At 42.0% G+C, this 57,671-nt stretch carries 50 protein-coding genes, 1 tRNA gene and 1 pseudogene (2 of these 52 cut by a window edge); 20 read left to right on the top strand and 32 right to left on the bottom strand.

Features of this window, described 5'->3' with window-relative positions:
* The 5 genes from coaBC to GL182_RS18820 form a co-directional block, all read right to left on the bottom strand.
* Positions 1-693 carry the 5' portion of a bifunctional phosphopantothenoylcysteine decarboxylase/phosphopantothenate--cysteine ligase CoaBC gene (gene coaBC, locus GL182_RS18840; protein ID WP_163381339.1) on the bottom strand. 525 nt of this gene lie to the left of the window's left edge, so only the first 693 of its 1,218 coding nucleotides appear in the window; it begins with the start codon at positions 691-693; its stop codon lies beyond the left edge, outside the window.
* Position 694: 1 nt separating this feature from the next.
* Positions 695-1,009: a DNA-directed RNA polymerase subunit omega gene (locus tag GL182_RS18835; RefSeq protein WP_163381338.1), complete on the bottom strand. Its 315-nt coding sequence runs from the start codon at positions 1,007-1,009 to the stop codon at positions 695-697.
* Positions 1,010-1,024: 15 nt separating this feature from the next.
* Positions 1,025-1,951 (bottom strand): outer membrane protein assembly factor BamD, encoded by a 927-nt coding sequence (locus GL182_RS18830; RefSeq protein ID WP_163381337.1) that lies wholly within the window; start codon positions 1,949-1,951, stop codon positions 1,025-1,027.
* Positions 1,952-2,016: 65 nt separating this feature from the next.
* Positions 2,017-2,691, bottom strand: a complete 675-nt coding sequence (locus GL182_RS18825) for a T9SS type A sorting domain-containing protein (protein WP_240469892.1) — start codon at positions 2,689-2,691, stop codon at positions 2,017-2,019.
* Positions 2,692-2,932: 241 nt separating this feature from the next.
* Positions 2,933-4,540 (bottom strand): OstA-like protein, encoded by a 1,608-nt coding sequence (locus tag GL182_RS18820; protein ID WP_163381335.1) that lies wholly within the window; start codon positions 4,538-4,540, stop codon positions 2,933-2,935.
* Positions 4,541-4,589: 49 nt separating this feature from the next.
* Between GL182_RS18820 and tilS the strand changes: the two genes are divergently transcribed.
* The 5 genes from tilS (at position 4,590) to GL182_RS18795 (ending at position 11,972) form a co-directional block, all read left to right on the top strand.
* A complete protein-coding gene (tilS, locus tag GL182_RS18815; protein WP_163381334.1) occupies positions 4,590-5,915 on the top strand; it encodes a tRNA lysidine(34) synthetase TilS in 1,326 nt (441 codons plus the stop codon).
* The gene (locus GL182_RS18810; protein WP_163381333.1) at positions 5,912-6,433 is read left to right on the top strand and encodes a Crp/Fnr family transcriptional regulator; all 522 of its coding nucleotides are present in this window, start codon (positions 5,912-5,914) and stop codon (positions 6,431-6,433) included. The genes tilS and GL182_RS18810 overlap by 4 nt, the downstream gene beginning before the upstream one ends.
* 86 nt (positions 6,434-6,519) lie before the next feature.
* Positions 6,520-7,458 (top strand): malate dehydrogenase, encoded by a 939-nt coding sequence (gene mdh / locus GL182_RS18805; protein WP_163381332.1) that lies wholly within the window; start codon positions 6,520-6,522, stop codon positions 7,456-7,458.
* A gap of 87 nt (positions 7,459-7,545) precedes the next feature.
* Positions 7,546-10,266: a hypothetical protein gene (locus GL182_RS18800; RefSeq protein ID WP_163381331.1), complete on the top strand. Its 2,721-nt coding sequence runs from the start codon at positions 7,546-7,548 to the stop codon at positions 10,264-10,266.
* Positions 10,267-10,301: 35 nt separating this feature from the next.
* On the top strand, positions 10,302-11,972 hold the full coding sequence (locus GL182_RS18795; RefSeq protein WP_163381330.1) for a mechanosensitive ion channel family protein: 1,671 nt from the start codon (positions 10,302-10,304) through the stop codon (positions 11,970-11,972).
* Between the two features lie 30 nt (positions 11,973-12,002).
* Here the strand turns inward: GL182_RS18795 and GL182_RS18790 are convergent, their stop codons facing one another.
* Entirely contained in the window at positions 12,003-12,764 is a 762-nt protein-coding gene (locus GL182_RS18790) for a DeoR/GlpR family DNA-binding transcription regulator (protein ID WP_163381329.1), read from the bottom strand.
* A 95-nt stretch (positions 12,765-12,859) separates the two neighbouring features.
* On the opposite strand from GL182_RS18790, the gene GL182_RS18785 reads away from it, so the two are divergent.
* Genes GL182_RS18785 through GL182_RS18775 form a run of 3 tightly spaced genes read left to right on the top strand, consistent with a single transcriptional unit; the run spans position 12,860 to position 16,682 of the window.
* Entirely contained in the window at positions 12,860-14,425 is a 1,566-nt protein-coding gene (locus tag GL182_RS18785) for a glycerol-3-phosphate dehydrogenase/oxidase (RefSeq protein ID WP_163381328.1), read from the top strand.
* A gap of 4 nt (positions 14,426-14,429) precedes the next feature.
* The gene (gene glpK, locus GL182_RS18780) at positions 14,430-15,932 is read left to right on the top strand and encodes a glycerol kinase GlpK (RefSeq protein WP_163381327.1); all 1,503 of its coding nucleotides are present in this window, start codon (positions 14,430-14,432) and stop codon (positions 15,930-15,932) included.
* Positions 15,933-15,935: 3 nt separating this feature from the next.
* Complete coding sequence (locus tag GL182_RS18775) at positions 15,936-16,682, top strand: MIP/aquaporin family protein (RefSeq protein ID WP_163381326.1); 747 nt, start codon at positions 15,936-15,938, stop codon at positions 16,680-16,682.
* Between the two features lie 17 nt (positions 16,683-16,699).
* Here GL182_RS18775 and rodA read toward each other — a convergent pair whose 3' ends face one another.
* The 15 genes and pseudogenes from rodA to GL182_RS18700 all read right to left on the bottom strand — a co-directional run bounded on the left by rodA (position 16,700) and on the right by GL182_RS18700 (position 32,392).
* Positions 16,700-17,974, bottom strand: coding sequence for a rod shape-determining protein RodA (gene rodA, locus GL182_RS18770; protein WP_163381325.1), 1,275 nt, complete (start codon positions 17,972-17,974; stop codon positions 16,700-16,702).
* The gene (gene mrdA, locus GL182_RS18765; protein WP_163381324.1) at positions 17,975-19,777 is read right to left on the bottom strand and encodes a penicillin-binding protein 2; all 1,803 of its coding nucleotides are present in this window, start codon (positions 19,775-19,777) and stop codon (positions 17,975-17,977) included. It lies immediately after the preceding gene.
* On the bottom strand, positions 19,778-20,299 hold the full coding sequence (locus GL182_RS18760) for a rod shape-determining protein MreD (protein WP_163381323.1): 522 nt from the start codon (positions 20,297-20,299) through the stop codon (positions 19,778-19,780). It lies immediately after the preceding gene.
* Positions 20,296-21,129: a rod shape-determining protein MreC gene (gene mreC / locus GL182_RS18755; protein ID WP_163381322.1), complete on the bottom strand. Its 834-nt coding sequence runs from the start codon at positions 21,127-21,129 to the stop codon at positions 20,296-20,298. The genes GL182_RS18760 and mreC overlap by 4 nt, the downstream gene beginning before the upstream one ends.
* A 7-nt stretch (positions 21,130-21,136) precedes the next feature.
* Complete coding sequence (locus tag GL182_RS18750; RefSeq protein ID WP_073091793.1) at positions 21,137-22,165, bottom strand: rod shape-determining protein; 1,029 nt, start codon at positions 22,163-22,165, stop codon at positions 21,137-21,139.
* A 221-nt stretch (positions 22,166-22,386) separates the two neighbouring features.
* Complete coding sequence (purH, locus tag GL182_RS18745) at positions 22,387-23,913, bottom strand: bifunctional phosphoribosylaminoimidazolecarboxamide formyltransferase/IMP cyclohydrolase (protein ID WP_163381321.1); 1,527 nt, start codon at positions 23,911-23,913, stop codon at positions 22,387-22,389.
* Positions 23,914-24,045: 132 nt separating this feature from the next.
* Complete coding sequence (gene purN, locus GL182_RS18740; protein ID WP_163381320.1) at positions 24,046-24,603, bottom strand: phosphoribosylglycinamide formyltransferase; 558 nt, start codon at positions 24,601-24,603, stop codon at positions 24,046-24,048.
* 46 nt (positions 24,604-24,649) lie between these two features.
* Complete coding sequence (locus GL182_RS18735; protein WP_205603689.1) at positions 24,650-25,591, bottom strand: glycosylase; 942 nt, start codon at positions 25,589-25,591, stop codon at positions 24,650-24,652.
* A gap of 31 nt (positions 25,592-25,622) precedes the next feature.
* Positions 25,623-26,495, bottom strand: coding sequence for a geranylgeranylglycerol-phosphate geranylgeranyltransferase (locus GL182_RS18730; protein ID WP_163381319.1), 873 nt, complete (start codon positions 26,493-26,495; stop codon positions 25,623-25,625).
* Between the two features lie 93 nt (positions 26,496-26,588).
* Positions 26,589-27,371 carry a Rossmann-like and DUF2520 domain-containing protein gene (locus tag GL182_RS18725; RefSeq protein WP_163381318.1) on the bottom strand — a complete coding sequence of 261 codons (783 nt, stop codon included), beginning with the start codon at positions 27,369-27,371 and terminating at the stop codon, positions 26,589-26,591.
* A gap of 78 nt (positions 27,372-27,449) precedes the next feature.
* Positions 27,450-29,978 carry a cytochrome c biogenesis protein CcsA gene (gene ccsA, locus GL182_RS18720; protein ID WP_163381317.1) on the bottom strand — a complete coding sequence of 843 codons (2,529 nt, stop codon included), beginning with the start codon at positions 29,976-29,978 and terminating at the stop codon, positions 27,450-27,452.
* Between the two features lie 38 nt (positions 29,979-30,016).
* Positions 30,017-30,433, bottom strand: a complete 417-nt coding sequence (locus GL182_RS18715) for a cytochrome c maturation protein CcmE (protein WP_163381316.1) — start codon at positions 30,431-30,433, stop codon at positions 30,017-30,019.
* A gap of 3 nt (positions 30,434-30,436) precedes the next feature.
* The gene (locus GL182_RS18710; RefSeq protein ID WP_163381315.1) at positions 30,437-30,679 is read right to left on the bottom strand and encodes a CcmD family protein; all 243 of its coding nucleotides are present in this window, start codon (positions 30,677-30,679) and stop codon (positions 30,437-30,439) included.
* 1 nt (position 30,680) lies between these two features.
* A pseudogene (gene ccsA / locus GL182_RS18705) lies at positions 30,681-31,373 on the bottom strand (cytochrome c biogenesis protein CcsA); the annotation flags it as partial.
* Positions 31,374-31,726: 353 nt separating this feature from the next.
* Positions 31,727-32,392, bottom strand: coding sequence for a heme exporter protein CcmB (locus GL182_RS18700; protein WP_163381313.1), 666 nt, complete (start codon positions 32,390-32,392; stop codon positions 31,727-31,729).
* 171 nt (positions 32,393-32,563) lie between these two features.
* On the opposite strand from GL182_RS18700, the gene GL182_RS18695 reads away from it, so the two are divergent.
* Positions 32,564-33,604, top strand: a complete 1,041-nt coding sequence (locus GL182_RS18695; protein ID WP_240469891.1) for a dihydrodipicolinate synthase family protein — start codon at positions 32,564-32,566, stop codon at positions 33,602-33,604.
* Positions 33,605-33,638: 34 nt separating this feature from the next.
* Here GL182_RS18695 and serS read toward each other — a convergent pair whose 3' ends face one another.
* Positions 33,639-34,916, bottom strand: coding sequence for a serine--tRNA ligase (gene serS / locus GL182_RS18690; protein WP_163381312.1), 1,278 nt, complete (start codon positions 34,914-34,916; stop codon positions 33,639-33,641).
* A 217-nt stretch (positions 34,917-35,133) separates the two neighbouring features.
* Between serS and GL182_RS18685 the strand changes: the two genes are divergently transcribed.
* The 3 genes from GL182_RS18685 to GL182_RS18675 are packed head-to-tail and all read left to right on the top strand — an operon-like array spanning position 35,134 to position 37,650.
* A complete protein-coding gene (locus GL182_RS18685; protein WP_240469890.1) occupies positions 35,134-35,955 on the top strand; it encodes a PIG-L deacetylase family protein in 822 nt (273 codons plus the stop codon).
* Positions 35,956-36,009: 54 nt separating this feature from the next.
* Positions 36,010-36,768: an SDR family NAD(P)-dependent oxidoreductase gene (locus GL182_RS18680; RefSeq protein ID WP_163381310.1), complete on the top strand. Its 759-nt coding sequence runs from the start codon at positions 36,010-36,012 to the stop codon at positions 36,766-36,768.
* 24 nt (positions 36,769-36,792) lie between these two features.
* Positions 36,793-37,650: a fumarylacetoacetate hydrolase family protein gene (locus GL182_RS18675; RefSeq protein WP_163381309.1), complete on the top strand. Its 858-nt coding sequence runs from the start codon at positions 36,793-36,795 to the stop codon at positions 37,648-37,650.
* A gap of 96 nt (positions 37,651-37,746) precedes the next feature.
* Here the strand turns inward: GL182_RS18675 and GL182_RS18670 are convergent, their stop codons facing one another.
* Entirely contained in the window at positions 37,747-40,254 is a 2,508-nt protein-coding gene (locus GL182_RS18670; protein WP_163381308.1) for a mechanosensitive ion channel family protein, read from the bottom strand.
* Positions 40,255-40,566: 312 nt separating this feature from the next.
* Here GL182_RS18670 and GL182_RS18665 point away from each other — a divergent pair, with 312 nt between their 5' ends.
* The 3 genes from GL182_RS18665 to GL182_RS24330 all read left to right on the top strand — a co-directional run bounded on the left by GL182_RS18665 (position 40,567) and on the right by GL182_RS24330 (position 43,808).
* Positions 40,567-42,048: a Do family serine endopeptidase gene (locus GL182_RS18665; RefSeq protein WP_163381307.1), complete on the top strand. Its 1,482-nt coding sequence runs from the start codon at positions 40,567-40,569 to the stop codon at positions 42,046-42,048.
* Between the two features lie 440 nt (positions 42,049-42,488).
* A complete protein-coding gene (locus GL182_RS24335) occupies positions 42,489-43,073 on the top strand; it encodes a phage integrase SAM-like domain-containing protein (RefSeq protein WP_240469889.1) in 585 nt (194 codons plus the stop codon).
* A 165-nt stretch (positions 43,074-43,238) separates the two neighbouring features.
* Positions 43,239-43,808, top strand: coding sequence for a site-specific integrase (locus GL182_RS24330; protein WP_240469888.1), 570 nt, complete (start codon positions 43,239-43,241; stop codon positions 43,806-43,808).
* A gap of 138 nt (positions 43,809-43,946) precedes the next feature.
* Here the strand turns inward: GL182_RS24330 and GL182_RS18655 are convergent, their stop codons facing one another.
* The 6 genes from GL182_RS18655 to GL182_RS18630 all read right to left on the bottom strand — a co-directional run bounded on the left by GL182_RS18655 (position 43,947) and on the right by GL182_RS18630 (position 48,926).
* On the bottom strand, positions 43,947-44,339 hold the full coding sequence (locus tag GL182_RS18655; RefSeq protein WP_163381306.1) for a hypothetical protein: 393 nt from the start codon (positions 44,337-44,339) through the stop codon (positions 43,947-43,949).
* Position 44,340: 1 nt separating this feature from the next.
* Positions 44,341-44,496: a hypothetical protein gene (locus GL182_RS18650; RefSeq protein ID WP_163381305.1), complete on the bottom strand. Its 156-nt coding sequence runs from the start codon at positions 44,494-44,496 to the stop codon at positions 44,341-44,343.
* Positions 44,497-44,576: 80 nt separating this feature from the next.
* Positions 44,577-44,834: a hypothetical protein gene (locus GL182_RS18645; protein WP_163381304.1), complete on the bottom strand. Its 258-nt coding sequence runs from the start codon at positions 44,832-44,834 to the stop codon at positions 44,577-44,579.
* Entirely contained in the window at positions 44,831-45,832 is a 1,002-nt protein-coding gene (rhuM, locus tag GL182_RS18640) for a RhuM family protein (RefSeq protein ID WP_240469887.1), read from the bottom strand. Before rhuM ends, GL182_RS18645 begins: the two co-directional genes overlap by 4 nt.
* 1,075 nt (positions 45,833-46,907) lie before the next feature.
* Positions 46,908-46,982 (bottom strand) — tRNA-Val (locus tag GL182_RS18635).
* Between the two features lie 114 nt (positions 46,983-47,096).
* Positions 47,097-48,926, bottom strand: a complete 1,830-nt coding sequence (locus GL182_RS18630) for a TonB-dependent receptor plug domain-containing protein (RefSeq protein ID WP_163381303.1) — start codon at positions 48,924-48,926, stop codon at positions 47,097-47,099.
* 217 nt (positions 48,927-49,143) lie between these two features.
* Here GL182_RS18630 and GL182_RS18625 point away from each other — a divergent pair, with 217 nt between their 5' ends.
* Positions 49,144-51,096: a M1 family metallopeptidase gene (locus GL182_RS18625; RefSeq protein ID WP_163381302.1), complete on the top strand. Its 1,953-nt coding sequence runs from the start codon at positions 49,144-49,146 to the stop codon at positions 51,094-51,096.
* A 46-nt stretch (positions 51,097-51,142) separates the two neighbouring features.
* Here the strand turns inward: GL182_RS18625 and GL182_RS18620 are convergent, their stop codons facing one another.
* Both GL182_RS18620 and GL182_RS18615 read right to left on the bottom strand, forming a co-directional pair.
* Positions 51,143-51,610, bottom strand: a complete 468-nt coding sequence (locus GL182_RS18620; RefSeq protein ID WP_240469886.1) for a VOC family protein — start codon at positions 51,608-51,610, stop codon at positions 51,143-51,145.
* A gap of 82 nt (positions 51,611-51,692) precedes the next feature.
* Entirely contained in the window at positions 51,693-53,324 is a 1,632-nt protein-coding gene (locus GL182_RS18615) for a S41 family peptidase (protein ID WP_163381301.1), read from the bottom strand.
* A 176-nt stretch (positions 53,325-53,500) separates the two neighbouring features.
* Here GL182_RS18615 and GL182_RS18610 point away from each other — a divergent pair, with 176 nt between their 5' ends.
* The 4 genes from GL182_RS18610 to GL182_RS18595 are packed head-to-tail and all read left to right on the top strand — an operon-like array spanning position 53,501 to position 56,051.
* Positions 53,501-54,259 carry a hemerythrin domain-containing protein gene (locus GL182_RS18610; RefSeq protein ID WP_163381300.1) on the top strand — a complete coding sequence of 253 codons (759 nt, stop codon included), beginning with the start codon at positions 53,501-53,503 and terminating at the stop codon, positions 54,257-54,259.
* Positions 54,259-54,672, top strand: a complete 414-nt coding sequence (gene ruvX / locus GL182_RS18605) for a Holliday junction resolvase RuvX (RefSeq protein ID WP_163381299.1) — start codon at positions 54,259-54,261, stop codon at positions 54,670-54,672. Before GL182_RS18610 ends, ruvX begins: the two co-directional genes overlap by 1 nt.
* The gene (gene def, locus GL182_RS18600; RefSeq protein WP_163381298.1) at positions 54,669-55,217 is read left to right on the top strand and encodes a peptide deformylase; all 549 of its coding nucleotides are present in this window, start codon (positions 54,669-54,671) and stop codon (positions 55,215-55,217) included. Before ruvX ends, def begins: the two co-directional genes overlap by 4 nt.
* A gap of 42 nt (positions 55,218-55,259) precedes the next feature.
* Positions 55,260-56,051, top strand: coding sequence for an amidohydrolase (locus GL182_RS18595; RefSeq protein ID WP_163381297.1), 792 nt, complete (start codon positions 55,260-55,262; stop codon positions 56,049-56,051).
* A 3-nt stretch (positions 56,052-56,054) separates the two neighbouring features.
* On the opposite strand, the gene GL182_RS18590 is transcribed toward GL182_RS18595, so the two are convergent.
* On the bottom strand, positions 56,055-57,671 hold the 3' portion of the coding sequence (locus tag GL182_RS18590) for a T9SS type A sorting domain-containing protein (RefSeq protein ID WP_163381296.1). Its footprint extends 513 nt past the window's final position; only the last 1,617 of its 2,130 coding nucleotides appear in the window; the start codon falls outside the window, past its right edge — the gene reads right to left on this strand; the stop codon is at positions 56,055-56,057.

Genomic DNA, 57,671 nt, shown 5'->3' with positions numbered 1-57,671 from the left:
GACCTCAGCTCCTCGCTTGGCTGCTTCTAGGGCCACGGAAATCCCCATTTTCCCGGAGGAGTGGTTGCTAAGGTAGCGCACCGGATCTATGGCCTCTTGTGTTGGTCCTGCGGTAATCATGATGTGTTTCCCTTTCAGCAGGGAGGTCGGCAATAAGAGGTCTTTTGCATGCTCCAAAATATCTTCCGGTTCAGCCATTCTACCCTGGCCTACCAATCCGCTAGCCAGATCTCCCGATGTAGCTTCCATAACAGTATGGCCAAAACTTCTAAGGGTATCCAGATTGGTCTTGACTGCGGCATGCTGGTACATGTCCAGGTCCATGGCAGGTACGGCAAGCACCGGACAGGTACAGGATAAATAGGTACAGCAAAGTAAATTATCACTTTGTCCGTGGGCCATTTTTGCCAGGGTATTGGCAGACAAAGGCGCAATGATCATCAGGTCTGCCCATTTCCCCAAATCCACATGATTGTTCCACTCACCGGTTTTTTTATCGAAAAAATCAATAAAAACAGGGTTTTTGGACAAAGTGGATAAGGTGAGGGGGGTAATAAAGTCCAAAGCAGAAGCCGTCATGATGACTTTGACTTCTGCTTTGGATTTTATCAATAATCGGATGAGATGTGCCACCTTGTAGGCTGCAATACCTCCGCTTACGCCAATCAGGATACGTTTGCCGGAAAGTGGCATTTTAAGATTCGCTTTCTTCTTCCGGATATCTGAACAAAACCTTGTCCTCCATGAATTCTTCCATAGCCAGGGTACTTGGCTTGGGCATCCTTTCGTAGAACTTGGAAATTTCAATTTGTTCCTTGTTTTCAAACACCTCTTCCAGGTTATCAACGGTGGAGGCAAATTCGGAAAGCTTATTGTTGAGCTCTTCCTTCATGGTAGAAGATATTTGCTTTGCCCTTTGTGATATCACGAAGATTGATTCGTAAAGATTGCCTGATTTTTCGGCTACTTTATCCAGATCCCTGGTGATAATTGATGGATTAACTGCCATGTTATATTTGTTTGTTTAATTTTCTACGTTTCGCAATGCCTCAGTGGCTGCTTGATTTCTTTCTTCTTCTTCCCGTATTCTCTGGGCTTCTGCCGAGCGAGCCTCATACTGTTCTTTTAAGCGGTAATGGGCCTCCAACTCAGTTTTTGTTTCAGACATGAGGTTATTCACCTTTTTCCCATATTGGCTGTCCGGATATTTCTGACCAAAATTCTGAGCAAAATCAATGGATTGATTCAGTCTTTCTTCCTTTTTGTCAAACACGCTTCTTTCTGCATAAGCTGCACTGACTTCTACCAATTTAAAAGCAAGTTCCTCGTTGTACTTGCTGTCTGGAAAAGACTTGGCAAAGTTTTGAAAATTAACGATACATGCCCTGTAAAACTCTCCGGGAAATAATCCGTCAGTCAACCGGTAATACATCTTGGATTCTTCAAAAGCCTTTTCCTCAAACCTTTTCTGAAGGTCGTCAATCATGGAGCTAGCTCTTTCGTAAGAGTCTGACTCAGGGTACCGGTTCATGAACAGCTGAATGGAATTGACGGCTTCCCTTGAGCTCCTTTGATCCAGGTTATAATCCGGAGAATCCAGGTAAAGGGAATAGGCGTGCATGAATAAAGCTTCTTCTGCTAAAGGGGATCGATTATAGGTATCGAAAAAGGTTTTAAAATAGCCGGCAGACTCGATAAATCTTTTGGTACGAAAATGGGCGTATGCATAATTGAATTCTGCTAACTCTGCTTTACCACTCCCTTTAATTACCGGCAAAACCCTGTCATATAAAATGATGGATTTGTTATAATCACCCTGATCGTAATACCGGTTGGCGGCTTCATAAAGCTCATCCCAGTTGGTACTTTTTTCCAATTTGTAAAATTCGCCACAACCGAAAGTAAGGGTTGAAACAAGGAGTAAAATAATATATGCTTGTGCTTTCATCATTAGGCCTGCAAATATAAGGGATTATTAATTGGTTATCAAGGCGGTTTGTCAACCACAGATAATACTTACCTTTTAACGTAGAGTTTCTTGGTAACAATATTTTTATTGTCGACAATCAACGTGTAAAAATAAGTTCCCGGGTTCAGGTCAGTCACCGGAATCAGCAAGGTCTCCTGACTTGCATCTAAATTGAAGTCATAGATTGGGTTACCAATAAAACTGTTGATAACCACCCGAACCTTGGCGTTGGGGTTTTTGATTTTATAGTCAAGTTGCGCGGTTCGCACACTTGGGTTAGGATAGATACTTCCCATATCCACATCTTTATGACTGATATTATCGGAGGGGTTCTCTCCGGCAACATTGTAGACACATTCGATAACAAACGCATCCCGGATATTGGAGGTGTTGAAGAAATGTAAATCAAATGTTCCCTTGGTAGCTGTAATCCCCAATTCAAATTCAATGTATAAATCGGTGAATATTTCTCCCGGAGCAAGGGTAAATTGGATGGGCGAAAGGTCTTCACGAGGATCAAAACATTCATCTCCCAGACAGATGAGTATGTTTTGGGAAGACCCTACATTTCCTCTCAAATACCGTAAGAAGTAGGTAGCACTTTCATTGGAATCGTTTTGAAGGATCAGGGATTTTCGTTGTGTAGTATTTACCTTCCCGCTAAACTCTACATTTTCACTTAATACACGCACCTGCCTGGCTTCAACTTGCTGCTGCGCCATGGTTAACAGAATGAATAGTATTGTGAAGAAAAATTTCATGTAAAGTTAAAATCGATAATTGTTAATTTTTGTTTTTCATTTCCTTTATATACGTATAAAAATAGCCATTTGGTTCCACTTTTTTACCATTACCGGGTTAAAAATTGTTAACATTTATAAAATTTTTTTTCAGGTCCTCCGTTGAGAAATATTTTAAAAAATATTGCTTTTCATAAAAATGTAATTTAAAGTACATTTAATATTAATTATCTATAAATTTTTGTATTTCGTCCTCGTCAGGCAAGGGAAGCCTAACGTCGGGTTCATCAAAAAAGCTGTATCGGTTTTTGTTCCGGTTTGCAGGCATTCTCCAGTCCCTGACCAAGGTCCTGCCTGGCCGTTCATCTCCCCTCCAGGTAAAACCCTTTAGTTGTTTCTGGTCTTCCTTGATTAAATGCGGGGGAATAAATGAGGCCTCTGGTTTTATGGAATGGCTTATTTTTTGCACTGCTCCTTCCTGAAATTGCATGATGATCCTCCCACAAAGCAATTGATTCAGGCCCTTGAAAGTCGTGTCATTTTCCAATGCGAAATACAGCGATTCCCCATTACCTTCTACATCCAGTTTGTCCATTTCTCCCTGTAGGAAATACCCGGTCATTTTCCGGCCTTTGATTTGGTTGAAATTATTGACGGTATCCTTTGTGATGGCAAAAGCATTGTCTATGAGTAATGCCTGATCAATTTCTTCATTGGCGATTAAAAAATTGATGCTATCTGCGGTGATTTGACTCTTATTGCTCCACAAGACAGGGTCTGAATAAAGGTAAACTGTAGAATCGGCATAAAGGTAAGCCATGGAGTCAGCTCTCCCGGCAAGATCCGATTTTAGCATGCGCATATTCGGATAGGCGAGCATGAATTTTTCTTCGGGTTTGTCGCCATCCTGTGTGATTAAGGTGTCAGCAATCATAAACAGGGTATCCTGCTCAAAATATTTCTGGATCAAAGCATTGCCATACACCTTGGAATATTGATCTGCCTCCCAGTACTTCCCTTCATCTCCGAAAACTTCCACATCCCTCTCTTTATTAAATATGCTTACATTTTCCTTTGCCTCATAATATTGGGCGCTTTCTTCATAATACAATATCTCCCCATAGATGATGCTATTTTCTGATTCCACGTCTCCGTCATAAAACCTAAAGATTTTATTTTCTGTATCATAAAAACTTCCTCTTTGGGCATTTAGTCTGGTGCCATCTTTGGATAAAATGTTGGTTAATTTTTCGGTTTCAGCAATTTTGGTGGTGGTATAATAAAATAGAATATTTGATTTCAAGGTGTAATCCGGATTGACCAAAGTCACCTCATCGGTAAAAGTGATTTTTTTTATCTGAGTTTCGTAAACACCATTCTCACTGGTAAGGGTGTTGGTGCTGTCTTTAACCATGCCGGAATTAAAATAATTGGCCACCCCCGATGCCCTGTTGTAGTCCAGGTAATCTGTATAAAGGGTGGTGCCTTCGTTGACCAGAATCACATTGTTTCGAAGTCGGGCCATTTGGCTATCACCATCATATTCGGCATATAGGCTGGTAGCCGTAATGGGATCTTCCTGGTCTTCGATTCGCACATTGCCGAAAAGTTTGGCTAGATTTTCCTGCCCATAAAAATGAGCAGAATCGCAATAAATAAGGGAATTTTGATGTTTCATGATAACATCATCCAGAAGTCGCTCAAAACCTTCTGCCCCCAAAAGTTCAGCCGCCTGAAGGATTTCCAAACGACTTTTTTCTTCCTGTGCATGCACCCCGAAAATGGGCATGGTCAGGCAAAAACTAAATAAAATAAATCTGATTGATGTCATCCGAATTGATTTCCGAGGCAAAATTAATATAAAATGGTATTTTTGATTTATGCTTCATAGATTTATCCATCATGTACGGGAAAATAATCTTTTGGATGTCCAAAAGCATTATCTTTTAGCAATCAGCGGAGGGATGGACAGTGTGGTACTGGCCCACTTGCTTCATTTAGGTGGGTTTAAATTCGATTTGGTTCATTGCAATTACCAGCTTAGGGGTCGGGAGAGCGAGCTGGATGAGGAATGGGTTCGCCGCCTGGCCAAGAAAATGAATGTCCCCATTCATGTAAATGTCCTGGATACGGATGCATACATGAAGACGCATGGGCTGTCTTTGCAAATGGCAGCGAGGGAACTGCGGTATGAATGGTTTGAACAATTACAAAAAGAAATGGGTACCTCTGGCGTACTGGTAGCACATCATGCAGATGACCAATTGGAGACGGTTTTACTCAATTTGCTCCGGGGAACGGGAATAGAAGGTGTGTATGGAATGTCCGAAAAGAGGGACTTCATTATCCGACCTCTGCTTCCTTTTAATAGATCTGAGATCCGGGAATTCCTTCAGGCTGAATCCCTTGACTGGAGGGAGGACAGCAGCAACCAAAAGACCTTGTACAAAAGGAATTTTGTACGGCATAAGGTATTACCCGTCTTATCAGATTTTGATCCCAGTGGTCCAGCCCTCATGCAATACAGTTTTGAGCGGATCAAAGATACAGGAAAAGCCTTTTTTTATTTTTTTGAGCAATGGCTAAAAGCCCGGATCCAACATGAGCCGCCTTTTGAGTATCTTGAGTATAAGGAGCTGGTAGATGTCCCCGGAAAGGCTTCCTTGTTGTTTTATTGGTTACGGCCAAAAGGGTTTGTTTATGCTCAGGTAGAAGATATTTTACTTGCTGTTCAGCAGGGAGAATCGGGAAAATGCTTCCTTTCCGGAAACTGGATACTGAACATTGACAGGGAATGCCTTATTTTAGGTAAAAAAAACATAGGGAACCCAACTTTCACCATAGAAGATCATGATATCTCCCTGGTGCTGAATGGGGATACAAATTACGATATTCTTCATTTAAAAGAGGATTGGAAGATTGATCGATCTTCAGAAAATGCCTTTCTGGATAGTCAGTTGCTTGATTTTCCATTAGTATTGAGAAATTGGCAGGAAGGGGACCGGTTTATGCCTTTGGGGATGAGGCAGTTCAAGAAAGTCAGTGACTTCCTGATAGATTTGAAGGTACCTCTGATTAAAAAAAAATCTATAAAGGTGCTTTGCTCAGGAGAGGCGATTGTTTGGGTGGTCGGATATAGAATTGATGATAGGTATAAAGTAACTTCTTCAACCCGGGAAGTGGTATATTTTAAGAAAAAAGTATGAATAAGTTAAACCCTTTCAGAAAGAAATACAGTGAATCCGAATTAAAGCAATTCGAGTTTTTAGGGAAAATCAGGTATTTTGAAGACCTTAATTTTGCTGAGTTGTCCAGGTTCCTTCCAGCGATACACCAGCGAAAATATGAAAGGAATGAAGTGGTGTTTTTCAGGAATGACCCCAGTCAGGCATTGTATATTTTAGAAAAAGGAGAAGTAACCCTGAATATCGATATCCGGTCAGATTTTGAAACCATCATTAAGGTAAGAGAAGGGTATGCTTTTGGAGAAAATTCCATGCTGGAGAACTCCAAAAGAATCTATACTGCCATAGTGAATACAGAGGAAGCGCTTTTATGGGTAATTCCCAATTATGCGATCCTGGATATTTTTAGAAATAACCAGAAAATAAGGGCCAAGATGATGACTTCCCTGGCAAGTTATTACAACCAAACCAATCACCAGCTATTTACTTCTTACAGGAACTCCTATGGTTTTTTTAACCTGGGTCAGATGTTTGAATAATTCAGGATATTACTTCATATAAAGCGCATTCTTTAATATCTTAGCGCAAGTTTTGAAAAATATTTAATCTAAACCGATTATAAAAAATGACAAAAGTAACCGTAGTCGGAGCCGGCAATGTAGGTGCAACATGCGCAGACGTACTGGCTTACCGAGAAATAGCCGAGGAAATAGTCCTGGTAGATATCAAAGAGGGAGTGGCTGAAGGAAAAGCACTGGATATTTGGCAAAAAGCCCCCATTAACGTGTACGATAGCAGGACTATTGGGAGTACCAATGATTATTCCAAAACGGCTGGATCTGACGTGGTGGTCATCACTTCGGGATTACCCAGAAAACCAGGGATGACCAGGGATGACCTCATAGAGACCAATGCCGGAATAGTAAAGACGGTTACTGAGAATGTGATCAAACACTCGCCAGATACGATCATCGTAGTGGTATCCAATCCCCTGGATGTAATGACCTATCAAGCCCATGTCACCTCAAAATTTCCTAAAACAAAGGTAATGGGAATGGCTGGGATTTTGGATACCGCCCGTTATAGGGCCTTCATTGCTGAGGAATTGAACATTTCTCCAAAGGAAATTCAGGCCATTTTAATGGGAGGCCATGGAGACACCATGGTGCCTCTTCCCAGGTATACTACCGTAGCCGGAATACCTGTGACAGAATTAATTTCCAAAGAGAAGCTGGATGCCATTATTGAGCGAACAAAATTTGGCGGCGGAGAATTGGTGAAATTGATGGGGACATCTGCCTGGTACGCCCCTGGCTCTGCAGCTGCTCAAATGGTAGAGTCTATTGTCAAAAATCAGAAAAGAGTCTTCCCAGTTTGTATCAAATTGGATGGGGAATATGGAATTGACGACTGTTACCTGGGAGTGCCTGTCATATTGGGTAAAAATGGCATCGAAAAGGTCATCGAGCTTGATTTGAATAAGGAGGAAAAAGCATTATTGGAGGTTTCAAGAACCCATGTCAAAGAGGTAATGTCTGTTCTGGATGGTTTAAGCAATAAATAAAATCCAGGTTTTGGCTAAATTTAAATCCCAACTTTTATCCGTTGGGATTTTTTTGTTGATTTGATTCCGGAACAAAAATAATATGCAGTGAACCAAATAAAATCCCTTCTGGTAATCCTGTTGATACTGGTTTTGGGCTTTGCAGTTTACCTGATCTTACATTCTGATTTATTGCAAAATAAATTAGAAGGTTCTGAAATGATACCCCCTGATGCAGTTATGGTTTACGAAACCAATGATCCGGTAGGCATGTGGAACACTGTCGTAGGTCAACCAGTCTGGGAAAAACTGCACCAGCTTCCTTTGCTCTCCGGGTTGGAGGCTCAATTAGTCCAGCTAGACAGTCTTACCGGCAAATCCGGTATACTTAATAGTTACCTCAAAGGTCAAGAGTTCAGGCTCTCCTTGCACCCTTTGGGTAGAGAAAACTTTGGGTTTATGGTGTCCATTGCCTTTAAAAACCGGGATTTTCTCGATTTTATCCAAAACTTTAATAATGAAAATCAGGGAGATCCTGTAAAAGTCAGAACCTACAGTGGAGTCAACCTTTTTGAATTGAATCTCGAAGAGGGGCAGAGGGTGTTCACCTATGCTATTTATAACAATGTATTGGTAGGTAGTTTTACCTCCTTTCTGGTAGAAGAAGGTATTCGCCATGCCAAGTCCGAGGAGTTGAAAAGCTATAAACAAACCTATCCTCATTTATTTCATGCAGGAGCTTCCCTCTCTCCAAAGGGTATCCTGAGGGTATCTGGAGATGCATTTTCTGGTTTGGTTAAAGAAATATCATCGGAAAAAAGCAATAAACTGGTTACAGATTTAAGTGCCAGCGACTTTTCGGCTAATCTTGTACCTTCATTTTCAGATGACAGAATCAGCTTTAATGGCGAACTGTATGTAGAAGGAGAACTCAAAGAAGTTCTTTCCAAGGATAGTGGCACAAGTGACATGCCTTTTTCTTCCCTTATCAGCAGAAGGACAGCACTTTTGTATCTGTATATGTTTTCTGATTTCCAGAATTTTAAGCTTATCCCCAATGCTTCCTTTTCTCCAGATCCCGTGATTTCAGCAGAAATTTCTGAAAACCCTGAAATCCAAAGCTTAGTCAATACCCTAACCGGAGAAGTGGCGCTGATCCTCGAAGAAAGGCTTATGGGGAATAACCCTGAACAGGTATTGCTTCTCGGAGTAGAAAATTCCAGGGAATCATTTAAAAGTTTGGAAAACTACATATTGGAAATGAATCAAAATGATTCAAGTAAAATATTCAGGGCTCACTTTTTGGGGTATGAAGTTATTCGTTTGGATATGAATGACTTTCCCTCTTACATTTTTAACGGGAATTTTACAGGGTTTTCAAAGAGCTACTTCGCTGTGGTTGCTGGCCGGCTGGTAGTGGCAAACAGTCTTAGAGCCATGAGAAATTTTCTTGAGGATATTTATTATGACAATACCTGGGGTAAATCTATGGTTTTTAATCAGGTGTTGAAGGAAAGCAAGAACGATGCTCCTGTACAGGTGTTCCTAAACAATGATCGGTTTTTCAACTTGCTTACACAAGCTAGCCAGCCCTCCTGGAGTTCGGTTTTTCAAAAATATGCTACCGTGTTTCGATCTTTGGAATGGATGAAGATCTACCTGAGGGAGAAGGGTGAATTGGATATTTTGTTTGATATTGAATTAGAGGAAAAGAGTGACAACGGGCAATTATTGCTGAGCGAATCTACCAGTACACAGTTTGATAAAAAGTTATTATACGGGCCTGCCGGCCTGGAAAATTTTAATGACAAGAGTACGGATTTCCTTGTGCAGGATGAAGATCTTTTTATCCACCTGATTACCGCTGAAGGGGAGCAGGTCTTTTCTCAGGCCATTTCCGAGGAAATCATCAGCGATGTTTTTCAAATTGATTATTACCAGAATGGGAAACTACAGCTGCTTTTTGCTACAGATCGTCAGATTTATGCCCTGGACAGGTATGGAAATTTCCTTCCGGGATATCCGATTCGTTTTGAGGAGGATCGACAAATAGCTCAGCTAAACGTATTGGATTATGACAACAACAGGAAATACAGGTTATTTGTCGCTGATCGGAGAGGGGATTTATTTGTATACAATGTATCCGGGGAATTACTGAAGGAGTGGGCTCCGAGGGAGTCTATCGAAGGGCCTTTGGCAGTAAAGCCTGCCCACCACAGGGTACCGGGTTTAGGGGACTTTATGGTGGCCATGCACAACAATGGCAGCCTCAGGCTTTACAACCGCAGGGGAGAAGTTAAGGAAGGGGGTACTGTCGTCCTCGGAGAAAGTATATCTACAGCTTATGGTATTGAAGAAGGGAGTGAAGAGGGCCTTTCAAAAATAGTTACGGTAAATGATGCCGGGGAAGTAGTCAAAGTAAATTTTAAAGGAGAATTGACTTACAGGAATCAATTGCTACGACCTGGGCGGCAAACCAGATTTGATTTGGTGAATGATCAGGTCGGGACAGATTATGTATGGGTGATTCAGGAATACAATGAGTTGAAAGTATTGAATCCTGATGAAAGTTTACTTTTTGTAACCAACATTCTTTCTGAGGAATTAGAGTATCGATTCTATTCCTTTGGTACAAGTAATAAAATATTCGTAGTCTTGGATAGGACACAGGATTTTGCATATTTGTACAACTATCAGGGGAAATTGATCAACCAAAAGCCGATAAGCGTGAGTGAAAACCTTTGGATAAGTTTTTCCGGGGGTAGAAATGAATATACACTGGTGACAGTTTATGAAAATGAGCTTCAGGAATACAAGATTCCATTTTAAGTTATTTTGATCAAGAAATTTTTATTTTGTCATTTATGAAACGTGAAATTTGTAAATTTTTAATTCCAGTTTTGATTTTATCTGTCCAGGTTGTGAGTGGTCAGGTATTGGATTCCGGGTATGCAACGTCTTTGGATACAGCCGACCATGAAAATTTTAGCTCTCCTTATCACACAACGTATACGTTTTTTTATAACCTGAATGAGCAGGATTACAATCCATCGATTGCTGCAGGGGCTTTGAACATGGCTGGCAGTGAGGGGCAGAATGCAGAAGCCCTGGCTGTCATGCTAAAACAAGTTTTTGATGGAAATGGGGTGTATGTCAAAATGAATGAAATCCCCAATAACCCCAATTTCAGCGATACGGTACGCAATGGAAAGCAAATCTATTTTTTTGATGAAATTATCCTCCCATCCGTCTATTTGGAAAAAGTGGGAAATCGATGGAGGTTTTCTGCTTCAACGGTTCAAAATATTAAAAGCCTTCACAAAGAGACTTATCCCTTGGGCACGGATAAATTATTGAATTTATTGCCCAAGATAGGGAGTCAGGTTTATTTCGGACTCCACCTTTGGCAGTTGGTCGGGATTTTCTTTTTAATATTACTGGTTTTTGCCAGTCACAAACTTTTTACATTCTTGGTGGACAGGGGCCTTTATTATGTTTTAATCAGGTCAGGGTACAAGAGAATTGCCAAACAGTACCTATTGCCTGTGGCCAGAATTGTCAGTATTTATTTGATCGTGCTGCTGTTGGATGTTTTTATCAGGGTCCTTCAATTACCCATTTATATTGTTTCCTGGATCACCTTGCTGCTGAATGCGATCAAGCCATTTATTGTTACGATTATCTTTTACAAGTTGGTAGACGTATTTTCAGGCTATATGGAGCGCATGGCCGAAAAGACTGCTTCTACCTTAGACGATCAGCTGGTTCCTCTGGTCCGAAAGACCCTTAAAGCCTTTGTGATCGTTATTGGTTCGCTTTTCATTTTGAAATATGGGTTGAGGATAGATATTGTGCCTTTTTTGACCGGGCTTTCTATTGGCGGTCTTGCTTTTGCCCTGGCTGCCCAGGATACTATCAAAAACTTTTTCGGATCGGTGATGATCTTCATAGACAAGCCCTTTCAGGTGGGCGATTGGATCACTAGTGGAGAGGTAGATGGCACCGTAGAAGAAGTTGGTTTCCGGTCCACCCGCGTCAGGACTTTCAGAAATTCCCTGATGTATATTCCCAATGGAAAAATTGCAGACGCCACTGTGGACAATCATGGATTACGGAAATACAGGAGGTTTTACAGCACCATAACAATTACCTATGATACGCCTCCGGAATTGATTGAGATTTTTGTGGATGGGCTTAGAAAGATCGTGCAGCAGCATCCCAAAACCAGGAAGGATTTTTATAATATTTACCTGAATAACCTTTCTTCCTACAGCCTGGACATCATGTTTTATGTGTTCTTTGAGGTGCCTAGCTGGCCTGAAGAACTAAAAGCGAGAGAGGATCTGATATTGGCAGCCATCCGGTTGGCCAATGGATTGGGCGTAAGGTTCGCCTTTCCTACCCAAACCTTACACATGGAAACATTTCCAGAGAAAAAGGGATTTACACCTGTTTATGAAGAAGGGAAGGCTTCCTACCAAAAACGGCTGGATCAATTTATACAAAGTGAGATCAAAGGAGAACAGCCTTCCTGAGAATTAGTTTGACCAGCTTCCTTTTACTGGCTATACCAATAGCACCTCTATACCCTTGTCTTCCAATAGGCTGACATAATGTTGTGATAAAGCTTTGTCTGAAATGATGGTGTCCACATCCTCCAGATGGGCAATTTTTCCAAAACTTTTTTTTCCAAACTTGCTGCTATCAGCCAGCACTATGGTTTTTTGTACAGAGCGGATCATCGTACTGTTAAGGTGTGCTTCCATCATATTTGAAGTAGTCAGCCCAAATTCAGAATCTATTCCATCCACACTGATAAAAAGCTTGCTGCAGGCAAAACTTTTGATCATGGTTTCAGCAAAGTGTCCAACCACAGAACTACTGCTTTTTCTAACCACTCCTCCCAATTGTACAACTTCAGCATGATGGAGATCCAGCAGGGCGATACTGACATTCATGGCTCCTGTGAGAATGGTTAGTGAAAGGTCTTTTGGAATGGCCTGGGCAAATGCAAGCACAGTGGTGCCGGAACCAATGATTATCGCATCGTTTTGCTTCAGTAGACTTACGGCTTTCAGGGCAATTGCTCTTTTTTGCTCTACCTGTACCAGCTGTTTTTCATCGACTGGTTTGTCAATTACATAAGGTGCCGCCGGTGTAGCACTACCATGCGACCGGAATAGCAACCCTTTGTCTTCCAGAATTTTGAGATCTTTTCTGACAGTCACCATGGTAACATTCATGGACTTACTAAGGGCAGCTACACTTACATAGCCGGCCGTTTTCAGCTGGTCCAGAATGTATTTATGTCTTTCGGCTATTACCATAAATCAATAATTTACTTAATAAAGGTAATAAAAAAATTTCTTTTTGTTTCTTTTTGTTTCTTTTTATCTTACTTTAGTGAGGTAATAAGATTAAAATGAAAAGGAAAAATAATTTATCCAGGGTAATACAAGAAGAAGAGATTTGGGATCTGGTAGTAATTGGAGGAGGGGCTTCAGGGCTGGGCGTGGCACTAGATGCCCTTTCCAGGGGTTTAAAGGTCTTGTTGTTGGAAAAGTCTGATTTTGCCAAAGGTACCTCCAGCCGAAGTACCAAACTGGTTCATGGGGGGGTACGATATCTGGCTCAGGGAGAAGTTGGCCTGGTGCTGGAAGCCCTGAAGGAAAGGGGGAGGTTATTAAAAAATGCCCCCCACCTTACCGTAAATCAGCCATTTGTCATTCCTTTGTATACTTTCTTTGACCGGGTGAAATATACTTTAGGGTTGAAGATTTACGATTGGATGGCGGGCAGCTTAAGGTTGGGGAAATCCAGGTTTATTTCCAGAGCTGAAACCATTAAAAAACTTCCTGCTATTCGCGAAAAGGGCCTAAAGGGTGGTATTGTTTACCATGATGGGCAATTTGATGATGCCAGGTTGGCTTTGATCATTGCCAAAACCTGTGATGAAATGGGCGGTTGTTTGCTGAATTATGCCAAGGTAAATGCACTTGCCAAGGATGAGGCTGGGAAAATTAATGGGTTGGAATTCAGAGATTTGCTTGGGAAGAAGAACTACAGGGTCAATGCCAGGACGGTGGTCAACGCCACAGGGGTATTTGCCGATAAAATTTTGCAGCTGGACAATCCTGATGCGGGGAGAATGATTCAGCCCAGTCAGGGTGTTCATTTGGTTGTTGACGCCCATTTTCTTGGAGGTACTGATGCCTTGATGATTCCCAGCACTTCAGATGGAAGGGTTCTTTTTGCTGTGCCCTGGCAGGGGAAACTGGTCCTTGGGACCACGGACACCATAAGAAAGAAGGCTAAAATGGAACCTCAACCACTGGCCTCCGAGATAGATTTTATTTTGGAAACAGCTGGTAATTACCTGAATTCAGCTCCCCAAAGGAAGGATGTTTTATCCGTTTATGCCGGACTGAGGCCTTTAGCAGCCCCAAAAGAGGGCAGTACCAAAACGAAAGAAATATCCAGAAGCCACAAGGTAATTGTTTCCGATAGTCATTTGATTACCATTACAGGGGGTAAATGGACTACCTTCAGGAAAATGGGGGAAGATACTGTAGATGCACATTATCGAATCCACGGAATCCAACAGGCAGAAAGTACATCTGCAGAAAAAAAATTACATGGCTACACGCTATCTCCGGAAGAAGGGCATTTGCAATGGTATGGTTCAGACGGGAGCGAAATTCTTCAATTACAGAAAGAAAACAAGGAATGGAAGGAACCCTTGCATGAAAATTATCCCTATACCGGAGCTGAGGTGGTCTGGGCGGTAAGAGAAGAAATGGCGCAGAAAATAGAAGATTTTTTATCCAGGAGGTGTCGGCTATTGTTTTTAGACGCCAAGGCGGCCATGCACATGGCACCAAAGGTTGCTGCCATTATGGCCGCAGAACTTGGAAAAGATGAAGCCTGGATAAGGAAGGAACTGGAAGAATTTTATAAATTAGCCAAGAAATACTTAATTCATCAATAAACCCATGAAGCAAGATAACCAATTTTTAATGGCGCTGGACCAGGGCACAACCAGTTCCAGAGCCATTATTTTTAATAAGAAAGGGCAAATCGTCTCCTCTGCCCAAAAGGATTTTGAACAGATTTTCCCCCAATCCGGATGGGTAGAGCATGATCCCGGAGAGATATGGACCTCCCAGGCATCTGTAGCGACAGAAGCCATTACCCGTGCTAAAATCAGTGCCCATCAGATTGCTGGAATAGGTATTACCAATCAGCGGGAGACTACCATAATTTGGGATAGGAATACCGGCGAGCCTATTTTTAATGCCATAGTCTGGCAAGACAGGCGTACAGCATCCTTTTGTAATTCCCTGAAAGACAAGGGACATGCCGATATGGTTAGGGATAAAACAGGGCTCATTATTGATGCTTATTTCTCGGGAACAAAAATCAAATGGATTTTGGATCATGTGGATGGCGCCAGAGAAAGAGCCAGGAAGGGAGAATTGTGTTTTGGTACTGTAGATAGCTGGCTGGTATGGAAAATGACCGCAGGTGCAGCACATATTACTGATATTACCAATGCCAGCAGGACCATGATTTTTAATATTCATGAAAGAAAGTGGGACGAAGAGTTGTTGGCACTTTTGGACATTCCTAAAGAAATACTGCCTGCGGTAAAATCGAGTAGCGAGGTGTACGGGACCACCTCTGGAGACTTATTGTCTGCAAAAATTCCTATCGCAGGAATAGCAGGTGACCAGCAGGCGGCCTTATTCGGTCAGTTATGTACGGAGCCAGGGATGGCCAAAACTACCTATGGTACGGGCTGTTTTCTGGTGATGAACACGGGTAATAAACCGGTGAAATCCAATAATCAATTGCTGACCACCATCGCCTGGCAATTGGGAGATGAGGTCAATTATGCCCTCGAAGGTAGTGTATTTATAGGCGGAGCGGCCATTCAATGGCTCAGGGATGGGATTTCAGTTATAAAGGATGCAAGGGACAGTAAGAAAATGGCGGAAAGTCTGGATGACAATGGAGGGGTTTATTTTGTTCCAGCCTTGACCGGACTGGGTGCACCCTATTGGGATCAGGATGCTAGAGGAGCATTTTTTGGTATCACCAGAGGCACCAGCAGGGCACATATGGTCAGGGCAGGACTAGAGGCCATTGCCTATCAGGTACATGATGTATTGAAAGCCATGGAAAAGGATGCCGGAGAAGAAACCAAAGAAATGCGGGTGGATGGTGGCGCCACCGCCAATGATTTTTTGATGCAATTTCAGTCAGATCTTAATCAGTGTGAAATAAAAAGACCAGCCATCATAGAGACAACTGCCCTGGGAGCGGCTTATTTGGCTGGTTTGGCGATAGGCTTTTGGGAAGATCTGGATGAAATCAGGGCTTTGTGGAAAGCAGATGAATCCTTTAAGCCGGAAAAGGATAAAAAAGAAATGGAAAAGAACCTTAAATACTGGCACAAGGCAGTAGACAGATCGTTAAATTGGTTAACTGATTGATATATGAATGTATTTGTTGCTGAATTTGTCGGTACCTCTTTGCTTTTGGCCATGGGTTCCGGAGTAGTGGCCAATGTGGTGTTGAACAAAACCAAGGGTTTTGATTCGGGGTGGATTGTTATTACGACCGCCTGGGCTTTAGGTGTCTTTATTGGTGTAGTGGTGGCGGGTCCTTACAGCGGAGCTCATTTGAACCCTGCAGTTAGTATTGGTCTGGCCATCGCCGGTGATTTTGCCTGGGACCTGGTGCCCAAATATGTTTTGGCCCAGGTTTTAGGAGCCATGTTTGGTTCAGGTATCGCCTGGCTGGTATACAAAGATCACTTTGATGCCACCGAAGATCCTGGTTTGAAGTTTGCCCCGTTTGGTACAGTACCCGCTATCCGGAATTATTCTTCCAATTTAATTTCAGAGATTGTGGGAACCTCAGTTTTGATCATCGTGATCCTATATTCTACAGGACCCGTTTTACAGGATGGAGAGGGAATTCCCATAGGTTTGGGATCCCTGGGAGCACTTCCTGTGGCTTTTCTGGTTTGGGTGATTGGTCTTTCACTCGGGGGAACGACGGGCTATGCCATCAATCCTGCACGAGATTTGGGTCCCCGGATCATGCATCAAATTTTACCCATCAAGGGGAAAGGAACCTCGGATTGGGCATACAGTTGGGTGCCCATTATTGGGCCTATCCTGGGGGCCGCTATCGCTGCAGGAATCTATTTACTCCTGGGTGTAGGGGGAATGGTTTGATACCTTTTAAGTATCATTTAATAGCTTCTACCCAAAATTTGAATTCGGTGGGAATCTAGTTTGATAAATATAAACAAGAGTATGGTGAAAGACCATAGTGAGGAACCTCCATAGCTAAAAAAAGGCAAAGGAATCCCTACCACAGGAAAGAGCCCGACGGTCATTGCGATGTTGATTGAGAAATGGAAAAACAGCAGTCCTATGACACAATACCCGTAAATTCTGGAAAAGCGCGTCTTTTGTCTTTCTGCTAAAAATACCAGGCGAAGCAGGAATATGACGAAAAGGGAAATCATGATCAGACTTCCTGTCCAGCCAAACTCTTCTCCCAGGGTACAGAAAATAAAATCCGTATGCTGTTCGGGAACAAAATCAAATTTTGTTTGTGTCCCTTCCAAATACCCTTTTCCAAATAGTCCTCCTGAGCCTATGGCTATCTTGGACTGGGTCACGTTCCAGCCGACGCCTAATGGGTCTACATCCGGATCAAACAGGACCATGATACGGTTTTGTTGGTGAGGGGGTAATTTTTCGACCACATAGTCCAGGCTGTAAGCGTAGCCAAGCATCAGGATTCCCAGGAAAAAAATCCCGGCTATATTTTTCCAGGTTTTTTTACTGGCTAAAACCAAAAGCAGGATGATGGCTCCGATGCCACCATAGAGGTACCAGTTATTGTTGATGAGCAAAGTGAAGATGGACAGGGCGATCAGGCTTAATGCGAATATGTAGTATTTTTGAGGCATACCCTCCCGGTAGAGCATGATAAAGAATGAACTGTATACCATGGCCGTACCGGTATCCGGCTGTAGCATGATCAGGGCGACCGGAAGTCCGATAAGCCCCAGCGCTTTTAGCTGATGACTAAATTTTTCCAGGTCAAAGGTAGGGTTCTCCATGAGTTTTGCCAGTGCCAGAGCGGTGGCAAATTTTGCAAACTCTGCTGGTTGAAGTCGGAATATTCCCAATTCGAACCAGGCACGCTGTCCGTTGATCTCTTTACCAATAAAGGGGGTTAGGAAGAGGATGATCACAAATAGGATATAGAGGATCATGCTTAAGTTTTGAAAAAGCCTGTAGTCGGCTACCATGATCAGGGTAATCAGCAAAATGGCGGTACCGATCCAAATCAATTGCTTGCCTGAATTGATGGAAAAATCAAAAATAGAGGTGGCATTTTGCTCGTCATAGACTGCCGCATAGATATTGATCCATCCGACAAAGACCAGGGCAAAATACAGGCCTATGGCAACCCAGTCTATCTTATGAAAATATGTGTCCTTCTGTCTCAATTAATAAATAAATTCAGCTTGTAGCACATATTCCTCCAATTCCGGTCTGCTAATTTCTCCGGTAAGGTACTTTTCTATCAGCAGGCTTGCAGTGCTGGCAGCAGCCCGTCCTCCCCAGCCTGCATTTTCCACATAGACAGCAATGGCAATTTTTGGGTCTTCCTTGGGCGCAAAGGCGATGAATACAGAATGGTCTTCCCCTGCCGGATTTTGGGCCGTTCCGGTTTTTCCTGCAATGGAAATATCTTTCATGATGGCCCTGGCTGCAGTTCCTGAAAGTGCTGCTGCCATGGCATCCTGAATCAAATCAAAATGCTCGCTATCAATGCCGGTCTGTCTTTTGGTTTTGAATTTTTCGGGAATGCGGGAGGTGTCTCCGCCAATAGCCCGAACCAGATGTGGTGTATAATAAAAACCCTTGTTGGCAAAAATGGCGGCCAGATTGGCCATTTGAAGTGGCGTTACCAACATTTCTCCCTGACCGATAGATAAGGAATAAATGGTAGAATATTTCCACCTTCCTTTCCCATAGATCCTGTCATACAATTCACTGGATGGAATGGATCCTCCCTTTTCTCCATGCATGTCTATACCTAACCGACCCCCAAGGCCGAATTTCAAAACTGACTCCCGCCAGTTATCCAGACCAATCTGGGTGTCTTCGTAAGTATTGGAAGAGACTTCACGGTTGATGACCTGCCTGAAAGCCTGGTGGTAGTAGGGGTTGCATGAATTGCGAATGGCGCCGAAAAGATTGACCGGGCTGGGGTGGTTGTGACAGTTGACCAGGGCCCTGTTACAGGGGTAGGTGGTGTTGGGTGTCAATATGCCTTCCTGCATGCCAATCAGAGACTGAACGATTTTAAAGATGGAACCCGGAGGGTACATGGCCATGATGGGCCTGTTGAAAAGTGGTTTTTCCGGATCCAGGTTTAGGGATTGGTAATTTTCCCCGAATTTGGCTCCTGTGAGGATGTTGGGATCATAGATCGGAGCCGAAATCATGGTTAGGATCTCTCCGGTTTTCGGCTCAATGGCCACGATAGAACCCCGCTTGCCCTGCATTAGTTTTTCACCGTAAACCTGTAAATCCAAGTCAATGGTGGATTGAAGGTTCTCCCCGGGGATGGATAAAGTATCCAGGTCTCCGTTTTTAAAGGCACCTTTTTCTATCCCCCGCACGTTTACGAGATTATATTTCACCCCTTTTCTGCCTCTTAGTTCCGGTTCGTAATAGGCCTCTATTCCACTAAGTCCTACATAATCGCCCTGCACATAGTACCTTGTACTATCTCTGCTTAATTGAGAGGAGTTGATTTCTCCTATATAGCCCAGCGCATTGGAGGCGGCAGACTTTGGATAAGCCCTCACAGAACGGGTCATTACAAAAAGGCCCCGGTAATCTATTAAAAAGTCCTGCACCCTGCCGAATTCCTCCTTGGAAATTTGCTTGATCAATGGGGAGGGTTTGACCCAGGAGTAGTTTTTGGCAGCATTAAAGGATTCGATAAGCATTTCCTTTTCGATACCGAATAAATCACAAAACCTGCTGGTGTCAGCCAGTGTAAACTCCTTTGGGATCACCATTAAGTCAAATACCGGATCATTAAATACCATTAAGGAATTATTCCGGTCATAAACCAGACCACGGTAAGGGTGGTCAATCACCCTTTGAATGGCATTTCTTTCCGCTTTTCGCAAATAGCTGTCATCCGTAACCTGAATCAAAAATAACTTTCCCAAAAGTACAAATGCTATCAATGCTATACTGACCGCTACGACCAATGATCTCCCTGTGTACATTTATAATACCCTTTCTTTTTTATAAAATACTGCCTGCACGATGATTCCCAATACAAAGGTAAATGCCATACTAGCTGATACCCTGATAACGAGCGGAAGGTATAAGTCCGTTCCTAAAATATCAATATAAAAAAACAAAAGATGATGGATGAGTATCAGTGGAATACTATAGAATACAAACCAACCCATACCCATATTCAATAGAGTAGGGGGAACATTATCATCATACCCACCTGTGGGAGTATTTACCTGGATCCATGGGTTACGCAAAAAACCTAACAATACCGCACTGGCGGTATGCATTCCCAGACTATCATAAAATAAGTCTATGAATAAACCCATAAAAAAACCGATCAGCATCAGAGGAATGGTAGGCAGTTCATGGGGTAAACTCAACAAGAAAAAAACATACAAGAAACAAAAAGCATAGCCAAATAAGACCAAATCCTTCAATATAAATACCTGGATGAGGAAGTATAAAATAAAGCTTAAACTGTATTTTACGATTTTACCTGTAGTCATGGGCCTGCTGTTTCCATTTCTATACCCAAACTGTCCAATTCCTCCCTGGAATCGTTTTTCACCAGATAGATAAAATTTAATTTGCTGAAATCTACACTGAGTGAGACAGAGATATCCAGGTAATTGGTTTCACTGCCTGGATTTACTGATTTTACCTTACCTATCATGATTCCTTCCGGAAAAACGGCATTGTATCCGGAGGTGACGATTTCCTGCCCAGGTTCTATCTGAACATGCCGGGGAACGTATAGTAATTTCGCTTCGTTTGACTTGAGTCCATCCCATTTGATGGATCCAAATACTTCTGTTTCCTTGATCTTAGAGGAGATTAAAAGGTTGGTATTCAATAAAGATATGACAGAGGAGAAATTATTGCTTGTTCCTTTTACCCGGCCCACCACACCCAGTTCATTAAACACACCCATTCCCTCCTCTATGCCATCTTTTGTCCCTTTATTCAGGGTAATGTAATTTTGGTTGAGGTGAATGGAATTATTGATTACCCTGGCTGACCAAAACTCAAAGTTTTTGGCCAGAACACTGTCTATGGATAAATTCGCAGAATCAAGAACAGGACTTACACGATCCAATTTATTGAGCAGTTCAGCATTTTTTTCTGCTAAAGCCTGGTTGGCTGTATAGAGTGAAAAATAGGAGACAAAATTGTTTTTGACTGACAGCAGGTTTCCCACCAGTTTGTTACTGCTGTTAAAAAACACTGCCCCTTGCGGTGAATTATGCGTGAATATGATCCCCACTGCCAACAACTCCAGAGCCAGAAAAAGAAGTAGCGCCCTTAGTCTGTATAAAAATAAAAATATTTGCTGCATCTCACTTTTATGTCATGAGTACTGTTCTAAAATGATTGATGTTTTTTAAAGCATTTCCAGTACCCCTCACTACTGCTCTGAGAGGATCCTCTGCAATGTGAATGGGCAGTTTTGTTTTTTGATGCAACCTGCGGTCCAGGCCTTTGAGCAGGGCTCCGCCGCCGGTAAGGTGAATCCCATTGTCGTAAATATCTGCCGACAGCTCGGGCGGTGCGATCTCTAAAGCTTTAAGTACCGCTTCTTCAATTTTGGAAACGGATTTGTCCAGTGCAAAGGCAATCTCTGAGTAGGAAACCTTGATTACTTTAGGAATACCAGTCATCAGATCTCTTCCTCGTATTTCATAATCTTCAGGGGCATCGTCCAATTCGGTAAGGGCTGACCCTATGGCTATTTTTACCTTTTCTGCAGACCTTTCTCCTATAAGCAGGTTATGTTGCCTTCTCATGTAATCCAAAATGTCCTTGGTGAAGGTGTCTCCAGCCACGCGGATAGATTGGTCCGCTACAATCCCTGACAATGCAATCAAAGCGATTTCTGTGGTACCTCCTCCTATATCCACAATCATGGATCCCATGGGTTTTTCTATGTCAATGCCTATACCGATAGCAGCTGCTATGGGTTCGTAGATCATGTAAACTTCTTTGCCCCCTGCATGCTCGGCAGAATCTCTTACCGCTCTCTTCTCTACCTCTGTAATACCTGAGGGAATACAGATTACCATCCGGTGAGATTGAGGAAACATGCCCTTGTTGTGACCGGGTATCATTTTGATCATTCCCCGGATCATCTGCTCGGCGGCATAAAAATCTGCGATGACCCCATCTTTCAAGGGACGTATGGTCTTGATGTTTTCATGCGTTTTCTCATGCATGTTCATGGCCTCCCTGCCTACCGCCAGCACTTTATTGTTTGTTTTATCTATGGCAATAATGGATGGTTCGTCCACTACAATTTTTTCTTTATGAATGATCAGCGTATTGGCTGTTCCCAAATCAATGGCAATGTCACTGGAAAAAAAGTCAAATAATCCCATTTCGGTGTTTTCTAAATTAAATGATTATTGTTTTTTTAAAGTTAGCATAATTCGGCCCTTAAAAAGAACGGGTGCCTACAAAAATATTATCTTATTTTCGTTTTATTCATTATATACGTTACTTCTTTAATTTCAATAACTCCCTCAGGAGTCCTGATCCGGGATTTTCCGTAAAAAGGCAAGTGTTTCAGGAAATCTGATAGGTCGCTACCGGATTTGCATCAATGTTTGAAGTGCCTGACCCCTGTCATGACCATGGACATCCCATGGGCATCACAATAGGCAATGCTGTCCTTGTCCTTAATGGATCCCCCCGGTTGTACGACGGCACTGATGCCCTCCTGATCTGCTATTTCCACACAATCCGGAAATGGAAAAAAAGCATCAGAAGCCATGACAGCCCCTTTCAGATCAAAACCGAACGTTTTGGCTTTTTCAATGGCCTGTCTTAGCGCATCTACCCGGCTGGTCTGTCCCACACCACTTGAAAACAACTGGTCTTTGTTGCTCAAAACAATGGTATTTGATTTGGTATGCTTGCAAATTTTCAGGGCAAACAACAGGGCGTCTTTTTCTTCTGCTGTAGGCGCTTTTTTGGTAACCACTTTAAAGTCTGATTTATCTTCAGTTGTCAGATCCTTATCCTGTGCTACAAAACCATTCAACAGCGTTTTTACCTGTTCTGTGCCCGTCAGGTTGATTTTCTGCTTCAAAAGAATCCGGTTTTTCTTGCCTTTCAAAACCTGCAGGGCATCTTCATCAAACTCCGGTGCAATCAGAACCTCAAAAAACAGGCCATGCATGGTTTGAGCTGCTTCCAGATCCACCTTTGTATTGGTGACCAACACGCCCCCAAATGCAGAAATGGTGTCCGCAGCAAATGCTTTTTCATACGCCTCCTTTACCGTTTTGCCAATTGCCGCACCGCAGGCATTGGTATGCTTCAAAATAGCAAAGGCCACTTCATCCTGGAATTCTGCAATCAAAGCTACTGCAGCATCAACATCGACCAGGTTATTATAGGACAATTCTTTCCCATTTAACTGTTCGAAAAGTGCGGTTAAATCACCATAAAAATGGGCACTTTGATGGGGGTTTTCCCCATACCGCAAGCTTTTGGCTTTTCCTTCACTGATCTTCAAAGAAGGGATGTTTTCCTCCTTGTTAAAATAATTGAAAATCTGGGTGTCATAATGGGATGTGACATTGAATGCCTGGGCTGCAAAATACCTGCGGTCTTCAATTTTTAAGCTACCGTTTTGTGATTTCAATTTATCTTCCAAAACCCCGTATTGTTCCCTGGAAGCAATGATGGTGACATCTTCGTAATTTTTTGCGGCTGCCCTGATCAATGCGATTCCACCAATATCTATTTTCTCTATGGTGTCAGCTTCAGATGCTCCTGCCGCTACGGTCTCCTCAAACGGATACAGGTCCACAATGACCAGGTCTATGGCAGGAATTTCATAGGAATTGGCCTGTACTACGTCTTGTTCATTTGACCTGCGATGTAGGATTCCACCAAAAACTTTCGGATGAAGGGTTTTTACCCTTCCACCGAAAATAGAGGGGTAGCCTGTGAGTTCTTCTACAGGGATTACACTTGCCCCTTGTTGTTCAATAAATTTTTGGGTGCCACCGGTGGAATAGATGGTTACCCCTTGCTTCTTTAAAAGTTCGATGATGGGTTCCAGATTGTCCTTGTAATAAACTGAGATCAATGCAGATTGTATTTTCTTTTCAGACATTGCGGTTATCTTTTATTAGTCTTTTCTCCATTGGCGCTGTATTCCATTAAAAACTGCCAATGTATCCGAAAAAGATATGGTAATAAATATTTAGATTTCTATTAAGTGGGCAAAGTTAGGAAAATCAGTGCATTAAATCAGACTTTCGATTACATTTGGATAGTATTTGTGTTCCAGGGCATGCACTTTTTCAGCAATTTGATCGATACTGTCTTCCTCACCAATGGAAACAGCAGCCTGAAAAATGATTTTGCCCTCATCATAATTTTCATTGACCAAATGTATGGTAATGCCGGTTTCGCTATCTCCTGCATCTTTTACGGCTTGGTGGACATGGCTGCCATACATGCCTTTTCCACCATATTTGGGGAGCAAGGCAGGGTGAATATTGATGATTTTTTCTGGAAAGGCTTTTATCAGATCTGCAGGTAACTGGAGTAGGAATCCTGCCAAAACAATCAGATCAGCTTTGTGCTGCTGTAATATTTCAATTAACTTACCCTGTTCCATTTCTGATTTGGAAAAAACACAAGTGGGTACTGTGAATCTTTTCGCCCGTTCCAAAACATAGGCATTTTTTTTATTGGAAGCGACCAATACCACCTTTGCTTTGGAGGATTTTCGAAAATATTCCATGATTTTTTCGGCATTGGTTCCACTTCCGGATGCAAGGATGGCAATGTTTTTCAAGGGAGAGCTAAGGTTTAATGCTGGTGCAAAAATACAAAATCAATTTCTATTTGGCAGGGAAATGTACCACTACTTCGGGATGCATGGTGTAAAACCTGAAGCGTTCTCCATCGTGGACCGTTATGCCACTGGATTTATTGTCGCCCATAATTGGGTTTTCGGGGTATTTGCTCCAATGGACCAGATCACTAGATATGGCCATGTTCATGGTCCAATCACTCCAATCTTCCAATGAAGTGCCATGGTAATAGGCATAATAATGATCTTTATACTTGATGATCTGATTTACTGCCACACCATATTGGTCATATTTTTCTGGCCCCATGGTAATGACCGGATCATCTGTTACATTGGTCCAAACCTTCAGGTCGCGGGAAGTGGCCAACCAGATGCCCTGGTCATTTCGCTCATAAAACAAGTACCAGGTGCCATCCTCCATCCATACAGTGGGGGTACCATATGGGCCCTCACTTAGGGGAGATCCGTCTGCCTGCCGGATGTCCAGGTCGCCCTGATTTTCCCAATGAATTTTATCATTGGAAGTGAGCATTTTGGCAATATCTCCCCTGCCTTCAGCAAACATATAATAGGTATCCCCCTGTTTCCAGACCATCATGTCTTCTACCCAGCTTTCACCAAAAACGGGGTTGTTTTCGTGTCTTTTCCACTGAAAGCCATCTTCGGAAAAGGCATAACCTAATTTTAAAATGGTGTTTTCATCATACCCATCAAATCCTGTATACCACATATGGTATCCGTCATCTTCCTTCAGGATATATCCCCTTTCCCGGATCAGCTTATCCCAGGTAGCTTCCCCGGTTCCTTTAAAAACCGGGTTTTCTCCCTTGGGAGTAAAATTGCGGATTACATCAGGAAATGGTAGGGAATCGACAAATTCGGAGTTGCCATGTTCTGCGGGTTTGGGATTACAGCCCGCCAGAACCACCATGGTAAAAATTAAGGTATAACTGGTAAAATCATTTTTCATACCTAAATATAGGTCATTTTTTGATAATATATTACAGAAAACCCATACTCAGTATCCCGGTTAACATCAGGATTTTGGACAAGGCACTCAATTCCGTAAAATGGGATTTTCTATCGGCTTTGTAAATTTTGACCATGAAGATAAAGAAGAAAATACTCAACCCTCCAAAATAAAGGAATAATAAAGGCTCATTGATTTTAAAAGTGACAAAGAGTATGGCGGCTACAAACAAAAAGGCAATCATGAAGATTACATTTTTTGTTTTTCTAAAGCCCAGAACGATTGGCAATGTCCTGCAGCCATGTTTTCTGTCTCCATTCCTGTCTTCAATATCTTTTAGGATTTCCCTGATCAGGTTGATAAAAAAAGCAAAAATGGCGTACGTTAGAATCAGCAATTCTGATTTTTGATAATACAGGCCTACAATCCAGATGGCCAGACCTGTGAGTGATGCCACAGTGAGGTTGCCAATGAAGGGGAGTCGTTTCAGAGAATTACTGTAAAGCCATAATAAGAAAGCGGCTACAAAGGTAATGGCACCAATCCTCGGATGAACCAGGGTACCTATAAGGATACCAGAAATGTTCATGATGGTATGCAGGGTCATGACCATTCTACGCTTCATACCTTTGCCAATCACCACAGCTTTTGGCCGGTTGACATAATCGATTTTTACGTCATAGTAATCATTGATCATGTACCCGGAGGCGGTAAGGATGACGGTTGATACAATCAACAAGTACAGGTGGTAATCCTGAAGAACCGGGATTCCGGACCTACTGGTACCTACCAGGAAAAAGGCGGTCATCAGTTGGGCAAAAGCGACCATGAGCAAATTTCCCGGGCGAATGATTTTCACAAACGCACTGAAAGTAAATACAGGAGATGCCTTCTGGTTATTCATGCTACAAAATAACGACAAAGGACTCAATTTGAGTAATAATTGCCAATAAAAAAATGCTTCTGATTTATTTTATAACCAATTGTAAATCAATGATTAAAGTTGATTCGAATCAATGATGTCCTGAGAAATCAATCGGTATATTTCTGCCAACTGTGCATTATAGTGTAAAAAATCGTGGTGATTTTCCAGGGTATCAAAATCTTCTCTTTTGGCGGGACCTGTTTGGGCTGCTTTTGCTCCCAGCTGTAAGGTTTTGTTTACTTGCTCAATGATGAGTGGTTTGAGCATATCAAATTCAAGTCCCTGCCTTTTAATGATGCTTTCTGAAATGCCTATCAGGTGGTTGGTGAAGTTGGAAGCAAAAACAGCAGCTACATGTATGGCTCGCCTTTCTTTGGAGGGAACCACATAGTAGGGAGAAGACAGGCTCTCACATAGTTTTTTGAGGATTCTCAAGGCTTTGGATTCCATTGTTTCCAGCAGAAATGGAACCTCTTCAAACCCAATCTCCCGACCTTTGGTAAAACTTTGTAAAGGGTAAAGTATGCCGGTATAATCTGCTGAACTATACGATAAGATGTCCAATGCCATGTTTCCGCTGGTATGTAGGAGCATACTCTCCTCGGGAAGAATGATGGCTTCCGCCAATTCACCTATAGCCTGATCGCTTACTGCCATAACATATAAATTTGCCTGGCTTTCAGTAAAATCCAAATGGTCCTGGGCTTCAGTGCCGTAAAGGCGGGAAGCGATTTTTTCTGCTTTCTCCAAATCCCTTCCATAGATTTCTGTGATCACATGGCCCGCATTTTCAAGTGCTGATGAAAGGTGCCAGGCTACATTTCCTGTACCGATTATTGCAATATTGAATTTCATACCCGTAAAGTAAAAAAATAACCCCTAACTTATTTTAGGGGTTATCTAAATTTTTTACAGAATTGGTGAAAAGCAAGTTTATTCCAATCCTTTGCGCTTCATCTTCTGAAATTCATCAAATCTTCGGAAAATGGCCACCGTAAAACCAATCAGCATGATGATGGTCCCAAGCCATAGCAGGTTGATCATGGGCTTCACAGCTGCTTTCATGACTACATAGTCCTTTTGGTAGGTATTGACTTTAAAGACAAATTTGTTTTCTTCAGGTACTATATTATCTACCTCTACCTTTATGCCCAGGTCATTATCTATATCTACTATTTTCCCGACCTGATTTCCCCGAATGAGGAAAATAGGAGAGAGTTTTTTCTCTACATCATAATCCATGATGGTGAGTTCGGCCTTGACGGCGATGTCTCCCTCTTCCAGGGTTATGCCATCCACTTCGGTGATTACTTCCGCCCCCTCAAATTGGGTGACAAAATCATTGATGAAAAACTGTTCACCAGGTGTGGCATTGATAAAATTATCTTCCTTCCATTCAGGTTCCTCATAATCATTGATGGCAGAAACGTGGGTGTAGAGGTCTCTGGAAAGATACCTTTTGGAGTCAGGAGAAGATATGAGGCCCATGGTAGGATTTGGCTGAGACATGGGAAATAAGGTGAATTTCAAATCCTCTTCCTGGTAATATTCTACTTTAAAGTAAGAATTCTCCTGGAGCACCAAATTTACTGTATCTCCTTTTTGGTGATGTAGTTTCCCTTTTGATTCAATGGGTTCAAGTGCCACGGCCTCGTTTACCTCACCGGTTTCTTCGAGGGCATCTGCTTTGACATATCCCGGGACTCCGGTGACTTTTTTGTACCTGCCCCTGTAAATGACTTCATATTCCTTCATTTGCAAGGGTTTATTAATCCAAAGCAATACATTTTCCTTGTTCAATTCATCTTCCCAGTCTTTTTTATAGGTCAGTCCGGACATATTGATGGAGATGGTATCGGAATAGCCGGAAGAAAACATTACACCGATCAATACCATTCCCAAACCAATGTGTGCCAGAGATCCACCTGCCAGTTTAAAGGTCTTTTTTCTCAGTAGTTTTATTAATATGGTGCTGTTGGCCACGATGGTGAAGGCACCTGCCAGGACAATAACAATGTAGGTTACATCATAAACCTTTCCAACAGTAATCACAATGGCTGCCAGAATCATGGATATGATGTAGGGGGTTACCAGGGCATTTTTCAAGTCTTTCTTGTCCATTTTATTCCACCAGAAAAACTGACCTATCCCTGTAAGTAAAGCCAGGGCCACTGCAAACCACAATTGAAACTTGGTATAAAATCCGACTTGATCGGCTGGAGGGGCAAGGTTGGAAAGCCCCCCAAAGCTTTCAATGATGGCATTGTAAACGGGAATGGAGGTTGGTATGATGACTTGAAATGCCATGAGCCCCAGGGTAGTGGCTCCTATGAATATCCAAAATTCTCTGGAGTAAACAGATGCTTCTCTTTCGGAGGTAGGAATATTTTTCCACTCTTTGATAGACAGCACCAGAGCTACCCCCAAAAAGAACAGCATGTAAATCAACAGTTGACCTGAAAGCCCCAGGTCGGTAAAGGAGTGTACGGAAGAGTCTCCCAACACGCCACTTCTAACCAGGAAGGTAGCATAGAGCACCAGTATAAATGAACTGATGACCAGGATAATGGATGTCTTTAAAGCAGTTGCACTCTTTTTAAAGGTAATCATGGTATGGATAGCAGCTACCATGATGAGCCAGGGAACATAAACTGCATTTTCAACAGGATCCCAATTCCAGTACCCACCAAAATTAAGCGTGACATAGGCCCAATAAGCCCCCATGATGATGCCCATTCCCAGAATCATAGCGGAGAAAATGGCCCATGGCAATGCAGGACGTATCCACTCTGAGTACCTTTTCATGGCCAGACCTGCCATTAAGAAGGCAAACGGAACCAGGGTAGAGGCATAACCCAAAAACAGGGTGGGCGGGTGAATGACCATCCATATATTTTGCAGCAGGGGGTTCAGCCCTGTGCCATCCTCAGGAATAAATTCAGGATTGATTTGAAAGATTGGTGCTTCGGACATGTCCCGAAGCAACATGAAAGGAGAACTACCGATTTTGAGGTCCCCAATTACCACGCCTAAGATCATGGACACCAAAAAAGCCTGAACCAGTGTAAATACCACCATTACAGGACCCTCCCAGAATTTATTGGTGTGGATGACCACGAGGCCCAAAACCACATTCCAGAAAATCCATAAAATAAAGGCTCCTTCCTGTCCTTCCCAAAAACTGGAGATCATGTAATGAACGGGAAGGCCGGTGGAGGAGTGGGAATAGGCGTAAAAATATTCAAAGCGGTGATTGTAAATGATTTCAAACAGGCTAAAAGCAATGAAGAAAGAAGCCACCCCATGGATATAAAAGGTGATCCTGCTGAAGTTTTTCCAGGAAGGTTTTTCCAGTTCGCTCGCCCGGGTATAATAGAAATAGGAAAGGGCCGAAACCAGGGCGCTGACAAAAGCCAATATGACCATAAAATGGCCCAGACTACCCACAAAGGTATTCATCATGTTAAAATTCTTTTAAAGTGTAACTGATCCCGAAAATTTTAAGAAGAAGCAGTTTTTAGATCTGTTTCCTGGTATTTTGAGGGGCACTTCATGAGAATTTTTTCAGCCACAAACATTTCCTCAGTTTTGTATGTGCCGATGACCACTACCTGTTCTGACCTGATAAAGTCTGCCGGGACAGGTTCATTATAATATACCTGCTGTTCAGTTCCGTCATTGTCCACCATTACAAAAGTGAAGGAAGTTTTGTCTTCTCCCACTTCTATTCCCACTACCTTGCCACTCCCATCTTTTTTCAATTCTCCAACTACGTGTATGGCAGCAGTGTTACCATTTTTGGCCATGGATTTGGCTGTAGAAAAACTTTCATACGTACTGGCATCTCCTATGGATGTGATGATGATGATGATGGCCACTCCAATGATGCCCAAGCCAATGATATGTCCTCTTTTCATGGTTTAATTTTTAAATTTTTCTTCAAGCCCGCTGATCTTTCTATCAGTCTGTATCACATAAACCAAAATTCCACCCAAAACAATTCCAATTATGGCGACTAACACATAGATTTTTCCATCCGCACGCATACCGTCGGCCATTTGTACGCTTGAGTTTTGGTAATCATCTTCTGTAATTCCTATTTTATCCTGTGCTTTTATAGCAAAACTTACCATCAAAAGCAGGATGACTATGTATTTTTTCATGTTATTGATTGATCAATTTATCTTCCATTTTTCTTTCCAGGCGCCTGGTCCTTACCCTGATGGTACTTATCCATGCGCCTAGCAGCGTCCATCCGATGATGGCCGGATAAAATACCTTCCTCAAATTACTATCCATGTCATAAGCATTAAATCCAGGATTGCCTCCGTTTCCCGGGTGGAGACTGTCAGTCAGTCTGGGCAAAATAAATATCAGGGGAATAAAGGCAGCAAAGGCAAAAATACTGTACACGGCACTGATTCTGGCGCGCTGATACACATCTGTTAAAGAATTTCTCAATACCAGGTAGGCAAAGTACATTAAAAGGCCAATGGCGGAAGCGTTTAACTTCGGGTCATTGGTCCAATAATCACCCCAGGTAAATTTGGCCCATACCATACCGGTACTAATCCCCACTACCCCGAAAAGGATGGCTGCATTGGTAAATTCCACAGCCATGTCATCATGAGCCAGACTGCCCGTCCTAAGGTGTTTGATGCCATAATATACAGCAACCATCAGCATCAGTATCATCCCAAACCACATGGTGACATGAAAAAACAGGGCCCTTATGGTTTCATTCAGGATGGGTAGTCGGGGCACATCTATCAGCAAACCCGCAATTAAAGTGTAAGCCAATAAGGCGATGGCCAAAATTTTCCACCAATAAGCTTTCATCTCTTTATAATTTGATTTTTTTCGTTCAAATGCCTGCCCCGATCTTAAATCGGGAGAGTATCACATGATTCCCCTTCCGATATTTATCGGGCCATTGATCTGTTTGTCGCTTTCAACTTGTCCGATTTCATAGTGTATCGACTTAATTTCCTGGCCCAGCTTTTCTGTCCTTTATTGCGTTTTATAAATCCATTTTTTATCCTTTATTGGGAAAAATGAGAAAATGTAAACGCATAGAATGAGTTAACTGCTCCTTCAATACGAATACAAAATTAAGTTTTAAAAGGGGATTAATATATTTTTTCACGGTTTATTTGCTCATCGGTAAAAATCCGGTAGCAAGGTGATATCCATTGGTCACCAATCGCTAATCAACTCCTCCAGAGGTAAGGAAACAGGATGTAGGAGCTGGCGGTTACGATGGCATTTATGGCCAATAAAGTAAGGATTTTTTCTAAATTGATTTCTCTGTCTAAACCATCTATGGCATTCTTCGACACCTGAATGGCCATCAAAAGAATAGGGATCAATACCGGAAAGCTTAAAATAGCCATCAATGTACCGTTATTGCCAGCTTTAGATGCAATGGCTGAAACCATGGTCAGGGAGGCGGAAAAGCCCATGGCTCCCAGGAGTAGGTTCAGGACAAAAAGGGGTTTATCGGCTACGGGATTACCAAATACTACTCCAAAAACCAAATAGCCCAGTAAAGCCAAAATAAGGGTAAGCAAGGTGTTGTAAATGGTTTTGGATAGAATGATCGCTTCAGGGGAGGCAATCATGTAATAATACAATTGCCTGGCCTGATGTTCCTGGACAAAACTTTTGGCCACAGCATTGACGGAAGAAAACAAAATGATGATCCAGTACAGGGAATTCCAAACCGGTATCCCCAGGTTTCCCTTGCCGGCCCCCATGCTGAGGTAGGTGATAAAAACAGCACTGACCACGTAAAGTAGAATCCCGTTGATGGCGTACTTTTGTCGCCATTCCAGCACTGCTTCTTTTCTGACCAATAGGACGATTTCCTTCCACATACTGCGGCAAATATAGGAAGAGGGATATTATTGTCAGCGAAAATGGGGTTATTTTATCTGAGGATTAGCCTAAATCAAAGGCTAGAGGGTAGCTCTGATAGGGGTTCTCGTTTGATGAGATAACCGAAATCTGGATAAATTGTATAAGCATATCAAATTTGAATTGTTATTATGGATGACAAAATAACCAACGACCCGAAACAAAGAAGAGATTTCATGAAGAAAATGGTTTTGGGAACGGCTGCCAGCCTGATGCCAGTTTATGGATTGCAGGCCTGGAACGAAATGAAGGAATCAATGGGAGAAAAATCCTTTGTACCGGTAATGTTGACACCTTATAATAAGGACAAATCCGTGGATTATAAAGGGTTGGAATCCCTGACAGATCATTACCTGGCTGCCGGTGCCAGGGGTTTGTTTGCCAATTGTCTCAGCAGCGAAATGTACGATCTGAGCCCCGAAGAACGATTGAAAGTAACCGAAACGGTAGTCAGGCGGGTTAATGGTCGGTTTCCGGTGGTCGCTACTGGTTCCTTTGGAAAAGATGCTTACGAGAAGGCGACGTTTTCCAAAAAACTGGCGGATACCGGAGTGGATGCAGTCATTTTGATTACTTCCCATTTTGCAGCACCAGAAGATTTGGATGAAACCATGATTCGCAATCTGGAAGCTTATCTGAATCAAACCCATTCCCTTTCCCTGGGGACTTACGAATGTCCCAGCCCCTACAAGCGGGTTTTGTCCCTGGAAGTGCTGGACTTTCTTTTGGGTACAGGGCGGCTGGTTTACCACAAAGACACCACAGAAGACATCGAACATATCCGTAAAAAGCTTCGCCTGTCTGATGGGTCTGACCTTGGCCTTTACAATGCCCATATAGGTAGCGCTGTCGCATCACTGCGGACAGGTGGAGCAGGGTTATCCCCTATTGCAGGGAATTATTACCCGGAAGTAATTGCCTGGGTGTGCCAACATGCCGAAGATCCTGACAAAAAAGCGGAAGTGGATTGGCTTCAGGATAAGTTGACGGATATGGAATCCAAAATCACAGCCAATTACCAGTTATCCTCCAGGTACTACCTGAATAAATCCGGTCTAAACCTGGAGCTTACCAGCCGAAGGGCAAATGCTTCGCTGACCAGGGAGGAGCAGGAACAAATTGACCAGGCTCACCGTGAAGTTCAGGAATGGAAGGAACGACTGGGGGTTTGATTTCAACAATTTTCAGGAACAGCAAGGCATTGTATTAGGAAATCCACTCAAACCCCAGGTAAGGAACCAGGACCTCTGGCATTTTTATTCCCTTTTCACTCTGATTATTTTCTAGTAAAGCAGCCACTATTCTAGGTAATGCCAAAGCACTTCCGTTAAGGGTATGTGCCAGAACGGTCTTTTTGTTTTCGTTTTTAAACCGCAATTTCAGCCGGTTAGATTGGTAAGTTTCAAAATTACTCACTGAGCTCACTTCCAGCCATCTTTCCTGAGCACCCGAAAACACTTCCATGTCATAGGTAAGGGCGGCAGTAAATCCCATATCTCCCCCGCATAACCTGAGCACCCGGTAGGGTAATTTAAGCTTTTGTAACAAACCTTGCACATGCAGGCTCATGTCTTCCAGCGTTTGATAAGAATGGTCGGGATGGGTGATCTGAACGATTTCTACCTTGTCAAACTGGTGAAGGCGATTTAAACCCCTGACATGTGCGCCCCAATTGCCGGCTTCCCTTCGGAAACAGGGTGTATAGCCTACATTTTTTTTGGGTAGATCAGACTCCGAAAGCATTTCATTTCGATACATATTGGTGATAGGAACCTCAGCGGTAGGTATCAGGTATAGTCCATCCTCGCTGGCAAGGTACATTTGACCTTCTTTATCGGGAAGCTGGCCGGTAGCATACCCACTTTCTTCATTGATCAGTATGGGGGGTTGTACCTCATCGTATCCTGCTTTTTCTGCTTCATCCAGGAAGAAATTGATCAGGGCCCGCTGAAGTTTGGCACCTTTTCCCTTGTAGACAGGAAATCCTGCCCCAGATATTTTTACGCCTAATTCAAAGTCTACGATATCATACTTCTTTATCAAATCCCAATGAGGTAATTTATTAGCAGTCTCAAGCTCAGGTAGTGGTCCGTTTTGCAATATTTCTTCATTATCGTCTGCAGTTATTCCGGCTGCTACTGTGTGATGGGGGATATTGGGAATGGTGTAGAGCAATTGGACCAGTTCCTTTTCGCTATTGTTATAGTCATCCTCCAGGGTTTTGACCGCACTTTTAATCTCAGCGGTCTGCATTTTGATTTTTTCAGCTGCTGCTTTTTCCCCTGCCTTCATGAGCTGACCAATTTGCCTGGCCAATGCATTGGATTCCGCCTGCAAACCATCCCTTTCTACCTGGATTTGTTTTCTCCTATCATCCAATTCCAATACCTGACGGAGCAAATTCTCGGGATTTTTCAGGTTTCTTTTTTTTAATCCCTCGCAAGTATGGTCAAATTTTTCTCTTATCTCATTAACCTGAAGCATATGTAGTATGGCTGTGTTTTCGATTCAAAATTCAGGATGCAAAGATAAGGAATAAGTTTTGGGCAAAGCGGAGAATTCGGGGATAATTTGAATTCGGAGATTGGCAAAATAGGTCTAAATGACTAACTTCAACCTTTATCTTTTACGAACCAATAAAAAAATTATGAAATTAAAATTCCTTGCATTATTATTTTGCGTATTTTCTATTTCCTTGGCAATGGCGCAGGAAAATCCGCTAAGGATCATCATGATTGGGGCACATCCTGATGATTGCGACATAAAAGGAGGAGGAACAGCCTCACTTTTTGTAGCCATGGGGCATAAGGTTAAATTCGTCTCAGTGACCAATGGGGATGCAGGTCACATGGAAGAGGGCGGAGGCATGCTGGCCAAACGCCGAATCGCAGAAACCCAGGAGGTGGCCCGGAGACTCGGGGTAGCATACGATGTCCTGGATAACCATGATGGAGAATTATTACCTACCCTGGAAATCCGGCTACAAATCATCAGAAAAATCCGCGAATGGGATGCAGACATAGTGATTGCCCCCCGGCCCAATGATTACCACCCGGACCACCGGTACACCGGGGTATTGGTTCAGGACGCAGCTTACATGGTGGGGGTTCCCAATATAGCGCCTGATACACCTGCTTTGGAAAAGAACCCTGTTTTCCTGTATTTTCAGGATCATTTTCAGAAACCCAATCCATTTGATCCCCATGTAGCCGTAGACATTTCCGCCGTGATTGATAAGAAAATCGAGGGAATGGATGCCCACGAATCTCAATTCTACGAGTGGTTACCATGGATCGGAGGATATGCAGAAGAAGTACCCGAAGGCAAAGAGGAAAGAAAAGAGTGGTTGAAGGGCAAACGATTTGGTAGTATCAATGCTGCCGTAAGGGAAAGCCTGGAAAAATGGTATGGTGCTTCAAGAGCCGCTCAGGTAGCTTACGCAGAGGCTTTCGAAGTATGTGAATACGGTTCACAACCTTCAGAAGAAGAACTGAAGAAACTCTTTCCCATGTTGGGGGAATAATTACTACCCACAAGGTTTTTTAGACGGAATGCAATTACCCAAAAGTATAAACACATGAAGAAAAAGAATATTTTGGTGACCGGAGGGGCAAGCGGGATTGGATTGGCCATTGTCAGGAAGTTTGCGGCAGCAGGGGCAACAGTGTACTTGCTGGATTTTAATCGTGAAAATGGTCAAAAGGTGGCAGCAGATCTTACCCAGGAAGGGTATCAGGTTTATTTTAAATTAACCGATGTATCGGACCAGGCACAGGTAAAAGAGGTTGTAGCTGGTATAGAGGGAAACCTGGATGTTTTGGTAAATAATGCCGGAGTATCACATATAGGGAACCTGGAGACCACTGAGGAGGCTGATTTGGACCGGCTTTATTCGGTCAATGTAAAAGGAGTATACAATTGCTCCAGGGCTGTAATCGGAAGGATGAAATCCCAGGGTGGGGGAGTCATCATCAATATGGCTTCTGTAGCAGCCACCATGGGTATTCCCGATCGGTTTGCGTATTCGATGTCAAAGGGGGCGGTGTTAAACATGACCCTTACCATAGCTCGGGATTATGTAAAGGATAATATCAGGTGCAATGCCATCTCTCCTGCCAGGATCCATACTCCATTTGTAGATGATTACCTTACCAAGACCTATCCTGGAAAAGAAAAAGAAGTTTTTGATCAATTGGCAGCTACTCAGCCGGTAGGTCGGATGGGTAGCCCTGAGGAGGTCGCTAACATGGCCTTTTTTCTGGCTTCCGATGAGGCAGCCTTTCTCACAGGAGCCGATTATCTGGTAGACGGAGGATTTTGTAAATTAAAAATGTAACCAATAAAAAAAACAGGAAAACCAATGAAATTGATAAGATTTGGAAAAGTAGGACAGGAAAAATCGGGTGTAGTTACTGAGAAGGGAAAAAAGCTGGATTGTTCGGCTTTCGGCAGTGATTGGACAGCTGAGTTTTTAGGAAAAGGTGACAGCCTGCAAGCATTGAAAAAATGGTTGGATAGCCATGCAGATGAATGTCCGGAAATTGCTGAAGGAGAAAGATTGGGATCACCAGTTCCCTACCCCTCAAAGATCATGTGTGTAGGGCTGAACTACTCACTTCATGCCAGGGAAAGTGGGATGGATGTCCCAAAGCAACCCGTGTTGTTTATGAAAGCTACTTCCTCTTTGTCAGGCCCATTTGACCCCATCATCATTCCAAAAAACTCCAAAGCCACTGACTGGGAAGTGGAATTGGCCATAGTCATTGGGAAGAAGGCCAGCTATGTTTCTGAATCTGAGGCCATGGATCATGTATTCGGGTATGTTTTACACAATGATGTCAGCGAACGGGATTTTCAACTGAACCACGGAGGACAATGGGTTAAGGGTAAAAGCTGTGATAGTTTTGCTCCTGTGGGTCCATATCTGGTAAGCCGGGATGAGATAACGGATCCGCATGATCTAAGGCTTTGGCTAAAGGTAAATGGGAAAATCATGCAGGACAGCAATACCTCCGATCTGGTATTCAACGTCCCCCAATTGGTGAGTTATATCAGCCAATACATGAGCCTGTTGCCGGGAGATATTATCAGTACAGGTACTCCTGCAGGTGTGGGCATGGGGCTGAAGCCTCCCACCTACCTGAAAGCAGGAGATGTAGTAGAGCTGGGTATTGATGGTCTGGGTGTTTCCAGGCAAAGGGTTGAAGATTGGAAGTGAAGATTCAGTTCGGCTCTTCAAAAAAAAGGAAACAAGTTTTGTTTCCTTTTTTTTGATTTGTTGCTGCTGGAAGCCCTTGCGCTCAAATAAACGAACTTATTGTTCTTCACCGTTTTTTTTGGAGTTTGGGTTTAACTGCCCGCTTTTTATATGTAAATCTCTTTGAGGAAAAGGAATTACTATATTTTCCGCAGTGAAAGCAGAATAAATTTCTCTTAAGACTTTATTTTTGACTTGAATCCAGTCATCAAAATTAGCAACCCAAAACAAGATTCGAATTTCCACTGCACTGTCTCCAAAATTGTGCACCAGGATATTGGGAGAGGGGAAAGAAAGGATTTCCTCCTGAGTCACAATTTTTTCGATGATTTCATGTACTTTTTCAATATCAGAACCATATGCTACTCCTACCATTAACTCTACCCTTCTCTTTTTATCGGACAAGGTCCAATTGACCAGATGTTGTGAAAGCAAATCCCCATTGGGAATGACCAGTTCGGATCCATCATAGGCCTGAAGTGTGCTGGAGCGGATACCCACCTCCTTGACCACACCCGATCGGCCTCCTACTTCTATTGCATCGCCTACCTGTATAGGGCGTTCGAATGCCAGAATGACACCCGAAACCAGGTTATTGACGATGGTCTGCAAACCAAATCCTATGCCGACACTGAGTGCGCCAAGGACGATGGCTAATTTGTCAAGCGATAGGCCAGATGCTGTAACTGCAAGGAAAAAGCCCAGGGTTAGGATCGCCAGCCGAATCAACAGGATGGATGAGCCCAGTCGCTTCTCTCTGGGGCCTGTATTTTGACTATCCCGAATAGAGGCAAAATAAGCGATGTTTTTTGCCAGTACTGAGGAGATCCATATGAGTAAAAAGAAAATTAAAATACTTCCATAAGTAAAAGTAGTATTGCCAAAAGTCCGATCGGCTTGTAGAAAAGACCACAACTGATCGCCTAAAGTTTGATTCAGTGAAAAATTGACAAGCAATAAATAGAACCACATGAATAATGCGAGAAAAGAGAAAATCTTTTTCATGCGGCTATAAATTGCCTGGTAATTAAGGTAATTGGCATAGTCCTTCTGATTTTCTTTACTTAGTTCTGATTGCAGATAGATGGCCTCCATCAGTACAAGTACAAATACATAAAGAGAAATGCCTTGCATGGTGCTTAAGGTCGAGGCTACTCCTAAGATTTTACCCAGGCTGAATCTACCAATTGTATGAAATCCGATGGATACGATTTGCATCAAAAGGAAAAAATAGATCAGGTAGGACAAATTGGCCGGGAAGGTAGCCGGATTCTTTTTAATTAGAGACAAGACTTGAAGCCCTATAGCAATTCCTATCCCTGAAAACCCCAACAGGTACCACTTTTCCTGATGGGCCATTTGGGTAATGAGGTTACTAGCGCCAAAAACTAAAAACGCCATTACCATGAGAATCCAAAGTAGCATTGCTTGTTGATCCAGCACGATGCGGATCAAAAAGGTAGTGGATAAAACGCTTCCCAAAAGGCAAGCCAGAATAAGAAGGTATGGTGGGAAGGATAAAAGGTACGGAATGATTGTGAATACGATCAGGGCCGTACCCAGAAATGGTGAATACCTAAGGTATTTACTCCTTTCCAATATCAGGTGAGAAAAGTCTTTGGTATGGCTAATTCTCCGGATCATGTTTCGAATGCCAAAATAGGCCAAAATGGAAACGACCAAAATAAAAAACAACCAGCCATATTTTGATTGCAGGTAGTGCTTCAAAATCAGTCTGTTGAGCGTCAAAGTCTCTTGTATGACCAGTGTCAGAGGTTTTTTTATCCCCGAAGAATGAACTTCCCATAAATATGGGCTGTCTCTCTTTAAAAGATTTCTTCTAAAATCCCGCTGCCGGCTCCTTAAAGATTCCAGGATTTCGTCAAGCTCAATTTTTATTCCAGTCAATCTGGTCTGGATTTCCAAACCTTTGTTTCTCTTGATGCTATAAATACTGTCAACGTAGGCAAATTTATTTTTTAGTATTTCCTTTTGTTGAAAATATCCCTGAAGAGCTCCTTTATCCAATATTTCTTCTGCAGAAAGGGAGGTTTTGCCGATGTTAATTAATTTTTCTCCCGAAACGATTAATTGATCTACATTTTCATTGATTTCTTTTTGCCAGCCATTGACCTGGAGTTGGTATCCTATTACCAGGTTTTCCAATTCATTTAGAAACCTCAGATTTACGGTGCTTTCTTCGATAAGAGCTTGTTCCCTTATCCTGGTCAGTACCAATTCCATGACGGGGATTTCTTCACGCAGGAATGAAGTATCCCTGCTACGCATCATATTCGTTTGAATTTCCTGGAGGGTATTCAGGAAGGATTGGGTTTGCTGGATCTGCTGTTCGATACCTAGCGGCTTCACTTTCAGGCTGTCAGCCATTTTGACAGTGTCAGTATTTGTTGTTGGTTTCTGATCAATATTCAGGTTTAATCCCTGTGCGTACCCGAATAGCGGAGAAGAAATATAAACCAGCCAAATGACAGTTATTTTCAGAAAGTAGCGGCCATTAAAAGTTGGCAGAAAGTGTGTAAACGGATGGATAGGGGAGGAATTCATTGGATAAATGAAAGGATAACCGAAGGATAGCGTAGTAATTTTAATTATTTTTTAAAGATAATTAAAGTTTTGTGTGATTTATTTCTACTTGTTTTTTGTTGGCATACTAAACCGATATGCAAACTTTAAATGCACACATTGGTTTAAAAGTCATTAGCGAAGGGGATTTCACTTTCCAGATGTTAAACTGATGGGATTTTATTGTTAAATGCTGTTAAAATAAATGATTTGTTGGTAGGTGGCACCATTTTGGGAGCAACTTTAAATGATTCTTGACGTGTAATTTATGAAGTTAATAAAGAAAGGTATACGATGAATAGAAAACAGTTTTTCCTCGGGATGATTCTGGCATCATTGATTGGCGGTATGGTAGCCGTCTTAGGTGTAAGTTTAATGCAAAATAGCCAGGATTCATCTACAAATTTCAACGAAAAACAGAATACCAGTTTTGTCAATTGGTTGAATGACGATCGTTTTGTGGTTCCGGAAGGAATTAATTTTGTAGCTTCTGCTGAGCAGGTGACACCTGCAGTAGTTAATGTTAGAAGTACAGTTACCATGGGCAATCGCCAGGGTGGAGTAGATCCACTTGAAGAGTTTTTTGGCTTTAGATCTCCCAGAGGCGAGGCACCTCCCAGAGAAGGCAGGAGTTCTGGGTCAGGTGCGATTATCTCTGAAGATGGTTACATTGTCACCAACAATCATGTCATTGAAAACGCTTCTAAGGTAGATGTTACTCTTGAAGATAACAGGAGGTTTGCTGCCAGGGTTATTGGTACTGATCCCACTACAGATTTGGCTTTGCTCAAAATAGAAGCCCATAATTTAAAATATATCCCGTTTGGAGATTCAGATCAGGCGAAAATAGGAGAATGGGTGCTTGCTGTCGGTAATCCCTACGAATTGAACTCTACGGTTACAGCAGGTATTATCAGTGCCAAGTCAAGGAATATAGGTATTCTCAGAGATGAGAGTAACCTGCAAGTGGAATCCTTCATTCAAACTGATGCAGCTGTAAACCCCGGTAATTCAGGAGGACCTTTAGTTAACCTCAATGGTGAAATTATTGGCATCAATACAGCCATTGCGTCAAGAACTGGCGGGTTTAGTGGCTATTCATTTGCTGTCCCCAGCTCTATGGTAAAAAAAGTAATGGATGACTTGTTGGAATTTGGTGCCGTCCAAAGAGGGTTACTTGGTGTTGTCATCATGGATGTCAACGCAGATATTGAGGAAGTTATTGGAGAAAAGTTAAATGTCAACCGGGGAGTATATGTAAGGGAAGTAAATGAAGGGAGTGGTGGAGAAGAAGCTGGATTGCGGAAAGGAGATATCATCATCGGTGTTGATGGATTTGATGCCTTCACCACGTCTTCCCTCCAGGAAAGGGTCGCCAGAAAGCGACCCGGAGATAAGGTCGAAGTAAAATTTTTAAGGGATGGTAAGGAAATGACTACGACAGCAACATTGAAAAATATTTCAGGTGACACCAAAGTTGTCATCAAAGAAATCCCCAAAACCACTGAGTTTGATGGTGTCATTTTTGAAGACTTGAATGCAACCATTAAAGATAGACTCGAACTGGAAGGTGGTGCATCCATCTCAGTAATAGAAAATGAATCCTGGAGAGAGGCTGGTGTTAAAGAAGGGTTTATCATCACAAAAATTGGGAGAACCAAAATCTCGAACGGAGAAGATGTGATTGAAGCTTTAAATGCCTACAAAGGTGAAGAGGTGACCATTTTGGGTGTATACCCCAATGGTCAACGATCCTATTATGATTTGGATCTGTAAGAAGTTTTCAAGTTATGGACAAAAAAACGCCTCCTGATTTCAGGAGGCGTTTTTTTGTGTTTTCGGTATAGCCGATTTTCCAGGCCTTCTGATGTGCAGTAAATCCTTTCTTAGGGTTAGCGTTATGCTTGCGAAGCTATCGATTAGGTCATCGCAGGTAGCTCCAATGTAAAACCGGTCTTTAATTTCGGAGTAAAGTATGTAAAAATGGCAAGGCATAAACCAAAAAGGCCCTGATTAAGGGCCAAAGTAGTGGGAGTTTAGGGATTCGAACCCTCCTACAAGTCATACTAAAAAGTTGCCATAATAGCTATATATCCATACATTAATCCATGAAATGTGACAACTTATGGGGTGGTATGTATCAAATATTAGCCCCACAAATAGCCCCACTAAATTATTTTTTGATATATTTGGTATACATTCAAAGACCGAAAGAAATGGAGGCGACCTTAAGATTTGAACTACGATTGGATACTGTAAACAAGAAAGGGGAGCATCCTCTTATATTGATTCTGAGAATTGCAGGACAACGGAAAAAAGTGGCGACCGGGATTAAATTGTTTCCTGAACTATGGAATAACGAAAGTCAGCAGATTAATAATCTCACAACCAAATTAAAGGATTTTCTCAAAAAGAAGTACGGTGGAGATCTACCAACCAAAAATGAACTTATAAATTATCAGGAGACAATTTATGGGCTAAAAAATCAAGTAGCAGGAATTGAATCTAGATTTGACTATGATGGGGTAACCTACAGTGCTACCATGGTGGTTGAGGCATTGCAAAAAACCAAAACTTCTAAAGTAAAAAAGGAGGATGGCGCAAATCTAATTTACGACCTAATTGACAAATATATAAAAGAGAACGAACATACAAGAGCTACTGGAAGCTTAAAAGTGTATAAAACGCTGAAAAGGCATTTGCAGAATTACCAGGCTACGACCAAACTGGTGATTCGGCCAGATCAGCTAGACCATGCGTTTGTGCAATCATTCCAGAACTTCCTAATTAATTGGGAATAAGTTCATAAAACAACTTCCACGGTCCGAAGGCTTAATAATATCACGATTGCAAAACAACTAACCACGCTCAAAGCTCTACTTAATTATGCGAAAAGAAATGGGGTTGAAATTAGCAGTGGATATAAAGATTTTATCATTAAGCGTGAGAAACTTGAAGTAATTGCATTGACCCAAAATGAACTTGATGGACTTTTTAATCTGGATCTGAGCAAGGATAAGCGGCTGGATCAGGTTCGGGATGTTTTTTGCTTTAGCTGTGTAACAGGATTTAGATACTCAGATCTTGAGCAATTGAGGAGAGAACACATCAAAGAAAGGGAAATAAGACTTACAATAAAAAAAACAAAGGAGGCCTTAATTGTTCCATTAAACGTTTATTCTAAATTGATCCTTGAAAAATATAAGGAGCGAGCGTATCCTCTTCCTGTTATATCCAACCAGAAGTTTAATAAATACATCAAAGAGCTGTGCGAAAAGGCCGAGATAAACGAGCCCCTAGAAATAATTCGATTCAGGGGAGCGGAAAAAATATCCAAAATCTACCCTAAATATAAAGTCATCAGCGCCCACACCGGACGTAAAACCTTTGCCACTCTCTCCCTGGAAAAAGGGATTCCGGCCGAAACTGTCATGAAGATAACAGGCCATGCAGATTACAAAAGTTTCCAACGGTATGTAAAAGTTACGGAAGAAAGAAAAAGAAACGAGATGCAGAAAGCCTGGGGAGCCCCATAGAAAAAACTAAAAATTGAACCCAGGTAAAAACCGTCGCCGCCGTCGAGTTCCGTGCCGTTAAACCTGTAACCCGAAGTCAGTAGACAGGTATTAAATAATGATCAACCAACTTAACTTCATAAATCACCAATAGTTGAGTTATTTTGGGTCGAATTTTATATTTATATAGCTATATGTTTTACCATCTTTAACATAAATTATATTGAACTTTTTATCAAAAGGTATTATTAGCATATCTAGACTATTGAATTCATCTGGATAATTTAAAATTCTAAAATCTTCAAATTGATTTGAAAAATGAAGCGAAGCCAAAGAATCAATTTTTTGATTACTTTTCGAATCTATATTTTCCAAATCCTGAATAAAATAATTTATAATTAATTCGCTTTCGCTTACTGATTCTATTTTATCCTTGTTTCTAATATTAAATATGTATTTTATTAGGTTATAATAAAAATATGAAAAATTAAAATAAATAATAGTCGAAACGATTATTCCTATCAATATTCCTATACCTATAAATTTTTTCATATTATTTAATTAAAGAATCAAAATATTCAGTCTCACCTCTGTAGTCTTTTATATCTTTGTATCCAATACCCAATAATTTATCACATCCTGAATCTAAGGTATCTACGGCCAATTCCTTTACCGCACTTCCAAAGCTTGAAATATCCTCATCGGACATTTCAATTCCGGATTTTAAATTTGAAAAGTAATTCTTTCCAGCAACTTTTTGGGAAAACCTTCGAACGAACTCTTCATTTCTTAATAATAGTCTCCCGAATCACCGGAATCCAGTCCGGAGACGGTGAGGGCATGGGTTGCCGTGTCCCGGGAATTTAGCGGCACGCCGGTGTTAAACCACTGGTATTCGGATTTCGGACTGGTCCCCCGGTCTATGGCCGTCGTAAAGACCTGGGTCTGGCCGGACAGTTTGTTGGTTGTTTTGGTTGCGTCCACCAGGTCCTGAATCCCGTATGAGGAAGTATTGTCAATTAGATAATGAAATTGTTCTAGCGTCATATTTTATTTCGGTTTAGAACACTAATCACCAATTTCTTCACCGTGTCCATTTCCTCAGGTTTGCTTGATGCGATAAACAAAGTTAAGCTAGCCAATGCATCATTGCTGATAATTGAAATCCCTTCTCTATTAAGCAATAGGTTATTTGACTGTAAAAAGAGAAGAAAACAAGCTGCGGCAATCCTTTTGTTGCCATCAACGAAACCATGGTTTTTTACAATTAGGTAAAGAAGCATGGCAGCTTTCTCTTCTAAGGTTGGGTAGAAGTCCTCTTCCCCAAAGCCTTTGCCGATTTGTGAAATGGCACTCTCAAAGCTTCCGTCCTTTTCTTTTCCAAAAACGCCCGACTCAAACTCGGACTTCATAGATGAGATTACATGTTGGTAATCCGATAGTTCGGGATAATTAGCCGTTCTCTTACTTAAACCTTTTGTATCAAGATTTTCATGATCGTAATCGTCCAGCAATTCCAGTCCTTTCGCAAAATGGTTCAGCCAATCCAGGTTTTGATTATTAGCTTTATGTTCTATTGCCCGGCTTAAGATCCTAATTCCGTCCTTAAGCGTTTGGACTTCCTGTTGCTTTTGTGCCAATCTTTTTTCATTGATGACGTAGCCCTGCACGAGGTAGTCTTTGAGTCGCTGGGTGGCCCATTGGCGAAATTGCGTGCCTTGTGCAGATTTGACCCGGTAGCCAACTGATATAATTACATCAAGATTATAGTGGTCTACTTGGTAGGATTTTCCGTCTAATGCAGTTGTCGCAAAATTTGCGACAACTGCATCCTTTTCTAATTCACCATCATTGAAAACGTTATTGATATGTTTTCCTATAGTTTTTACATCTCTCCCGAAAAGGACAGCCATCTGATTTCTGTTTAGCCAAACAGATTCTTTCTCAACCAAAACTTCAATTTGAGTCTGGCCATCACTTCCTTGGTAGATTTCGATTTTACTTTCCATGATTTTTGAGTATTCCCTAAATTCTGCAATCTCCATGTTTTTCATCAATTTTGGGAGCTATTTCCAAATTTAACTAATTTGGCGCTGACTTGGAGGCTGTAAAACTAACACCTTAAACCTACTGGTTTCTATAACCTGTGGGTCGGTGTTTGGTTGAAAAAAACCATTAGGTTTTGTCAGACAAACACACAACTTGCAAGGACTGCGCACAACGGATTTGTTGTTGTCCAAAACGGAATTTTCCGGTTTGTAGATTGAATTCAATGAACGGCTTTCGAATTGTAATTTAGTTGAATAATTATATTTTTATCTATATAAAAATAAATATAGGTATGAAAATATCTACCTATTGGGATAGAAAACTCTTTCACTTTGCTGGGGCTAATCCCCAGCTGGTCCAAATTAGGACCTTGTCCTTCTGTTGTTAAACATGTTATTCATAGTTAAATGTTTTATTTTTCGTCAAAACCACCTACTACACCTACTACCTTACTACATTTGGCAGTTTATTTATTGAAATTCAGTAGGTTATGATGTTAAAGAATTAAAAACCATCTTACTACAAAAGTCCTTTTTGTAGTAGGTTGTAGTAACTTAAAATAATTCATCTTACTACAGATTAAAGGTTTGATTTTCATTAAGATATAGGCTAATTGTAGTAAGTAGTAAGTTGATTTTGTTTGGTGTAGTATCGCTTTTCAGGGAAGGTTTGGTGCTCAGACCACCTCCAATGGCACTGGATATATCCTAACAGTTTAGGTGCTATTCCCCCTTCGACGGGGCATATGTGAATTTACAGGGCTAAAACTGTTTTCTTCTTTTTTCACTCGCAAATACTTCGTTTAGTCTCAGATTGTTCATGAGCGTATTGGGACATAACGTATCTGATATAAGGGTCTTTATGAAAAAGTATAGACTGGAATTATGAATTTAAACCGGAAGTTGATTGGTTCGTCTAAACTGAAAATTAAACTTATCCGAATTGGAGGTGTTTGCAAATTTGAGATTTCTAAATTTAAAAAACTTAAATTAAAAGCCCCATAATTAGCCCCACAGTTAAAAAAAAAGAACCCTAACTATCTAAAATATAGACAATTAGGGTTTCAATCCGTGGGAGTTGAGGGATTCGAACCCCCGACCCTCTGCTTGTAAGGCAGATGCTCTGAACCAACTGAGCTAAACTCCCAATGATTTACATAATTTGAGCAAAAATTCTCTGCTCTGTCTCGATTGGGAATGCAAATATAGATTTAATAATTTCCAGTGCAAAACTTAGAATGATTTTTTTTGTCTAATTTTCTTAATCACTCAAGTTAAAGGAAACTCCTCCCCGGGCCCATCTTCCTGGCATTTGTACGGTTCCTGCTTCGATGTAATCAGTATTGCCCAGGTTCGATATTTCTGCAAAAAAGCCTATTTTTTTCAAGCGGTTAACATCCATCCTGATGTCCACCAAAAAATAGGGTGCCAATTTCATGCGTTCTATGTAACGGCTTTTCGCTGTCAATTCTATGTTTTCCTTGTATTCGGCCCTTACCCCCACGATAAATTGGTGTTTTAATGCATTTAAAGAGTATTGCGTTTCCTGTCCCTCTTTCTCGATCAGGTCTGCAGCTATATAGTTGTAACTCATGGTAACTTCATCCAGTCGCAATGCATGGGAAGATCTTTCAAACTGATATTGAAAACCTGCTTCTAATCCCTGAAACACCACCTCGTTAAAGTTTTGAGGCTGCCAGGGCGTATCTTCATCCGGACGTGTCCATTCTATCAGGTTATTGGTATGCCTGTTAAAATATGTCAATTCCGCATTAAAACCCTTTTTGGATATTTTAACACCGGCCTCATAATTGCTGGCTTTTTCAGGTTCAAGATCGTCATTTCCAATATTGGTTGGCCCTACATAATACAAATCCGTGTAGGTAGGTATTCGAAAACTGACCCCAAAATTCGCATAGGTTCGGAACCAGGAATTGAGTTGGTAGCCAATTTCTGCTCCGGGAAAGTGTTTCCATCCATATTCAGAATAAAAGTTGGAATATATGCCTGCCCTGATATCCCCCTTTTCCGAAAACTCCAGCCGGTGTTCCAGAAAGGCTCCCATCAAATCCCTGTCTCGCAACCCGAGGTTATTGCTGTCTATGCTTTCCTTTCGGCCTTCTACTCCCAGGCCAATGGTACCTACTCCGGTTTCTTGACGTGCATTTATTTCCAAAGCAAAAACATCCGTCTGGTGTATATTTTGGAAAATGGCGGGATCGTTTCTTACCAATCGGAATTCATCCTGGTTTTTTCTCCAATAAGCGCGGGTCGATATATAGCTGTCTCCTTTTTCGAAGGTATGACTTAGTGATGCGAGGCTGGTCTGTATGCTTTCCCATTGGTCGGGAAAGGAACTGGTATAAAATCCATTCGCACCAAAATCCCTGTCTGCATAGGCCAGCATGGTTTTCAGCTCATGATATTGGTTTATAGTCAAACCTCCTTCATAAAAAATATTGCTTACCCTATAGTCAGAATTGTACCAGTGCCCATCGCTGGCATCATGGGACACCGCCAGGCTCTGCCGGTATTTTCCTACAGGTAAACTCACCTGAAATGAAGCACCTCTCATCCCAAAATCACCCCCATATACACCAGCCTGTAGCTGGAATTTTTCAGGCAATTCGGTGATGATGTTGATGGCACCAGCATACGCATTCTGGCCATAGATCCTTGAAGCAGGCCCTTTGAGAATGTCCACCCTTTGTATTCCTGCCAGAGGAACGGGAATGTTCACCATGTGATGGCCGGTTTGGGGATCAGATAGTTTAATGCCATTGACCAACATAAGGGTTTGTTCGAATGATCCGCCTCTGATGCCAATGTCTGCCTGAACTCCCCCTATGCCACGTTGTCGTACGTCTACACCGGGAGTAAATGAGAGGATTTCCTGTAGGCTTCTTGCAGGAGTAGTTTCGAGGGCTTTCCTGTGAATTATATGGATATTTCTTGAGCTTTTTGAAAATGGAATTTCCATTCTGTTTTCTTGGATGATTACCTGATCCAATGTAATGGAAGTGCTGTCATCCTGCCCATAAACGCAAAAGGAAAGGGCAAACAATAAAGAGAACAAAAGGTAATTTTTCATGGTAATTATTTGGTTAGGATTCTCAAATTACCCTCCAAAAAACCAAAATTACAAATTAGTGTTCGAATGGTGAGGTTAGAATTAAATGAAAAATAAGCTTTTCAATAGCTATATTTTTATAATAGGATGAATTGTAGGCACATTAAAAAAGTATGATTCTTCCGTAATGATTTCTTCTTTCCTATTTAAATCTATTATTTTAGCAAAAAACAAAATTATGAAACATATGCAAATAGGAAAATGGTTGGTACTGTTGCTGCTATTTTCATCAAATGGGCTTTCCGCCCAGGTAACAGAAAACAACCAGAATGACTTTAATGATTTTTCTTACAGACAAGGCAGTGCCTATCGGGCTGCTTCTGGATTGCCTGGACCTGAATATTGGCAAAATGAGGCAGATTACCAGATTGAGGTAACACTCAATGAGGAAACGCATAGCCTGATGGGAAAAATAGAGATTTCCTACACCAATAATAGTCCTGAAAGTTTGCCGTTTATCTGGCTTCATCTGGAACAAAATAGGTTCAAGTCTGATTCCAGGGGTACACTCACCACTCCCATACAGGGAAACAGGTATTCAGGAGACATTGATGGGGGATATTCAATTTCTCAGGTTTCTGCGGAATTGGAAAAAAGAGGGAGCAAGCCATCTTCCCGATACCTGATCGAGGATACCCGAATGCAGGTATTTTTTGATGAGCCCCTTCCAGCCAATGGTGGTAAAGCAAAAATAAGCATGAATTTCGAATTTAGGATTCCGGAAAAAGGCATGGACCGAATGGGTCGGCTGGATGTAAATGATGGTACTATCTATGCTCTTGCCCAATGGTACCCCAGGGTGGCAGTATTTGATGATGTAGTAGGCTGGAATATTGAACCCTATTTGGGAGCAGGAGAGTTTTATCTGGAGTATGGTGATTTTGACTATAAAGTCACCGTCCCTTACGATCACATAGTGGTAGGTTCTGGCGCACTTCAAAACCCAAAAGATGTGCTGAATGGCAGCCTGATGGAACGAATGGACCTGGCATCTAAAAGTGACAGTACGGTGTTTCTGGTTAAACCTGAAGAAGTGTTACAACCTGAATTGACGCGGCCAAAGCAAGAAGGGAATATCACCTGGCATTTTAAAATCGAAAATGCAAGGGATGTGGCCTTTGCTTCTTCCAGCTCTTTTATCTGGGATGCTGCCATGATTCGTTTACCGGACGGAAAGACAGCCATGGCACAGTCTGTATATCCCAAAGAGAGTGATGGTCAGGATGCCTGGGGAAGATCTACTGAATACAGCAAGGCATCTATTGAACATTATTCCGAAACATGGTACCCGTACCCTTATCCGGTGGCTGTCAATGTGGCGGCGGATATCAACGGAATGGAATACCCAGGGGTGAATTTTTGTAGCTACAAAAGCAAGGAAGGATCATTATGGGGAGTTACTGACCATGAATTTGGTCACAACTGGTTTCCCATGATTGTTGGTACAAACGAGAGACGTTATGCCTGGATGGATGAAGGATTCAATACTTTCATCAACCATTACAGTTCAAAGTTATTTAATGAGGGAGAATATGGTTCCAATTTGGACCAAACCCGCCGGTATGTCAATTGGCTTACCAATCCTGACAGAGAAGGTATAGATACCTATCCCGATGTAGCCAATACCTCAAACCTGGGGATGATTGCCTACATGAAACCTGCCATGGGCTTGCTGATGCTTAGGGAATATATCCTGGGAGAAGAACGGTTTGACAATGCCTTCAAAGCCTACATCAATGCATGGGCCTATAAACATCCACAGCCCAATGATTTTTTTAATATCATGGAAAATGTAGCGGGTGAAAACCTATCCTGGTTTTGGAAATCCTGGTTTTATGGGACCGACAATATTGATTTGGCCATCGAAAATGTGGTGCCTTATGGCAATGATCAGGTCATCATCTTATCCAATGAAGGGGGCGTTCCCATGCCAGTAAAACTAGAACTGACTTACGGAGATGGAAGCAGCGAAACACTAATGCTACCTGTAGAGATCTGGCAGAGGGGTGACCGGTGGAATCACCAACACCGTTCTGATAAGGAATTGACCAAGGTGGAAATTGACCCGGATAAAATCCTTCCGGACATCAATATTGCCAATGACAAATGGCCCAATAATATTTATGAATAAAGTTTAAAGGTGGCCTTATGGTCACCTTTTACTTTTACCAGGTTAATTAATATTCGTCGTTGATCTCTATCCAGTATCCGTTGGGGTCTTGGATATAAATCTGCCGCACACCGTCTGGACGAATATTGATTTTTCCTTTGTTATCTACGGCATCTTCAAAAGGGATATCATTTGCCACTAATTTTTTTATAAAGGCATCCAGGTCTTCAACGCTGAAGCAAAGGTGGTTGGTTTTATCAATCAGGGGTTCCTTCCAGGGCTTTTCCCGTTCAATGAGGTGCATGGAAAGTCCAAGTCCTATGTCATACCAGGCATGCAGTCCATCTTTAAAGGGTTCTTCTATGGTCTTAAGTCCTACAATGTCTTCATAAAATCGGCTGCTCTCTTTTAAATCTTTGGCATATACCGCAAAATGATTGATTTTAGTTTGGCTGTATCCATTCATAGAAATTAAAACAAGTAAAGTGATCCATGTTGAAAGGTAGATTTTTTGGGCCATGGGTTTTTGTCGCATTATTTAATTGTTTTGGGGAATTTAATCAATAAAAAAAGGACAGAAAATAATTTTCTGTCCTTTTTTTATTTTAATAGCTTACTTACTCTTCAAAAAAAGCCAGCGCATCGGCACTTTCCAGGAGTTTAAGTGCTTGTTGGTAGATCTCATTGATATTGTTGATTACCTTATAAAAGGCATTATCGTCGAATAGGTTTCTGGCAATATGTGCCTTGAGTAGGGTTTTCAAATAGGTCTTAGACTTATTGAACTCCTTTTCGTTAAATTTAACCTCATACTTTTCTCCTGTTTTAACCAGTTCATCAAGCATACTGTCGGAGATTTCATAGTTATTATAAAAGTCCTCAAATGACATGTCTGCAAATTTCTTCTTGTTCTGGTCGACATAGTCCAGAATGAACTCTCTCCAAGACTCTGAACTAAATAGTCTATTGACATAAGAACTGGTCATGCTTGTATCCAAAGGTACGAAATAATCAGGCATGATACCGCCTCCGCCGTATACGGTTCTTCCTTTTACAGTTTCATATTTCAGGCTGTCGTTGAAGTCCACACTATCTGCACTGAAGAATTCGCCATGTTCCATACGGTTAAAGTAATCCATGGCATAATCCTCTTCATCATCTCCATAAGGCTTTTGAATTGACCTGCCGGAGGGTGTGAAATACCGGGCAATGGTTAGTCTCAATTCTGCTCCATCGGAAAGGTCGATGGGCATTTGAACCAGCCCTTTGCCAAATGATCTCCGGCCTACAATCAGTCCCCTGTCATTGTCCTGTACAGCTCCAGCTACAATTTCTGAAGCGGAAGCACTGCCTTCATTGACCAAGATCACCACCGAACCATCTTCAAACGAACCAGGACGCACAGCTCTGGCTTTTTGACTATATCTTTTCAATTTGCCCTCCTGAGAGACGATCACAGCATTGTCTTTCAAGATTTCATCGGCAATATTGATGGCCGCACCCATGTAACCTCCAGGGTTGCCCTGCAGGTCCAGAATCAATCGATCCATTCCTTGTTCTTTAAGGCTCTGCAAGGCTGTTCTGAATTCCTCATGGGTGTTGGCAGCAAATCTGGTGATTTTTATATAACCAGTTTCATTGTCTATCATGTAGGAAGCATTGACACTGTATTGAGGGATTTTGTCTCTGGTAATATTATAATCCAGAAGATCATCCTCATTTTTTCTTTGTATACCGATCTTTACCTCACTTCCTTTTGGACCCCTTAATAGATCAAAAACATCCCGGTTTGTTACACCGGTACCGGCCACTGTCTCACCGTCCACCTTAATGATTTGATCACCGGGCAGCAAACCGATTTTTTCTGATGGCCCCCCAGTCAGGGGAGAAACCACATAAATGGTGTCTCTAAGTATACCGAATTCGATACCAATGCCATCAAATTCTCCTTCCAGCTGTGATTTTGCCAGGGCAGCATCTTCAGCAGGGATATAGCTGGAGTGCGGGTCCAGTTTTCCCAACATTTTTTCTATGCCAAACTCCACCAATTCATTGGTATCCACACTATCTACATAATCCCTGTTAATATAGGTAATGATCTCTTGTAGCTTGTAAATGGCAGATTTTAAGTCGTTTCTGTCCGTTTTGGGTTCTGCGAAAGTGGCACCAATCCAAATTCCCGCAGATATTCCCAAGGCGAGAAATAAGGGGAGTTTGATCTGTGCTTTGGTATTTTTCTCTATACTCACGTTATTCCTGTTTAAATTTATTAGGCATCAAAATGCTGACATCCAATTTAATGGATTTATATCAGATTTACAATTAAACACTTATTAAAGGCGTTTCGTTTAAATAAACGTATTAAAATTAAAATCGGTGCTGAAAGGTGCCCTTTTTTAAAGTATTTTATTTTATTTTTGTATTCATGCTTTCTTCAGAAAATAACCATAAAAAATCCATTGCAGAACTTGTCAGTGAAAACTACATCCTGGCTGAAGTGCTGCATTATTTTGGGATAAGTTTTTTTCGGCATGAGAAGTATTCTCTGGAGGAAGTTTGCCAGCAACACAAGGTTAACCTCAACCAAGTGATCACAGAGCTGGAACAATGGGCAAACAGGATAGAACCAACCAAAGAAGAACTTTACCTGCATCCCATTGAAGTTATGGTGAGCTACCTGAAAAAGAAGCACCGGTACTTTGTCCGACAAGCCTTACCATTTTTATCAAGTATGGTGGAAGGCATTGAATTAGGTGCCGCATATAAGGGTTTGATGACAGATTTGAGATTGATGTTCCCCCTTTTTGTGGATGATTTTATCCACCATATTCACGAGGAGGAAAATACCCTTTTTAATCGGGTAAGCATGCTGCAGGATTTTGACCGAGGCGTTTTGCCCCTATTCGAATCCATCAAAGTGTTTTCATTGCCCCCTGTCAGCAAAATGGCAGAAGAGCATGAAGCTCATGATGATGAAATGGAGGGTATCAGAAAGCTTACCAATGATTATCAAATCCCTGAAGATGCTCCGGTGTCCATGAAAATACTTTTTCACGAACTCCAGCAACTTGAGAGGGAACTTATCCTACATGCCAAAATTGAAAATGACCTGCTGTTTCCAAAAGCATTGGAGTTGGAAAAAGAGGTGAAGCGTAAAATTCTCCTTCAAATCAAAAACAATTGATGGGCAGGATTATGGCCATAGATTTGGGCACCAAGCGAACAGGTTTGGCCGTGACGGACCCATTGGGCATACTGGCAAATCCCCTGGAAACTATCCCTACCCATAATTTGTTAACATATCTTGAAAATTATCAGCGCCGAGAGAATGTCACGGAGATAATCATTGGTTTCCCAAAATCGCTGGATGGCAAAAATACCCATATGACAGCACCCGTTTTGGCTTTGGAGAAAAAGTTGAAGCGGCTTTTTCCAGGAAAAACCATTTCATTGGTGGATGAGCGCTTTACTTCCAAAATGGCCATGCAGTCCATGATCAGTATGGGAAGTAAAAAAAAGGACAGAAAAGAAAAGGCCGGCAACCTGGATAAAATCAGTGCGGCCATTATCTTACAAACTTATTTAGAAAGGAAATGATATACCCCATAGTTGCATACGGAAATAACATTTTAAAGAAAGAGGCAGCAGAGATTCAGGAAGGTGAAGATATGAAAGGTTTGATCACCGATATGTTTGATACCATGGGAAATGCAAATGGCGTAGGACTTGCTGCGCCACAGATCAATAAGGGTATCCGTTTATTTGTTATCGACAGCAGTTTGATGCTGGAGGAGGAAGATGAAGAAAAAGGCGTAAGAAAGGCCTTTATCAACCCGATTATTCTTGATGAGTACGGGGACAAATACGTTTTTGAGGAAGGCTGCCTGAGCATCCCCGAGGTCAGGGCTGAGATCACCAGACCAGAAAAGCTGACCATCGAATATTTTGACGAAAACTGGAACCTCAAAGAAGAAGAGTTTTCTGGCATGACTGCCAGGGTTATTCAGCATGAATATGATCACCTGGAGGGGATTCTTTTTATTGATTACCTTAAAGGACTAAAAAGGCGGATGGTGAAGGGAAAACTGCTGGATATAAGCAAGGGAAAGGTTCCGACAGACTACAGGATGGTTTATCCCTGATCAGCCGGTGTGTGTCAATTTTTCATTAAAAGTCATTTCATTGTGGAAAACCTCTCTTTAGCATTGTTTCAGATGGACCTGTATTGGGAAAATGCTTCCGCAAACCTGGCCATGTTTGAAGAAAAAATGTGGAATATGAAAGGTAAAGTGGATATAATGGTCCTGCCGGAAATGTTTACCACAGGATTTACCATGAATACCCTGAGCCAGGCAGAGCCCATGAACCTGCACAGTACCAAATGGATGAAGCAGATGGCCGCGCAGATGGATGCAGTAATTACAGGGAGTGTGATCATCCAGGAAGGAGGCAATTATTTTAACCGATTGCTTTGGGCGACACCTGATGGTCAATTGGCTCATTATGACAAACGACACCTTTTTAGAATGGCAAAAGAAGACCATCATTACTCCATGGGCAAAGAAAACCAAATCTTTACCTATAAAGGCTGGAAAATCAGGCCCCAGGTCTGTTATGATCTTAGATTTCCGGTCTGGTCTCGCAATGGGGCTTCCGGAAATGGAGAAATGGATTACGACCTGATATTTTATGTAGCCTCCTGGCCGGCACCAAGAGTGCAGGCATGGGACATCTTGCTGAAAGCCAGGGCTGTTGAAAACCTGGCTTATTGCATAGGTGTAAACAGGGTAGGAATGGATGGTAACGAGGTGCCCTATTCAGGGCATTCTGCCGCTTTTGATTTCAAGGGAAACTGCCTGGCATCCGGCGGTGAAAATGAAGGCATCATCAGGGTAGATTTGGATAAAACAGCTCTCCTAGCCTATAGGGAAAAGTTTCCAGCATGGAAAGATGCAGACCAGTTTAGTTTGAAATAGATTTCAGGGGCTAACCCAGATTTTCTTGTATTGCCTTTCTCTGTTTTTACCAATCATCTCCAATAGATACAAACCGGGAGCGAAACCAAAAAGACTGATTTCAGTTATTTCCTGTTGCCTGAGAGATAAGCCTTCCCTGATTTGTTTGCCGCTCGCCCCATAGATATTCAGGGTTACTTCTTCTTGATTAACGATCACTTTTAAATCTTCGCCCTTACTTGGGTTTGGAAAAACAATGGCATTCAGGTTTTCATCAGGTCCACCTTCATCACCAGAAATCCGGCTCAAATACTCTAATCCACCTGCCCTGTTTCCTATGATCAGGTCAGGACCATCTTCCACAAGACCCGGAACAAAGGTAATCCATGTATTTCTTCCAAACCTGGTTTGATCGAAATCTCCCACGCTTGTTTGTATAGAAACCCTGCTCATAACAGGTTCTCCCAAAACATCTTTTACCAGGAAAATGGCTCCCCGCTGGTCAATAGCCATCAAAGACACTTGTTCACCGGAGCTCGCTGCGATAGACAGATTTCTGTTTACAGGATTGTCTGCAAAACCCAAAAAATCTCTTTCCAGTAATTCCAGAATGGGACCAGCGGATAGGTCTATGGAAAACAAAACCAGTTCACCGGTTTGCCTGGCCAGGAGTAAGAAATCTGTGGTACCATCATGGAATAAAAAAATCTGATCCAAGCCCCTGAGGTTAAAGGAAGGAATGCTGATGTTTGTTTGATCTAACGGCGATGAAACGGGGCTAATCCATATTATTTTTTCAGGAATATTATTGCTTACCTGCTCCCCTGTAATTACATGGAAGGCCCGGTTGGAAGCTGACATGTATTCCTGGTAGCTCAGCTCACGGAGTCCGGCTGCTTCAAGGTCGAGAAAATCTTCATTTACCAATTGGAGTTGCTCATTTTCCAACTGAAATTCAAAAATTTTGCTTTTACTCTCTTTTTGGCTGGTAATATTAGCTGCAACAAAAAGGCTTCCCCCAAATTGATTTCCTTTAAAAAATGGCCGGGAGTTTTCACCGAAATCGAGCATGTTTTCCTGCAAAAAGGCTTTTGTTTCTGGTACTCCTCCCTGGTTGGGTGGTAATAGGTACAAGCTTTGTGCAAAATCTATCCCGAAATTGCTTGCCACCTCTGAAGAATGACTGGAAATCACCAGGTTTTCATCGAGGGGAAATGCCGCATGGAAAATAGGGAATTCTGGCAAAGGACCATATCCAGGTAAAGTAGTGGAAAAATTATCAAAGGAGGGTACCAGATCCGTTCCCTGATTGGGTAAGTAATACAAGGTTTTACACAGATCCTGCCCGATCAGTAAATCTTTTGTGCCATCTTCGTTAAAATCCCGGTATAGCAGGGTGTGCCCCCCGGAATGCTTGGTCCTCAACTGTTCGTTTGTGCTTTGGCTCGTAGAGATGGGTTGACCATTACAGGTGATACCAAAACTGATGTTGCCACATCCGCAAAACTCAAAATTACCCCATCTGCTTAATGCTGGGGCAAAGCCATCGATGTCGGTTTGGTTTTTTCTCTCCATACTGGTGTTTTGGTAAAATTCCAGGTAATCACCAGAGGCAAAATTAAAGGTGAGTACATCCAGGTC

Source organism: Cyclobacterium sp. SYSU L10401 (assembly GCF_010993705.1).
Classification (GTDB): Bacteria; Bacteroidota; Bacteroidia; order Cytophagales; family Cyclobacteriaceae; genus Cyclobacterium.
This window is presented reverse-complemented; position numbering and strand designations above follow the sequence as displayed.

Bases quoted from the DNA above. Each gene is read 5' to 3' on its own strand.
- GL182_RS18835 (WP_163381338.1), bottom strand. From the start codon at position 1,009: ATGGCAGTTAATCCATCAATTATCACCAGGGATCTGGATAAAGTAGCC.
- GL182_RS18830 (WP_163381337.1), bottom strand. From the start codon at position 1,951: ATGATGAAAGCACAAGCATATATTATTTTACTCCTTGTTTCAACCCTT.
- GL182_RS18825 (WP_240469892.1), bottom strand. From the start codon at position 2,691: ATGGCGCAGCAGCAAGTTGAAGCCAGGCAGGTGCGTGTATTAAGTGAA.
- GL182_RS18820 (WP_163381335.1), bottom strand. From the start codon at position 4,540: ATGACATCAATCAGATTTATTTTATTTAGTTTTTGCCTGACCATGCCC.
- tilS (WP_163381334.1), top strand. From the start codon at position 4,590: ATGCTTCATAGATTTATCCATCATGTACGGGAAAATAATCTTTTGGAT.
- GL182_RS18810 (WP_163381333.1), top strand. From the start codon at position 5,912: ATGAATAAGTTAAACCCTTTCAGAAAGAAATACAGTGAATCCGAATTA.
- mdh (WP_163381332.1), top strand. From the start codon at position 6,520: ATGACAAAAGTAACCGTAGTCGGAGCCGGCAATGTAGGTGCAACATGC.
- GL182_RS18795 (WP_163381330.1), top strand. From the start codon at position 10,302: ATGAAACGTGAAATTTGTAAATTTTTAATTCCAGTTTTGATTTTATCT.
- GL182_RS18790 (WP_163381329.1), bottom strand. From the start codon at position 12,764: ATGGTAATAGCCGAAAGACATAAATACATTCTGGACCAGCTGAAAACG.
- GL182_RS18785 (WP_163381328.1), top strand. From the start codon at position 12,860: ATGAAAAGGAAAAATAATTTATCCAGGGTAATACAAGAAGAAGAGATT.
- glpK (WP_163381327.1), top strand. From the start codon at position 14,430: ATGAAGCAAGATAACCAATTTTTAATGGCGCTGGACCAGGGCACAACC.
- GL182_RS18775 (WP_163381326.1), top strand. From the start codon at position 15,936: ATGAATGTATTTGTTGCTGAATTTGTCGGTACCTCTTTGCTTTTGGCC.
- mrdA (WP_163381324.1), bottom strand. From the start codon at position 19,777: ATGTACACAGGGAGATCATTGGTCGTAGCGGTCAGTATAGCATTGATA.
- GL182_RS18760 (WP_163381323.1), bottom strand. From the start codon at position 20,299: ATGACTACAGGTAAAATCGTAAAATACAGTTTAAGCTTTATTTTATAC.
- mreC (WP_163381322.1), bottom strand. From the start codon at position 21,129: ATGCAGCAAATATTTTTATTTTTATACAGACTAAGGGCGCTACTTCTT.
- GL182_RS18750 (WP_073091793.1), bottom strand. From the start codon at position 22,165: ATGGGATTATTTGACTTTTTTTCCAGTGACATTGCCATTGATTTGGGA.
- purH (WP_163381321.1), bottom strand. From the start codon at position 23,913: ATGTCTGAAAAGAAAATACAATCTGCATTGATCTCAGTTTATTACAAG.
- GL182_RS18735 (WP_205603689.1), bottom strand. From the start codon at position 25,591: ATGAAAAATGATTTTACCAGTTATACCTTAATTTTTACCATGGTGGTT.
- GL182_RS18730 (WP_163381319.1), bottom strand. From the start codon at position 26,495: ATGAATAACCAGAAGGCATCTCCTGTATTTACTTTCAGTGCGTTTGTG.
- GL182_RS18725 (WP_163381318.1), bottom strand. From the start codon at position 27,371: ATGAAATTCAATATTGCAATAATCGGTACAGGAAATGTAGCCTGGCAC.
- ccsA (WP_163381317.1), bottom strand. From the start codon at position 29,978: ATGATGAATACCTTTGTGGGTAGTCTGGGCCATTTTATGGTCATATTG.
- GL182_RS18715 (WP_163381316.1), bottom strand. From the start codon at position 30,433: ATGAAAAGAGGACATATCATTGGCTTGGGCATCATTGGAGTGGCCATC.
- GL182_RS18710 (WP_163381315.1), bottom strand. From the start codon at position 30,679: ATGAAAAAATACATAGTCATCCTGCTTTTGATGGTAAGTTTTGCTATA.
- GL182_RS18700 (WP_163381313.1), bottom strand. From the start codon at position 32,392: ATGTGGAAGGAAATCGTCCTATTGGTCAGAAAAGAAGCAGTGCTGGAA.
- GL182_RS18695 (WP_240469891.1), top strand. From the start codon at position 32,564: ATGGATGACAAAATAACCAACGACCCGAAACAAAGAAGAGATTTCATG.
- serS (WP_163381312.1), bottom strand. From the start codon at position 34,916: ATGCTTCAGGTTAATGAGATAAGAGAAAAATTTGACCATACTTGCGAG.
- GL182_RS18685 (WP_240469890.1), top strand. From the start codon at position 35,134: ATGGCGCAGGAAAATCCGCTAAGGATCATCATGATTGGGGCACATCCT.
- GL182_RS18680 (WP_163381310.1), top strand. From the start codon at position 36,010: ATGAAGAAAAAGAATATTTTGGTGACCGGAGGGGCAAGCGGGATTGGA.
- GL182_RS18675 (WP_163381309.1), top strand. From the start codon at position 36,793: ATGAAATTGATAAGATTTGGAAAAGTAGGACAGGAAAAATCGGGTGTA.
- GL182_RS18670 (WP_163381308.1), bottom strand. From the start codon at position 40,254: ATGAATTCCTCCCCTATCCATCCGTTTACACACTTTCTGCCAACTTTT.
- GL182_RS18665 (WP_163381307.1), top strand. From the start codon at position 40,567: ATGAATAGAAAACAGTTTTTCCTCGGGATGATTCTGGCATCATTGATT.
- GL182_RS24335 (WP_240469889.1), top strand. From the start codon at position 42,489: ATGGAGGCGACCTTAAGATTTGAACTACGATTGGATACTGTAAACAAG.
- GL182_RS18655 (WP_163381306.1), bottom strand. From the start codon at position 44,339: ATGAAAAAATTTATAGGTATAGGAATATTGATAGGAATAATCGTTTCG.
- GL182_RS18650 (WP_163381305.1), bottom strand. From the start codon at position 44,496: ATGTCCGATGAGGATATTTCAAGCTTTGGAAGTGCGGTAAAGGAATTG.
- GL182_RS18645 (WP_163381304.1), bottom strand. From the start codon at position 44,834: ATGACGCTAGAACAATTTCATTATCTAATTGACAATACTTCCTCATAC.
- rhuM (WP_240469887.1), bottom strand. From the start codon at position 45,832: ATGGAGATTGCAGAATTTAGGGAATACTCAAAAATCATGGAAAGTAAA.
- GL182_RS18630 (WP_163381303.1), bottom strand. From the start codon at position 48,926: ATGAAAAATTACCTTTTGTTCTCTTTATTGTTTGCCCTTTCCTTTTGC.
- GL182_RS18625 (WP_163381302.1), top strand. From the start codon at position 49,144: ATGAAACATATGCAAATAGGAAAATGGTTGGTACTGTTGCTGCTATTT.
- GL182_RS18620 (WP_240469886.1), bottom strand. From the start codon at position 51,610: ATGCGACAAAAACCCATGGCCCAAAAAATCTACCTTTCAACATGGATC.
- GL182_RS18610 (WP_163381300.1), top strand. From the start codon at position 53,501: ATGCTTTCTTCAGAAAATAACCATAAAAAATCCATTGCAGAACTTGTC.
- ruvX (WP_163381299.1), top strand. From the start codon at position 54,259: ATGGGCAGGATTATGGCCATAGATTTGGGCACCAAGCGAACAGGTTTG.
- def (WP_163381298.1), top strand. From the start codon at position 54,669: ATGATATACCCCATAGTTGCATACGGAAATAACATTTTAAAGAAAGAG.